This is a genomic window from Actinomycetospora soli (genome assembly GCF_021026295.1).
Lineage (GTDB): Bacteria > Actinomycetota > Actinomycetes > Mycobacteriales > Pseudonocardiaceae > Actinomycetospora > Actinomycetospora soli.
Genome location: NZ_JAJNDA010000001.1, coordinates 392,354 through 449,502, shown reverse-complemented (window position 1 = coordinate 449,502; position 57,149 = coordinate 392,354). Strand labels below are relative to the sequence as shown.

The 57,149-nt window shown below is 74.3% G+C and carries 54 protein-coding genes (1 of these 54 cut by a window edge); 27 read left to right on the top strand and 27 right to left on the bottom strand.

From position 1 onward, the window contains the following. Nucleotides 1–155: 155 nt before the first annotated feature. From LN037_RS02200 to LN037_RS02190, 3 genes are all read right to left on the bottom strand, one after another. Nucleotides 156–2,489, bottom strand: coding sequence for an ABC transporter ATP-binding protein (locus LN037_RS02200; RefSeq protein ID WP_230749379.1), 2,334 nt, complete (start codon nt 2,487–2,489; stop codon nt 156–158). A 104-nt stretch (nt 2,490–2,593) separates the two neighbouring features. Further along, on the bottom strand, nt 2,594–2,734 hold the full coding sequence (locus LN037_RS02195) for a hypothetical protein (RefSeq protein WP_230749377.1): 141 nt from the start codon (nt 2,732–2,734) through the stop codon (nt 2,594–2,596). 204 nt (nt 2,735–2,938) lie between these two features. Then, on the bottom strand, nt 2,939–4,150 hold the full coding sequence (locus LN037_RS02190; RefSeq protein WP_230749375.1) for an MFS transporter: 1,212 nt from the start codon (nt 4,148–4,150) through the stop codon (nt 2,939–2,941). A gap of 70 nt (nt 4,151–4,220) precedes the next feature. Here LN037_RS02190 and LN037_RS02185 point away from each other — a divergent pair, with 70 nt between their 5' ends. Continuing rightward, nucleotides 4,221–4,811, top strand: a complete 591-nt coding sequence (locus LN037_RS02185; protein WP_230749374.1) for a TetR-like C-terminal domain-containing protein — start codon at nt 4,221–4,223, stop codon at nt 4,809–4,811. On the opposite strand, the gene LN037_RS02180 is transcribed toward LN037_RS02185, so the two are convergent. The 3 genes from LN037_RS02180 to LN037_RS02170 all read right to left on the bottom strand — a co-directional run bounded on the left by LN037_RS02180 (nt 4,793) and on the right by LN037_RS02170 (nt 7,327). Beyond that, nucleotides 4,793–5,962: an alkane 1-monooxygenase gene (locus LN037_RS02180; protein ID WP_230749372.1), complete on the bottom strand. Its 1,170-nt coding sequence runs from the start codon at nt 5,960–5,962 to the stop codon at nt 4,793–4,795. The two genes, LN037_RS02185 and LN037_RS02180, sit on opposite strands and share 19 nt — an antisense overlap. A 428-nt stretch (nt 5,963–6,390) precedes the next feature. Further along, complete coding sequence (locus tag LN037_RS02175; RefSeq protein WP_230749369.1) at nt 6,391–6,708, bottom strand: NIPSNAP family protein; 318 nt, start codon at nt 6,706–6,708, stop codon at nt 6,391–6,393. Between the two features lie 28 nt (nt 6,709–6,736). Continuing rightward, entirely contained in the window at nt 6,737–7,327 is a 591-nt protein-coding gene (locus tag LN037_RS02170) for a TetR/AcrR family transcriptional regulator (RefSeq protein ID WP_230749367.1), read from the bottom strand. Nucleotides 7,328–8,189: 862 nt separating this feature from the next. Here LN037_RS02170 and LN037_RS02165 point away from each other — a divergent pair. The 4 genes from LN037_RS02165 (at nt 8,190) to LN037_RS02150 (ending at nt 10,628) form a co-directional block, all read left to right on the top strand. After that, nucleotides 8,190–8,597, top strand: coding sequence for a hypothetical protein (locus tag LN037_RS02165; RefSeq protein WP_230749366.1), 408 nt, complete (start codon nt 8,190–8,192; stop codon nt 8,595–8,597). A gap of 220 nt (nt 8,598–8,817) precedes the next feature. Continuing rightward, nucleotides 8,818–9,372 carry a mycothiol transferase gene (locus LN037_RS02160; RefSeq protein ID WP_230749364.1) on the top strand — a complete coding sequence of 185 codons (555 nt, stop codon included), beginning with the start codon at nt 8,818–8,820 and terminating at the stop codon, nt 9,370–9,372. After that, nucleotides 9,369–10,259, top strand: coding sequence for an aldo/keto reductase (locus LN037_RS02155; RefSeq protein ID WP_230749362.1), 891 nt, complete (start codon nt 9,369–9,371; stop codon nt 10,257–10,259). Before LN037_RS02160 ends, LN037_RS02155 begins: the two co-directional genes overlap by 4 nt. Nucleotides 10,260–10,295: 36 nt before the next feature. Next, the gene (locus LN037_RS02150) at nt 10,296–10,628 is read left to right on the top strand and encodes a hypothetical protein (RefSeq protein WP_230749360.1); all 333 of its coding nucleotides are present in this window, start codon (nt 10,296–10,298) and stop codon (nt 10,626–10,628) included. Here LN037_RS02150 and LN037_RS02145 read toward each other — a convergent pair. From LN037_RS02145 to LN037_RS02135, 3 genes are read right to left on the bottom strand one after another with little or no spacing between them, the layout of a single operon-like run. Next, on the bottom strand, nt 10,597–11,829 hold the full coding sequence (locus LN037_RS02145; protein ID WP_230749358.1) for a cytochrome P450: 1,233 nt from the start codon (nt 11,827–11,829) through the stop codon (nt 10,597–10,599). The two genes, LN037_RS02150 and LN037_RS02145, sit on opposite strands and share 32 nt — an antisense overlap. Further along, nucleotides 11,829–12,404 (bottom strand): TetR/AcrR family transcriptional regulator, encoded by a 576-nt coding sequence (locus LN037_RS02140; RefSeq protein ID WP_230749355.1) that lies wholly within the window; start codon nt 12,402–12,404, stop codon nt 11,829–11,831. The genes LN037_RS02145 and LN037_RS02140 overlap by 1 nt, the downstream gene beginning before the upstream one ends. After that, on the bottom strand, nt 12,401–14,125 hold the full coding sequence (locus tag LN037_RS02135) for a GMC family oxidoreductase N-terminal domain-containing protein (protein WP_230749353.1): 1,725 nt from the start codon (nt 14,123–14,125) through the stop codon (nt 12,401–12,403). Before LN037_RS02135 ends, LN037_RS02140 begins: the two co-directional genes overlap by 4 nt. A 104-nt stretch (nt 14,126–14,229) precedes the next feature. On the opposite strand from LN037_RS02135, the gene LN037_RS02130 reads away from it, so the two are divergent. Next, nucleotides 14,230–14,649, top strand: a complete 420-nt coding sequence (locus LN037_RS02130; protein ID WP_230749351.1) for a helix-turn-helix domain-containing protein — start codon at nt 14,230–14,232, stop codon at nt 14,647–14,649. A 184-nt stretch (nt 14,650–14,833) separates the two neighbouring features. On the opposite strand, the gene LN037_RS02125 is transcribed toward LN037_RS02130, so the two are convergent. The 3 genes from LN037_RS02125 to LN037_RS02115 form a co-directional block, all read right to left on the bottom strand. After that, the gene (locus LN037_RS02125) at nt 14,834–15,421 is read right to left on the bottom strand and encodes a ClpP family protease (RefSeq protein WP_230749349.1); all 588 of its coding nucleotides are present in this window, start codon (nt 15,419–15,421) and stop codon (nt 14,834–14,836) included. Beyond that, nucleotides 15,418–16,023: a ClpP family protease gene (locus LN037_RS02120; RefSeq protein WP_230749348.1), complete on the bottom strand. Its 606-nt coding sequence runs from the start codon at nt 16,021–16,023 to the stop codon at nt 15,418–15,420. Before LN037_RS02120 ends, LN037_RS02125 begins: the two co-directional genes overlap by 4 nt. Before the next feature lie 180 nt (nt 16,024–16,203). After that, nucleotides 16,204–16,761, bottom strand: a complete 558-nt coding sequence (locus LN037_RS02115) for a hypothetical protein (RefSeq protein WP_230749346.1) — start codon at nt 16,759–16,761, stop codon at nt 16,204–16,206. Nucleotides 16,762–16,823: 62 nt separating this feature from the next. Here LN037_RS02115 and LN037_RS02110 point away from each other — a divergent pair, with 62 nt between their 5' ends. Next, nucleotides 16,824–17,249 (top strand): MOSC domain-containing protein, encoded by a 426-nt coding sequence (locus LN037_RS02110; RefSeq protein WP_230749344.1) that lies wholly within the window; start codon nt 16,824–16,826, stop codon nt 17,247–17,249. Here LN037_RS02110 and LN037_RS02105 read toward each other — a convergent pair. Together LN037_RS02105 and LN037_RS02100 are read right to left on the bottom strand one after the other, a co-directional pair. Continuing rightward, entirely contained in the window at nt 17,243–17,707 is a 465-nt protein-coding gene (locus LN037_RS02105) for a DinB family protein (RefSeq protein ID WP_230749342.1), read from the bottom strand. The two genes, LN037_RS02110 and LN037_RS02105, sit on opposite strands and share 7 nt — an antisense overlap. Before the next feature lie 58 nt (nt 17,708–17,765). Further along, nucleotides 17,766–18,146, bottom strand: coding sequence for a DUF6069 family protein (locus LN037_RS02100; RefSeq protein ID WP_230749340.1), 381 nt, complete (start codon nt 18,144–18,146; stop codon nt 17,766–17,768). Nucleotides 18,147–18,216: 70 nt separating this feature from the next. Between LN037_RS02100 and LN037_RS02095 the strand changes: the two genes are divergently transcribed. Continuing rightward, entirely contained in the window at nt 18,217–18,693 is a 477-nt protein-coding gene (locus LN037_RS02095) for a MarR family winged helix-turn-helix transcriptional regulator (RefSeq protein WP_230749338.1), read from the top strand. Here LN037_RS02095 and LN037_RS02090 read toward each other — a convergent pair whose 3' ends face one another. After that, on the bottom strand, nt 18,694–19,533 hold the full coding sequence (locus tag LN037_RS02090) for an alpha/beta hydrolase (RefSeq protein ID WP_230749336.1): 840 nt from the start codon (nt 19,531–19,533) through the stop codon (nt 18,694–18,696). Between the two features lie 326 nt (nt 19,534–19,859). Here LN037_RS02090 and LN037_RS02085 point away from each other — a divergent pair, with 326 nt between their 5' ends. The 5 genes from LN037_RS02085 to metX all read left to right on the top strand — a co-directional run bounded on the left by LN037_RS02085 (nt 19,860) and on the right by metX (nt 25,433). Further along, the gene (locus LN037_RS02085; RefSeq protein WP_230749335.1) at nt 19,860–21,077 is read left to right on the top strand and encodes a PP2C family protein-serine/threonine phosphatase; all 1,218 of its coding nucleotides are present in this window, start codon (nt 19,860–19,862) and stop codon (nt 21,075–21,077) included. Beyond that, a complete protein-coding gene (locus LN037_RS02080; protein ID WP_230749333.1) occupies nt 21,074–22,282 on the top strand; it encodes a sensor histidine kinase in 1,209 nt (402 codons plus the stop codon). The genes LN037_RS02085 and LN037_RS02080 overlap by 4 nt, the downstream gene beginning before the upstream one ends. Continuing rightward, nucleotides 22,266–22,703: a response regulator gene (locus LN037_RS02075; protein ID WP_230749331.1), complete on the top strand. Its 438-nt coding sequence runs from the start codon at nt 22,266–22,268 to the stop codon at nt 22,701–22,703. Before LN037_RS02080 ends, LN037_RS02075 begins: the two co-directional genes overlap by 17 nt. Nucleotides 22,704–22,884: 181 nt before the next feature. Continuing rightward, on the top strand, nt 22,885–24,204 hold the full coding sequence (locus tag LN037_RS02070) for a bifunctional o-acetylhomoserine/o-acetylserine sulfhydrylase (RefSeq protein WP_230749329.1): 1,320 nt from the start codon (nt 22,885–22,887) through the stop codon (nt 24,202–24,204). A 98-nt stretch (nt 24,205–24,302) separates the two neighbouring features. After that, on the top strand, nt 24,303–25,433 hold the full coding sequence (gene metX, locus LN037_RS02065) for a homoserine O-acetyltransferase MetX (protein ID WP_230749326.1): 1,131 nt from the start codon (nt 24,303–24,305) through the stop codon (nt 25,431–25,433). On the opposite strand, the gene LN037_RS02060 is transcribed toward metX, so the two are convergent. Further along, nucleotides 25,384–25,806, bottom strand: a complete 423-nt coding sequence (locus tag LN037_RS02060) for an ArsR/SmtB family transcription factor (RefSeq protein WP_308286089.1) — start codon at nt 25,804–25,806, stop codon at nt 25,384–25,386. The genes metX and LN037_RS02060 overlap by 50 nt on opposite strands. A 126-nt stretch (nt 25,807–25,932) precedes the next feature. Between LN037_RS02060 and LN037_RS02055 the strand changes: the two genes are divergently transcribed. From LN037_RS02055 to LN037_RS02010, 10 genes are all read left to right on the top strand, one after another. After that, entirely contained in the window at nt 25,933–26,676 is a 744-nt protein-coding gene (locus LN037_RS02055; protein WP_230749324.1) for an esterase/lipase family protein, read from the top strand. Between the two features lie 20 nt (nt 26,677–26,696). Further along, nucleotides 26,697–27,593 (top strand): oxidoreductase, encoded by an 897-nt coding sequence (locus tag LN037_RS02050; protein WP_230749322.1) that lies wholly within the window; start codon nt 26,697–26,699, stop codon nt 27,591–27,593. Nucleotides 27,594–27,671: 78 nt separating this feature from the next. Then, nucleotides 27,672–28,505 carry a PaaI family thioesterase gene (locus LN037_RS33295; protein ID WP_230749319.1) on the top strand — a complete coding sequence of 278 codons (834 nt, stop codon included), beginning with the start codon at nt 27,672–27,674 and terminating at the stop codon, nt 28,503–28,505. Nucleotides 28,506–28,697: 192 nt separating this feature from the next. Next, nucleotides 28,698–29,888 (top strand): LLM class flavin-dependent oxidoreductase, encoded by a 1,191-nt coding sequence (locus LN037_RS02040; RefSeq protein WP_230749316.1) that lies wholly within the window; start codon nt 28,698–28,700, stop codon nt 29,886–29,888. A 137-nt stretch (nt 29,889–30,025) separates the two neighbouring features. Continuing rightward, nucleotides 30,026–31,309 (top strand): precorrin-6y C5,15-methyltransferase (decarboxylating) subunit CbiE, encoded by a 1,284-nt coding sequence (gene cbiE / locus LN037_RS02035; RefSeq protein ID WP_230749314.1) that lies wholly within the window; start codon nt 30,026–30,028, stop codon nt 31,307–31,309. Beyond that, nucleotides 31,306–32,049, top strand: a complete 744-nt coding sequence (cobM, locus tag LN037_RS02030) for a precorrin-4 C(11)-methyltransferase (RefSeq protein WP_230749312.1) — start codon at nt 31,306–31,308, stop codon at nt 32,047–32,049. Before cbiE ends, cobM begins: the two co-directional genes overlap by 4 nt. Continuing rightward, the gene (locus LN037_RS02025) at nt 32,046–32,813 is read left to right on the top strand and encodes a cobalt-precorrin-6A reductase (RefSeq protein ID WP_230749310.1); all 768 of its coding nucleotides are present in this window, start codon (nt 32,046–32,048) and stop codon (nt 32,811–32,813) included. Before cobM ends, LN037_RS02025 begins: the two co-directional genes overlap by 4 nt. A gap of 61 nt (nt 32,814–32,874) precedes the next feature. Then, nucleotides 32,875–34,266 carry an MFS transporter gene (locus tag LN037_RS02020; protein ID WP_372460345.1) on the top strand — a complete coding sequence of 464 codons (1,392 nt, stop codon included), beginning with the start codon at nt 32,875–32,877 and terminating at the stop codon, nt 34,264–34,266. A 35-nt stretch (nt 34,267–34,301) separates the two neighbouring features. Beyond that, nucleotides 34,302–36,149 carry a helix-turn-helix domain-containing protein gene (locus LN037_RS02015; RefSeq protein WP_230749309.1) on the top strand — a complete coding sequence of 616 codons (1,848 nt, stop codon included), beginning with the start codon at nt 34,302–34,304 and terminating at the stop codon, nt 36,147–36,149. A 117-nt stretch (nt 36,150–36,266) separates the two neighbouring features. Further along, a complete protein-coding gene (locus LN037_RS02010) occupies nt 36,267–37,361 on the top strand; it encodes an LLM class flavin-dependent oxidoreductase (protein WP_230749306.1) in 1,095 nt (364 codons plus the stop codon). A 77-nt stretch (nt 37,362–37,438) separates the two neighbouring features. On the opposite strand, the gene LN037_RS02005 is transcribed toward LN037_RS02010, so the two are convergent. Beyond that, the gene (locus LN037_RS02005) at nt 37,439–38,644 is read right to left on the bottom strand and encodes an MFS transporter (protein WP_230749304.1); all 1,206 of its coding nucleotides are present in this window, start codon (nt 38,642–38,644) and stop codon (nt 37,439–37,441) included. A gap of 5 nt (nt 38,645–38,649) precedes the next feature. Next, nucleotides 38,650–39,282: a hypothetical protein gene (locus tag LN037_RS02000; protein WP_230749302.1), complete on the bottom strand. Its 633-nt coding sequence runs from the start codon at nt 39,280–39,282 to the stop codon at nt 38,650–38,652. 103 nt (nt 39,283–39,385) lie between these two features. Between LN037_RS02000 and LN037_RS01995 the strand changes: the two genes are divergently transcribed. Beyond that, complete coding sequence (locus LN037_RS01995) at nt 39,386–41,290, top strand: S9 family peptidase (protein ID WP_230749300.1); 1,905 nt, start codon at nt 39,386–39,388, stop codon at nt 41,288–41,290. Here LN037_RS01995 and LN037_RS01990 read toward each other — a convergent pair. From LN037_RS01990 to LN037_RS01965, 6 genes are all read right to left on the bottom strand, one after another. Continuing rightward, nucleotides 41,229–42,008 (bottom strand): MerR family transcriptional regulator, encoded by a 780-nt coding sequence (locus tag LN037_RS01990; RefSeq protein WP_230749298.1) that lies wholly within the window; start codon nt 42,006–42,008, stop codon nt 41,229–41,231. The two genes, LN037_RS01995 and LN037_RS01990, sit on opposite strands and share 62 nt — an antisense overlap. Beyond that, a complete protein-coding gene (locus LN037_RS01985; RefSeq protein WP_230749296.1) occupies nt 42,005–42,670 on the bottom strand; it encodes a DUF3159 domain-containing protein in 666 nt (221 codons plus the stop codon). The genes LN037_RS01990 and LN037_RS01985 overlap by 4 nt, the downstream gene beginning before the upstream one ends. Before the next feature lie 139 nt (nt 42,671–42,809). Beyond that, nucleotides 42,810–45,944 carry an acetyl-CoA carboxylase family protein gene (locus LN037_RS01980; RefSeq protein ID WP_230749294.1) on the bottom strand — a complete coding sequence of 1,045 codons (3,135 nt, stop codon included), beginning with the start codon at nt 45,942–45,944 and terminating at the stop codon, nt 42,810–42,812. 54 nt (nt 45,945–45,998) lie between these two features. Beyond that, complete coding sequence (locus tag LN037_RS01975) at nt 45,999–47,531, bottom strand: precorrin-2 C(20)-methyltransferase (RefSeq protein ID WP_230749292.1); 1,533 nt, start codon at nt 47,529–47,531, stop codon at nt 45,999–46,001. Further along, nucleotides 47,528–48,247 (bottom strand): precorrin-8X methylmutase, encoded by a 720-nt coding sequence (locus tag LN037_RS01970; protein WP_255692712.1) that lies wholly within the window; start codon nt 48,245–48,247, stop codon nt 47,528–47,530. The genes LN037_RS01975 and LN037_RS01970 overlap by 4 nt, the downstream gene beginning before the upstream one ends. After that, nucleotides 48,244–49,425, bottom strand: a complete 1,182-nt coding sequence (locus tag LN037_RS01965; protein ID WP_230749290.1) for a ferredoxin-like domain-containing protein — start codon at nt 49,423–49,425, stop codon at nt 48,244–48,246. Before LN037_RS01965 ends, LN037_RS01970 begins: the two co-directional genes overlap by 4 nt. Before the next feature lie 56 nt (nt 49,426–49,481). On the opposite strand from LN037_RS01965, the gene cobN reads away from it, so the two are divergent. After that, nucleotides 49,482–53,129, top strand: a complete 3,648-nt coding sequence (gene cobN / locus LN037_RS01960; protein ID WP_230749288.1) for a cobaltochelatase subunit CobN — start codon at nt 49,482–49,484, stop codon at nt 53,127–53,129. 42 nt (nt 53,130–53,171) lie between these two features. Here the strand turns inward: cobN and LN037_RS01955 are convergent, their stop codons facing one another. The 3 genes from LN037_RS01955 to LN037_RS01945 form a co-directional block, all read right to left on the bottom strand. Next, nucleotides 53,172–54,407, bottom strand: a complete 1,236-nt coding sequence (locus LN037_RS01955; RefSeq protein ID WP_230749286.1) for a right-handed parallel beta-helix repeat-containing protein — start codon at nt 54,405–54,407, stop codon at nt 53,172–53,174. Between the two features lie 117 nt (nt 54,408–54,524). Continuing rightward, nucleotides 54,525–55,334 carry an SAM-dependent methyltransferase gene (locus LN037_RS01950; protein ID WP_230749284.1) on the bottom strand — a complete coding sequence of 270 codons (810 nt, stop codon included), beginning with the start codon at nt 55,332–55,334 and terminating at the stop codon, nt 54,525–54,527. 97 nt (nt 55,335–55,431) lie between these two features. After that, nucleotides 55,432–55,929, bottom strand: a complete 498-nt coding sequence (locus LN037_RS01945) for a MerR family transcriptional regulator (RefSeq protein WP_230749283.1) — start codon at nt 55,927–55,929, stop codon at nt 55,432–55,434. A 100-nt stretch (nt 55,930–56,029) separates the two neighbouring features. Between LN037_RS01945 and LN037_RS33290 the strand changes: the two genes are divergently transcribed. After that, nucleotides 56,030–56,242 (top strand): DUF2795 domain-containing protein, encoded by a 213-nt coding sequence (locus tag LN037_RS33290; protein ID WP_230749281.1) that lies wholly within the window; start codon nt 56,030–56,032, stop codon nt 56,240–56,242. 151 nt (nt 56,243–56,393) lie between these two features. Continuing rightward, nucleotides 56,394–57,149, top strand: the 5' portion of a protein-coding gene (locus LN037_RS01935; RefSeq protein WP_230749279.1) for a L,D-transpeptidase. It continues 438 nt past the right edge of the window; only the first 756 of its 1,194 coding nucleotides appear in the window; its start codon is at nt 56,394–56,396; its stop codon lies off the right edge, out of view.

Sequence of the window (57,149 nt, the reverse complement as noted above, 5' to 3'; positions counted from 1 at the left end):
GGGCGTGTCGCCCCCTCGGCGCGACGTCCTGCGGTGCTCGTCCATGTGGGCCTCCCCGATGGCCTCGTCGACCGTGTCACGAGGGAAGGGACGCCCGAGACCGTCTCGTCACACGTCCGTGACCAGATCACTCGGACGGAGCAGCGATGGCCTGGTCAGCGTGGACGAGCGGTGTCCGCGTCCGGCTGCCGGTGGGCGGCGCGGCCGGCCGGGACGTCGCTGACGAGGTCGGCGACGGTGCGCCGCCGCGGCCCGGTGTCGTGCCGGGATGGTCCCGACGGCGGGTGCGGCCGGTTCGCCGGGGTCGGTCCCGACGCCGGGTCCCGCGGCCCGGGCACGAGCGTCCGGCGGGGGGCGGGCGTGGGGCGGGCGGTCGGCGACCGCACGGCGGCGGGCGCCGGGGCTTGGCGGGCGCCGCGGCCGGCGGGCGGAGCGGTCGCGGCCGGGGCGACGGTGCCGGGTTCCTTGTCACCGGGTGCACGCCGTGACGCACTGCCGGCACGGGAGTGCAGGGCCGTCGGCCGGGTGGTCGCGGCGGAGGCGGAGATCGCGGCGTCGGCGGCGGCGAGGGCGAGCAGGCGCAGCGGGTTGGTCGTGGCGTCGACGAACGCCGGCACGGGCTGCGGCCGACGGGGCGGCACCGGGCGGGCGGCCGGGACCGGGACCGGGACCGGCTCGGCGTCGGGACGGTCGCCCTGCTGCGCGGCCCACAGGTCGGCGTAGACCCCGGGGCGGGCGAGGAGCTCGGCGTGGCGGCCCTGCGCCACGACGCGGCCGGCGTCGAGGACGACGACGAGGTCGGCGTCGCGGGCGGGCGTGAGGTCGTGGCTGACGACGATCGTCGTCCGACCGCCGGAGAGCCGGCGCAGGGGGTCGAGCACGGCGCGGGCGGTGGGCGCGTCGAGACCGGTGGTCGGTTCGTCGAGGACCAGGACCGGGGAGGTGCGCAGCAGGGCCCGCGCGATCGCGAGCCGCTGACGTTGGCCGCCGGACAGGGTGGCGCCGTCCTCGCCGACGAGCGTGTCGAAGCCGTCCGGCAGGTCCCGGATGAACTCGAGCGCCCCGGCCTCGCGGGCGGCCGCCACGATCTCGGCGTCGTCCGCGTCCGGGCGGGCGTAGGCGATGTTCTCCCGGACGGTGAGGTCGAAGAGCATCGGCTTCTGCGGCAGCAGCGTGACCGCGGCGCGCACCGCGGCGATCGCGCGGTCCCGCACGTCCACGCCGTCGAGGGTGATCGCGCCGGACTGGACGTCGACGAAGCGCAGCAGCAGCCTCGTCAGCGTGGACTTCCCGGCCCCGCTCGGGCCGGTGACCAGCACGAACTGCCCCGGCTGCACGTCGAGCGACACCCCGTCGACGCCGGCGGACCCGGTGCCGGGGTAGACGTACCGGACGTCCCGCAGCTGCACCCGGCCGTGCGTGACGGGGGAGTCGTCGGCGTCCTCGGCGTCGACCACGTCGGGGTCGGCGCCGAGGATGTCGAGCAGCCGCTCGCAGGAGGCCGACGCGGAGGTCACGGTCAGGTGCAGCGAGCCCAGCTGCGAGAGCGGCGGGTAGAGGTAGCCGAGGTAGGCGGCGAAGCCGAACAGGCCGCCGACGGTCAGCTCGCCCGCCGCGATGAAGGCGGCGCCCGCGATCAGGACGGCGAGCAGCGCGCCGCTCTGGATGATGGTGGAGATCGGCGCGTAGATCATCTGCAGACGGCTCTCGCGGGCGCGGGCCCGCCACCACACCTCGCCGTGGTGGTCCAGCCGCGCGCTCTCGACCGCCTCGGTGCCGAGCGACTGCACCAGCGGGAGGTTCTGCAGGGACTGCTGGATGGACGTGCCGACCTCGCCGGCCGCGGCCCGCTCGGTGCGCGCGGCGGACCGCGTGAACCGCCCGGTGATCCGGCTGGTCAGCCACATCAGCGGCGCGAGGGCGACGACGATGACGGCGAGCTGCCACTGCACCAGGACCGCGGCCACGGCGTAGGCGATCGCGGTGCCGACCGCGATGATCGTCGTGACGATGCCGGAGGAGGCGAGGGCCTCGACCCCGTCGATGTCGGTGGAGAGCCGCGAGATCAGGTCCCCGGTCGCGTGCTGCGAGAAGAAGGACGGCCCGAGCCGCTGCAGGTGGGCGAAGACCTGGTGGCGCAGCCGGAAGACGAAGCGTTCCGCGGCGCCGACCATCAGCCAACCGCCGATCACCGAGAGCAGGCCGCCCACGGCCGTGAGGACCATCCACTCCACGGCGGAGGGCCACACCGCCGACATCGACCGGGCCACGGTGGCGCCGTCGACGATGCGGGCGAACATCGTGACCACGTAGGTGTCGCAGGCCGTCGACGCGGCCATGAACGCGAAGGCGAGGACCAGCTCCGGGCGGTCGCCGCGCGTGTAGGTCCAGAACCGGCGGACGATCGCGCGGAGGGTGAGGGCGGGCGCGCCGGCGGCCGCCTCGGCGGTGCCGTCCTGCTGGTCCCCCGACGTCGAGTGCGCGCCCACCGTCTCCCTCGTCCGTGCTCGGAAACGGCCGGTGACCCGTGACGGGTCACCGGCCGCGGTGTCCGGCGCCCGACCCGGTCAGGGCCGCGGCGCCGTGGACGACGTCAGTCGTCGCAGCAGTGCTTCGGCTTGCACTCGCGCTTCGGCTCACAGTGCTGCGGCTTGCACTCGTGGCAGCCGCACCCACGGTGGTGGTGGTGGCGGTGCTTCGGGGGAGCGCAGCCGTCCAGCAGGAAGAAGCCCATGATCGATCCTCTCGGGGGAAGGAACCATCGCCTCGCCGGTCGGTGAGGCCCGGTCACGATCGGATCACGACCTGTGAACGAGCTGTGCGTGAGCTGTCCCCCGATCGTGTGATGCGCACATGTCTGTGAATGCATCAATCATTCGGTCAAGGAACCGGCCCCGGAACCACAGAGCCGTCAAGGGCGGACCTTCTCAGAATCTACTCAGGCTGCGGTTGTCAAGGCGGGACGACGACGGCGGGCGTGCACCAGGTTGATCACCGTCGCGGTCGCTCCGAGCGCCACGACGACGCCGCCGTAGACCTCCGCGGCGGTCGCGAGTCCGACCATTCCGCTGCCGATCCCCGCGAGGACGGCGGGCACGGAGAAGGCCGTGTAGGAGATGACGTAGAAGGTCGCGAACAGTTCGCCGCGCTCGTCCGGGGCCGCGATCTCGGCGAACACCCCGAAGCAGGCCAGTGCGGCGGCGCCGAACCCGACCCCCGCGAGCACGGTGCCGAGTCCGGCCACGGGCACGGACACCAGCGCGACGCCGAGCAGCGTGACGGCGGTCCCGGCCGCGAGGAGCCCGGCGGCCGGGGCGACCAGGGAGCGGACGGGGCGCCCCCGCAGCAGGTAGGAGGCCACGGCGCCGGTGCCGCAGAGCAGGGTGACGACCAGCCCGCCGACGAGCCGCGACTGCACCCCGAGCAGCGTCGACGCGATCGACGGCCCGAGCGAGAGGTAGAGCCCGCCGAGGGCCCAGCTCGTGATCAGGACCGGCGTCAGTGCCAGGACCTCACCGCGGAGCCGCGGCGCCACGCCCACCCGGGGCACCAGGGACGCCCACCCCCCGGCGCGCCGCGTGGAGGTCTCGGGGAGGACGGCCACCACGACGGCGGAGAGCGCGAGCAGGACGAGCAGGACGACCCAGACGAGCCGGGTCGGGGCAGGGGCGAGCTGGACGAGAGCGCCGGCGCCGACCGCCCCGGCGGCGAGCCCGGCGAGCGTGCCGACGCCGGTGACCATCCCGGCGCGGTGCGGGGCCTCGCGCGGGGCGAGATCGACCATGGTGGCACCGAGGGTCGTGATCGCGGCCCCGGTCGCGATGCCCTGCAGCAGGCGCGCGACGAGCAGTGCCGGGACCCCGCCCGCCGTCAGGAAGACGACGAAGGAGACGGCCTCGAGGGCGATCGCCCCGGCGAGGACCGGGCGGCGTCCGACGTGGTCGGAGAGCGCGCCCACGACGAGGAGCGCACCCAGGAGGCCGAGGACGTAGACCGCGAAGACGACGGTCAGCGTCGCGGCCGAGAACCCGAAGAGCTGCTGGTAGACGGGGTACAACGGGCTCGGCACGCTGGAGGCGGCCGGGAACAGCACGACGATCCCGCCGACGGCCGCGAACAGCCGCGCGCGGGTCCGGTCCTCGCTACGCACAGATCGCTGCGTTTGCACGAGGGCGACGCTAGCACGAGTTCAGCAAAGATCGCTGCGTTAGTATCGGGGCATGAGCGAGGCGAGTGGGTCGCGGCCGGGTGGTCGGTCCGCGCGGGTGCGGGCGTCGGTGCACCGGGCGGTCGAGGACCTCGTGGCCGAGGGCGTGCGGACCGAGGACCTGACGATCCCGGTGATCGCGGCGCGCGCCGGGGTGCACGCGACGACGGTCTACCGGCGCTGGGGGTCGGTGGCGGAGCTGATCGCCTCGGTGGCGGAGCACCGGTTCACCGGGGACGTGGTCGTGCCCGACACGGGCGGTCTCGGCGCGGACCTCGAGCGCTGGGCCACCGACGTCGCGCGCGACCTCGCCGACCCGGACACCATCGCCCTCATGCGCGCCTCGATCGGCGCCGGGGAGACCGCGTCGTGCGCCTGCACCGCCGACCGCCGCACCCAGATCGCGGCGATCCTCGAGCGGGAGACCGCCCGCGGGGGAGCGGTGCCCGAGCTCGACGCGGTGGTCGACGGGCTCCTCGCGCCGATCTACTACACCGCGCTGTTCGAGCCGGCGGGCCGGGACGACGACGGGCCCGCACCCGGCAGCCGGGTACGGGCCCTCGTCGGGAAGCTCCTGGGCAAGGATCAGGCGCTGAGGCCGTAGCGGGCGCGCTTGCGGGGCAGCACGTTCGCGAGTTCGAGGTCGCCGTCGTAGTGCGCCTTCACCTTCGGGTCCATGATCGCGCGCCAGAGCGGCGGGATCACGGCGACGACGATCATCGTCCCGTAGCCGCTGGGCAGCTGCGGCGACTCCTCGAAGTGGCGCAGCGTCTGGTAGCGGCGGATCGGGTTCGCGTGGTGGTCGGAATGGCGCTGCAGCTGGTAGAGCAGCAGGTTCGACACCGTGTGGTCGGCATTCCAGGAATGGCGCGGGTCGACCCGCTCGTACCGGCCGTCGTCACGTCGCTGCCGCTTGAGGCCGTAGTGCTCCAGGTAGTTCACGACCTCGAGCAGGCTGAATCCGACGAACGCCTGCAGCAGCAGCCACGGCAGGACGGTCGGGCCGAACACGGCGACGAGCGCGCCGAACAGGACGATCGTCATCGCCCACGCGATCAGGATGTCGTTGCGCCAGGTCCAGTGGCTCTTGTCGTGCCGCGCGAAACGCTTCTTCTCCAGGTGCCACGAACTCGTCAGGGAGCCCCAGACGCTGCGCGGCAGGAAGCTCAGCCAGAAGTTCTCCCCGAGACGCGAGCTCGCCGGGTCCTCGGGGGTCGCGACCCGCACGTGGTGGCCGCGGTTGTGCTCCACGTAGAAGTGGCCGTAGGCCGAGGTGGCCAGCGCGATCTTCGAGAGCCAGCGCTCGTTCTCCTCGCGCTTGTGCCCGAGCTCGTGCGCGGTGTTGATGGCGATTCCCGAGACGATGCCCATCGTCAGGGCGAGCCCCAGGTCGCTGTACCAGGGCAGGTCCTGCGTGGCCCACACCCAGCAGGTGAAGACGAGGCTGACGTACTGCACCGGCAGGAACAGGTAGGTGATCCACCGGTAGTACCGGTCCGCCTCCAGGCGGGCCCGCTCGGACTCGGGCGGGTTGTCGTCCGTCTTGCCGATCAGCAGGTCCAGCGCCGGCAGCACCACGAACAGGATGATCGGGCCGATCCACCAGAACAGGCTCAGGCCCGTCGCGTGGACGAGGCCGTAGCCGGCGATCGGCAGGGCGGGCATCACGGTGCCCAGCGGCCACAGGTAGCGGCGCTTGTCGCGCCACGGTTCCTGGTCGTTCAGCTCGGGCTCTCGTGCCTGCTCGATGGTCATCGTCGGTCTCCTCACGCTCCCCGTACACCGGTAACTGTGACAGCGTGTCGCGCTTGAAACAAGACCGAGTTTTTGTCTCAGTTCGGGTGCGGCTCTCCGGGTGACAGGAAAGCGTCGTTGCTGTCACTGGGCGCCAGGAACGCCACATCGTCGATCTCTTCCCGACGCCGGGTCGGTGCGGATCGGGATCGTGCGTCCGGTCGGGGCGTCCGGTGTGGGCCCTGTCGTGGTGTGCCACCCCTGCGGCCTGGCCTCGTCGTGGTGCTTCCCCGCGACAAGGTTCGGGGGCGGCTGCGGCTCGCCGCGACAGGGCGTGCGCGGCAGATCGGGGACGACCCGCCGTCGGGAAGGCGCCGGTGATCACGTCGGCGGGACGCAGGTGGCTGATGTCGATCTTCAAGACAGCCACCACCGTCCCCTCGACGTGATCATGGGCCGTGCGGTGGGAGCAGCGGGCGCATGAAGGTGCGCTCGTGGCGCAGCACGCAGCCCGACTCGTCGCGGATGCGGTCGGCCGCGAGGAACTCGGGGTCCTCGCCGAACCGCCGGCGGTAGATCTCGTACTCGGCGAGGCCCGGGAAGCTGAACAGGGCCAGCGCCTCGTCGCTCGCGCCCTCGCCGGGCAGGTAGTAGCCGTGGTGGGTGCCGCCGTGGCGGTCGACGAGCTCCATCCAGGCGTTCGCGAACCGTTCGAAGGCGTCGATCTTCGTCGGGTCGATCGTGTAGCGGACGACGCAGGTGATCACGCGCGGCGGAGTACCCGGGTCGACGGGGTCACGAGAGGCAGAGCAGGCAGCTCGCGATCCGGGCGAGGCGGTCGGAGGCCTCCGCGTGGCCGAGTCCGGGGGAGACGAGGTGGCTGATGGTGAGGCGGACGATCGCGTCGACGGCGTCGTCGACGACCCGCCCGTCCACCTCCGGCAGGCGCCGCCGGACCCACTCGCCGACGAGGCCGGAGCCGCCGGCGATGATCGCGTCGCCGCGGGTCGTCAGGAAGGGCAGCAGTCCGGTGTCGCCGCTGCGGCTGCCGGTGAGGATGGCGCGCAGCAGCGGGTTGTCCGCGGCCTCGTCGAGGGTGAACCGGACCGACGCGCGGACCCCGTCCGGGACGTCCGCGCTGTTCTCGAGGACCGAGCCGATCCCGCTGAAGAAGCGCTCGGCCTCGCGCGCCACCAGGGCCTCGCCGACGCCGTCCTTCGTGCCGAACTCCCGGTAGAGGGTGGGTCGGGACACCCCCGAGGCGGTCGCGACCTCCCCGATGCGCACGCGGTCCCACCCGTGCTCGACGGCCAGCGTGGCCGCGGTGTCGAGCACGCGCTCGCGCACCTGGCGCCGGAACTCGACGCGGAGAGATTCGCCGGTCATGCGTCGAGTCTCACTCATTGCGACCGATCGCGACTCCGGAGGACACAGATAGCGGCCGGACGGGTGTCGACACTCCGCCCGTTACCGCATCGTGATCCGACTAGTTTGATCAGGCATACGGCCTGACCTGCGCGTCTGGGCGGAGCAAGCACAGGGGGTGAGTACTAGGCCAACTCAGTGAAGCGATCACGCTCGGCCAAGCGGGTGTAACGCGGTCGTGTGGCTACCGATGAGTCGGCCAGATTCGGCGCAGGACCGGTCGTCGGGGCCAACGACTGAGGAGGTCGCAAGGATGCGTGCACGTCCCGGGCGGTTACTGCCGAGTGTGATCGTCGGCGGACTACTGATCTCCGGACTGGCCCTGGGGGCCGGCACTGCGAGCGCGGCGACGTGCAAGTCCGCCGCAGGTGAGGACGTCCCGAACCTCGGAGTGACGATCAAGGCGGGCGCGAATGGCGCGTGCGAGCTGACGGCTCTCGGGGCTCAGACCTACGGCACGCTCGACGCGGCCGTCACCGCACTTCTCAACGGGGCGGAGGACAAGGCCGCAGACCCCGAGCCCACGAACACCGGTGCCGGAGGTGACAGCGGTACGACGCCACCCGGGTCCACGGGCGATGCCGCCCCGGGCAACGGCGATGGCTCGACTAGCCCGGGCACAGGACTGGGCGCCGGTACCGACACCCCAACCGGGTCCGGCGCGGGTACAAACACAGGCGCCACGAACGGCACCGGCGCGCAGGGCTCGCAGTCGGGAAGCCAGCCACAGGTCAATGGGTCGGACCTGCCGCCACCCGGGCCTGCGCTCCCCGCGGCGCTCGCCGCCGCCGGGCCCGTCGGGGCGTTGCCCGCGTTGCCCCCGATGCCCGGGATCGCGCCGGCGGGTCTCGCGTCGAGCTTGTTCAGCGCGAACACCTACGACCCGGGCCTGCTCATGGGCTCCCCGCTGGGCAACGCCGCGTCGGCGCTGTTCAACCCGCAGGCCGACTCGGCGGTCACGACCGTGAGCCAGGCACAGGCCCTCGCCGGTACCGGGAGCGGCGGCTACGGCACGCCCGCGACCATCGGCGTGATCATCCTGGCCTGCCTGATCGGCTTCGCCGTGCGGCACCGCGTGATCAGCCGCATGAAGGCCCGCGAGCTCCCGGTCGCGGAGTACCGGCCGCGCCACGCGGCGCCGGAAGCCGAGTCGCCCACCGAGCTGGTGGGCGCCTCGGCCACCCCGCCGGCGGACGAGGCGAGGACGCTCGTGGTGCTGACCCGGCGATGAGTACCTGTGAGCACCTTCCGTCGCGACAGCGACGGAATGTGCTCACAGGGCGAAGCCACAGCCCGGTCGGTCCGCGCCGACCGACCGGGCTCCGACGGCCGGCCTGCCCCCGGCCACCGAGGGTCCGGCGGTGCACCTCCCCTGGGCGCCGCCGGGCTCTCGGCCCCGGGTCGACCTACGTCGCCGACCCCGGGTCCCGCGGCCGCTAGCCTCGGCGGCCGTGAACGACACGCCCTGGGAGCCGCCCCTCGCCGGCACCGAGGCCGAGCACCTCGTCGGCGCGCTCGAGCGGCTGCGCGCGACGTTCCGGTGGAAGGCCGAGGGGCTCGACGAGGACGGCCTGGCCGCCACGATCGGCGTCTCCGCCCTCACCCTCGGCGGGCTCCTGAAGCACCTGGCGTGGGTCGAGGCGCTCACCTTCCACGCCAAGCTGCACGGCGAGCCGCTCGGCGACGAGTGGGACGACGCCCCCTGGGACGACGACCCCGACTGGGAGTTCACGTCCGCCGCCGCCGACGACCCGGCCACCCTCTACGCCCGGTACGACCGCGCGGTCGCCTGGTCCCGCGCCGCCCTCGACGAAGCACTCGCCGACGGGGGCCTCGACCGCACCGTCCACCTCGCCGGTCCCGACGGCGCGGAGGTCAGCCTCCGGCGGATCGTCTGCGACCTGATCGAGGAGTACGGCCGGCACACCGGCCACGCCGACCTGATCCGCGAGTACGTCGACGGCCGGACGGGCGAGGACCCGCCGGCGGGTTGGAGTCCGACATGAGCAGGCTCGTCCTCGGCTGCATGCGCATCGAGGGTCTCGACGACGGGTCGATCCGGTCCCTCGTCGACACCGCCCTCGACGTCGGCATCACCACCTTCGACCACGCCGACATCTACGGCTCCACCCGCCACGCCTGCGAGCGCCGCTTCGGCGAGGCGGCGGGCCTCACGGGCGCGCGCCGCGAGAAGGCGGTCGTCCAGACGAAGGTCGGCATCCGCGAGGGCTACTACGACTTCTCCCGCGAGCACGTCCGCCGCTCGGTCGACGAGTCCCTCGAGGCGCTGCGCGTCGACCACGTCGACGTGCTGCTGCTGCACCGGCCCGACGCGCTGGCCGATCCCGACGACGTCGCGGAGACCCTCGACGGGCTGGTCGCCGCCGGGAAGGTCCGGGCGATCGGGGTCTCCAACCACACGGCGGGCCAGATCGCGCTGCTCGAGCGCGCCCTCCCGCACCCGATCGTCGCCAACCAGATGCAGCTCGGCCTCGGCCACGCGCCGATGATCGCCGCCGGGCTGGCGGCCAACGTGGCAGGCCTCGACCAGTCGGTCGACCGCGACGGCGGGGTCCTCGACGCCTGCCGGCTGAGGGACATCACCGTGCAGGCGTGGTCTCCCTTCGCCGACGCGAGCGGACGCATCGTCCTCGGCGACCGGGAGCACCACGCCGACCTCAACGACGCGCTCGACGAGATCGCGGCCGCGCACGGCGTCACGCCGACCGCCGTCGCCACCGCCTGGATCACCACGCACCCGGCGGGGATGCAGGTGGTGGTCGGCTCCACGCGGCCCGAGCGCATCCGGGAAGCGGCGCCCGGCGCGGACCTTCGGTTGACCCGCCCGGAGTGGTACCGCCTCGTCGCCGCCGCCGGGTACGCCATCCCCTGACGTAACGTGTTAGGCCGAACGGGCGATGCACCCGCCATGAACTCCGTCGCGGGCTGGGTGCTGCTCGGCCTCGGGCTGCTCGTGATCCCCCTGGTCTGCGCCGTGCTCACCCACCGCCTGCTCCGCAGCCCGGTGTGGGCGTGGCAGGCGGTCCTCGCACGCACGCTGTCCGGCGTGCCCGCGTTCCTCGGGATCGGCGCCGTGACCACCATCGTCCTGTCCTACGCGACCGGCCTCCCCGAGGACGTGGGCGCGGTCGCGGCCGTGGTCACCGGCGTGCTCGTCGCGGGCAGCGTCTGCTTCACCGCCCGCGGTCTGCGCGTGGACCCGCGCGAGGTCAGCCGGCCAGACGCACCGGCAGGTGCTTGATCCCGTTCACGAAGATCGACTGCAGTCGGTCCGGCTCGCCCACGACCTCGAGGTCGCCCATCTCGGTCAGCAGCCGACGGAACATCACGCCCGCCTCGCGCCGCGCGAGGTGCGCGCCGAGACAGAAGTGCGGGCCGTGGGCGCCGAAGCCCTGGTGCGGGTTGGGGGAGCGGCGCAGGTCGAGCCGGTCGGGGTCGGTGAACACGGACTCGTCCCGGTTCGCCGACCCGTAGAGCAGCAGCAGCTTCTCGCCGGCCTGCACGGGCACGTCGCCGACCGTGGTGTCCTCGACGACCGTGCGCCGCATCCAGTTGATCGGTGACGCCCAGCGCACCACCTCGTCGACGGCGGTCGGCAGCTCCGGTTCGGCCGCCCACACCGCGCGCGCCGCGGGGTCGAGGTGCATGCCCCACACGCCGTGGGTGACCGCGTTGCGGGTGGTCTCGTTGCCGGCGACGCAGAGCAGGATGAAGAACGAGGCGATCTCCTGGTGCGACAGCCGCTCGCCGTCGACCTCGCCGTGGACCAGTGCCGACAGCACGTCGTCGCGCGGGTCGTCCTCGACCGACGCGGCGAGCTCGGTCATCAGCCCGGACAGGCCCGCACCCGCCGTCAGGTAGTCCTGGAGCGGGTTCTCGGAGGTGACGTACTCCGGGTCGTCGCCGGCGAGGATCATGTTCGACCAGGTGAAGACGTCCTCGCGACGCGACTCCGGGATGCCCATCATGTCGCAGATCAGCAGCAGCGGGAGCGGCGCCGAGATCTCGCTGACCAGGTCGAACTCACCACCGTTCGCCGCCGCCTTCGCCTGGGCCCGCGCGAGGACCTCGTCGGCGATCCGCTCGACGTCGTCGATCAGGCCGGACACCCGCTTCGGGGTGAACGCCGCCGCCGCGATCCGCCGGATCTTCGTGTGGCGCGGCGCGTCCATGCTGATGAGCGACCCGAAGAACTCGTGCGCCTCGGCGGGCAGGTCGAGGATCGACACCGCGCCGCGCCCGGAGCAGAATCGCTGCGGGTTGCGGCTGACCTCGTCGACGTCGGCGTGGCGCGCGACCACCCGGAACCCGTCGCCCTTCGGGAACCCGGGGAACTCCGGCTCCTCGAACCACGGCAGGCCCTCCGTCGCGCGCAGCTCGGCGAACGTGGCGTAGCGGTCCTTCCAGGGCAGCGCCCAGAACTCGCGATTGCCGAGATCCATCAGTCCTCCAAGATCGTCACGAGCGCGGTGGTCAGGAGCTTCCGGACGGCGGGTCGGTCCAGCGAGCCCCGCACGAGCCACTCGCGCGAGGCCGCCCGCACCATGCCGAAGAAGGCGCGCACCCGGGCGCGCAGGGGCTCGTCGCAGGGGTCGCGGTCGAGGGCGGTGAGCACGCGGTCCACCGCCGTCTCGTCGGAGTCCTCCACGACGGCGTCCACCTCGGCGTCCCCGGAGAGCCCCATCCCGACCGACAGCCACAGCGTCCGCCGGTCCTCCACGGTGTCGAGGAACCAGTCGACCGCCGCCGCGGCCCGCTGTTCGCGGCGGTGCCCGGCCAGGTCGGCCGCGGCCTGCTCGGGGATCGTCAGCAGTTCGCGCAGCGCCTCGAGGTACAGGGCGCGCTTCGTGCCGAAGTAGTGGTTGAGCAGGGCGCGCGCCACCCCGGCCTCCCGCGCCAGGTCCGTCGTCGAGACCTCGGCGTACGGGCGCTCGGCGTACAGGCGCAGCGCCGCGTCGAGGATCTCGGAACGGCGGGCGTCGGGGTCGAGCCGGCGCCGCGCGGCGAGCTCGGTCACCGCAGCACCGTGAGCGGCAGCCGCAGCGCGCCGGGCGCCTCGGCCGGGACGACCGGTCGATCCGGGGCGACCGGCTCCACCCGGCGGTACGCCTCGCCCGGTGCCGGCCGCGGGTCGGACTCGCCCGCGTTCGGCCACAGCGACAGCGCCCGTTCGGCCAGCGCGGTGATCGTCAGCGACGGGTTCACGCCGAGGTTCGAGGGGATGGTCGAGCCGTCGATGACGTGCACGCCGGGGTGGCCGTGCAGCCGGTGGTAGGCGTCGACGACGCCGTCGTCGGGGGTGGACCCGAGCAGCGCCCCGCCGAGGAAGTGCCCCGTGACCGGGATGTTCGCGAGGCTCGACGCCGCACCGACCGGCACGCCGCGGATGCGTCGCGCGACCCGTCGCGCCACCTCGTGCCCCGCGGGGATCCACGGCGGGTTCGCCTCGCCGTCGGCCGCGGCGCTGGTGAGCCCCGGCAGGAACCGCCGCCGGCGCAGCGTCAGCGAGTTGTTCAGCGTCTGCATCACCAGCAGGACGATCGACTCCTCCGACCAGCGCTTCGGCCGGTGGATGAGCGGGAGTTCCCGACGACGGGTCAGGAACTCCCGGGCGACCCGGCGCCAGCCCGGGCCCTGCCGCCCGATGGTCGGGTCGTCGGGGTCGGCCGTGCCGTCGATCAGCATCGCCGACATCAGCGCGAGCAGGTTCGACCCGTGCCCGTAGCGCACCGGCTCGACGTGGGTGTTCTCGTCGACGTGCAGGGACGACGTGATGGCGACGCCGTCGGTGAAGTCCGCGCCGGGGTCGGGCGTGCGGGCGGCGAGGATCGCCTCGGAGTTGGTGCGCACGCCCTGGCCGAGCCGGCGCGAGACGCGGGGGAGGAAGCCCTTGTCGCGCTGCCGGTGCAGCAGGCGCTGCGTGCCCAGCGCGGAGGCGGACACGACCACCTGACCGGCCGTCAGCACCCGTCGTCGGGAACGGTGGCCGGGACGCGGGGTCTCACGGACCTCGACCTCGTAGCCGGAGGCGCCCGAGAGGTCGCCGTGGCGGGGGCGGATCAGGGTCGCGGTGGTCATCGGGTGGACGACCGCGCCCGCGCCCTCGGCGAGGTGCAGGTAGTTCTTCGCGACCGTGTTCTTCGCGTTGTGGCGGCAGCCGGTCATGCACTCGCCGCAGTCGATGCAGGTGCGGCGGGCCGGGCCGGCCCCGCCGAAGTACGGGTCCGGCACCTCGACGCCCGGCTCGTCGCCGAAGAGCACCCCGACGTCGGCGTTGCGGTAGGTGTGCCCGACGCCGAGCTCCTCGGCGACGTCGCGCATCACGGCGTCGGCGGCGGAGGTGCGCGGGTAGGTCTGCACGCCGAGCATGCGCGAGGCCTGGTCGTAGTGGCGGTCGAGCTCGTCGTCCCAGTCGACGCCCGCGGGCCAGGTGCCGTCGGCGAACACGCGGGCCGGCGGCCGGTAGAGGGTGTTCGCGTAGACCAGCGACCCGCCGCCGACGCCCGCCCCGGAGAGCACGAGCACGTGGCGCAGCGGGTCGATCCGGAAGATCCCGTGGAAGCCCAGGCGCGGGGCCCAGAGGAAGTCGCGCAGGTGCCACGAGGTGCGCGCGAACTCGTGGTCGGCGAAGCGGCGACCCGCCTCGAGCACCCCGACCCGGTAGCCCTTCTCGGTGGCCCGCAGCGCCGCGACGCCGCCGCCGAACCCCGACCCGATCACGAGGACGTCGTAGTCCATGGCGGGCACTCTGCGCTCTTGTTGGCAGGCTGTCAACAATGCTCGCGTTCTGCTCACGGCAGAAGCGTGGGACGGGTGCCGGTCGGGTCTGCGACCGTGCTCACATGGGTGAGCTGATTCGGCTGGACGCGCACCGCCGGGGTCGCGCGGCGAGGCCTGCCGCGGTCGGGACGAACGACTCGTCCGTGCACGTCGAGGCCACGAACGATGCGTTCGTCCCGTCTGGCAGGGGCCCGCAGCGCGCCGCACGTGGCCCCGAGCCCCTGTGGCGCGAGGTGGTCGGCCGGCGGGTGCGCGCGGTGCGCCGGGAACGGGGTGAGCGCCTCGCCGACGTCGCCGAGCGCGCCGGGATCTCGCCGCAGTACCTGTCCGAGATCGAGCGCGGCGTGAAGGATCCGTCCAGCGAGATCCTCGCCGCGGTGGCCGGGGCGCTCGACCTCCCGCTGCGCGACCTCGTCGGGCTCGCCCACACCGATCTCGCCCGCGGGGCCGGGTCGCGGGGGCCGGTGCTGCTCGCCGCGTGAGCGCTCGGTGCTCCGGGCGATCGGCCGACCCGCGCGTCGCGCACACACTTCGCGGACCGGACGACCCGAGGGCGGCGGGACGCCGACCCGGGGCCACCGGGATGTGTGCGCGACGCGCAGGGATCACGCGGGTCGATCGCCGGGTCGGTCGGTGTGTGTGCGCGACGCACAGGGATCACCGACCTCAGTGCCGCTCGATCACCTGGTCGACGATCCCGTAGTCGCGGGCCGCGGTGGCGGTGAGAACCAGGTCGCGGTCGGTGTCGCGCCGCAGCGTCGCCTCGTCCCGTCCCGTGTGCCTCGCGAGGATCGCCTCCATCTCCGCGCGGACCCGGACCACCTCGTCGGCGGCGAGGATGAGGTCGGGGATCGCGCCGCGGCCCTGGGCGGCGGGCTGGTGGAGCACGATGCGAGCGTGCGGGAGGGCCGAGCGACGGCCCGGCGCCCCGGCCGCGAGCAGCACCGCACCCGCCGCGACGGCCTGGCCGACGCAGGTCGTGGCGATCGGCGCGCGCACGTACTGCAGGGTGTCGTACACCGCCAGCATCGCCGCGGTGTCGCCGCCCTCGCAGTTGACGTACAGCCCGATCTCCTGGTCCGGGGCGTCGGACTCCAGGTGCAGCAGCTGGGCGATCAGGGCGTTCGCGACCCCGGCGTCGATCGCCGTACCGAGGTACACGATGCGCTGGCTCAGCAGGTGCGAGTAGACGTCGGTGATGCGCTCGCCGCGCGAGTCGCGGGTGAGGACGTTGGGGATCGTGTAGCTGCTCATGCCGCCACCCCCATGCCGACCCGCAGCCGCCGCACCGGCATGACCTGGTCGAAGCTCGACACGATCCCGTCGACGAAGCCGTAGTCCCGCGCCTCGTCGGCCGTGAACCACCGGTCGTGCAGCGAGTCCTCGAACACCCGCTCCGGCGGCTGTCCGGTGTCGTCGGCGATGAGGCCGAGCACGGTGTCGCGGGTGTGCCGGAGGTCGTTCGCCTGCACCTCGACCTCCACGGCCGATCCTCCGATCCCGGACGACCCCTGGTGCATCAGGATCTTCGCGTGCGGCAGGGCGAACCGCTTGCCGGGTGTCCCGGCCGAGAGCAGGAACTGCCCGGCGCTGCACGCGAGGCCCAACGCGAGGGTCGAGACGTCGACCGGGACGAGGCGCATCACGTCGCGGATCGCGAGCATCGCCGGCACCGAGCCGCCGGGGGAGTGGATCCACAGCGCGATGTCGGCGGAGTCGTTCTCCGCGGCGAGGGTGAGCAGGTGGGTGGCGAGGGCGGTGCCGTTGTCGTCGTCGAGCGGGCCGTCGAGCACGAGCACCCGGTGGCGCAGCAGCTGCGCCCGCAGGTCGGGGGAGAAGGACGTCGGGTCGGTCATGGCCCCGACCCTGGCTTCCCGACGCCGGGTCCTGCCGCGCCTTCCGCCGGCGGCAGCGCCGTGCTGCTCAGAGCAGCGTCTCGGGCCCGACGCGGGGGGACGAGATCCTGTCGTGCCGTGCGCAGTGGTCGCTCAGCGAGCACGTCGCGCGGCGGAACAGGATCGTGCGGTGGAGCCGGCCTACCGGAACAGCTCGACGCGCAGCCGGCCGTCCGCGTCGAACAGCTCGCGGCACCCGTCGACGAACTCCGCCCGGGTGCGCGCGGCCAGCTCCGGCCACCGCTCGCGCGGCACGCACAACGGGCCGTCCGACCCGAGGAACGCGTTCATCCCGTGCAGCGCGATCCAGCGCGGGTCGTACGTGCTCGCGGTCGCCGCGTCCCACACCCCGACCCGCTCGACCAGCCCCGGCAGCAGACCCGGCTCGGCGAACGCCCAGCGGTTGATCGGCGGGCCGTGCGCCTCGGTGAGCGCGCCGCAGGCGGCCGACGCGGAGGGGTCGGTGCACCGGTGCGCGTCGAACCGGGCGCGGAGCTGGCCGGCGTAGAACCAGAACGCCCCGGTCTCGCGGTGACCGTCGGCGAACACCACCGACGCCATCGCCATGAGCACCGCCGGGCACCAGCGCTCCGGGGTGGCGAGGACGCGCGCCACCGCCTCGCCCCGGGTGGCGGGCCCCCCGAGCGCGGCCAGGACCGCGAGCTGCTCGGACAGGTCGACCTCGTCGTACTCGCTCATGGCGTCGACCCTGGTCACGGCGTCGCCGTCGGACCTCCGTACGACTACCTACCCTGGAGCCCGTGATCGTCGCCGCCCTCCACGTCGCCCCCGAGCGGAAGGCGCCGACACAGGCCGTGGAGCGCATCGTCTGCGAGGCCGGGCGGGGCGTCGTCGGGGACCGCTACTTCGGCACCCGCCACCGCCACGTCTCCGTGCAGTCGCTCGAGGAGCTCGCCGAGGCGGCGGCGGACCGCGGCGCGCCGGTGCCCGCCGGGGACACCCGCCGCACGGTCACCGTGGACGCGGGACGGGTCCCGACGACGCCCGGCGCGCGCCTCCGGCTCGGGGACGTCGAGCTGGAGGTGGTCCGCAGGGCCGCCCCGTGCCGCGTCCTGGAGACGTCGGTGGGACCCGGCGCCGCCCGGGCGATGCACGACCGGGGCGGCGCGATCTGCCGGGTCCTGACGTCGGGCGTGGTCGAGGTGGGCAGCCCCGTCACCTACTGATCGCGGGCGGCGAGGAGCTGCTCGCGCAGGATGTCCGCGTGCCCCTGGTGCTGGGCGAGCTCGCGCAGGACCTGCAGGTGCACGCCACGGACGGTCCGGCCGCGGTCGAGCCCGTCGTCGGGGGAGAGCCCGACGACGTTGCGGCGCGAGCCCTCGACGATCTCGCGGTAGCGCGCGACCACGCTCGCGACGGTGTCGGTCGCGGCCAGGCCGAACGAGGCGTGCGGGGTGGTGCCGAGGCCGTACCCGGCGCGCGGGGTGCCGGTGATGCCCTCGTGGAAGTACACGACCTCGACGAAGGCGAGGTGCCGGACCAGGCCGAGCAGGGTCGTCCGCGACGGCACGAGCCGTCGCCGGACCTCCTCCTCGGTCAGTCCGTCCAGCGAGGCGACGAGGCGCTGCCGGTGGTCGTCGATCAGCGCGGTGACGGCGTCCAGTTCGCCGGTCGTCGTGGGCATGGACCCGAGCCTGCCGACCCGCCGTCGGGAACGGCAAACGTCCTTGCCGATCCGGCAATCACCGCACCGTCGGGCGAAGTGCGACGACGACCGCCGTCGCCACCACCGCGTGCATCACCATGAGGCCGACGACGTTGGCGACGGTCGCGCCCTGACCGAAGAGCAGCAGGTCGGGGATCCAGGTGAGCGCCAGGACCGCCGGGACGACGACGGGCAGCGCGCGGGGTGCGAGGCGGCGGATGCCGAACCATCCCGCCGTGCCGAGGCCGACGCCCACGACGGTGGCCGGGAGGAACGCGGCGGGCTGCAGGCCCACGCCGATCCCGCCCGCGTCGAGGGTGCTCGCCACGAGCGCGACGACCAGGTTGACCAGGGCGGCCGCGACGAGGGCGACGCCGAGCCGGGCGGGGATCGGGGTGGTGCGGACGGCGGTCGTCATGGCGGGCGCTCCCTCGGGTTGCGTGTGCAACTCGGAGTCTGTGCGAGGTTGCGTGTTAAAGTCAACGCTCGTGGAGGACGAACCGCGCTGGCTCACCGACGAGGAGCGCCCGGCCTGGATCGCGCTGTGCAAGACGCTGATGACGCTGCCGGGCGCGCTGGAGAGCCAGCTGCTGCGCGACGCGGACCTCACGCTGTTCGGCTACATGATCCTGGCGCGGCTCTCGCTGTCCGAGGGCGGCACGAAGCAGATGAGCGACATCGCCGAGATGGCGAACGGCTCGCTCCCACGCACCTCGCACGCCGTCGCCCGGCTCGAGGCCCGGGGGTGGGTGACGCGCACGGTCTGCACCGGGCAGGGCCGGCGGTTCACGGTCGCGACCCTCACCGACGCGGGTCGCGCCCACCTGGAGGCCGCCGCGCCCGCCCACGTGGCGGAGGTGCGGCGCCTCGTCGTCGACCCGCTCGGGGAGGACTTCCTGCGGGTCGGCGGGGCGATCGAGCGGGTCGTGGAGGCGCTCGGTCTCCCTACCGGCTCCCTGCGCTGATCAGCCGCGGACCAGCATCGGTACCGCCAGGTCGCGCAGCGGGCCCGGGAGCGCGAGCCGCTCGCAGGCGTCGAAGTGGTTGCCGCCGTCCTGGGCCAGCACGTCGGTGGGGACGCCCGGCCACGCGTCGACGAGCAGCCGCTGCTGGCGGTCGAACTCCCCGGGCTCGTCCCCGCCGCAGGTCAGGAGCAGGGGTCCGGGGCCGGTCGGGGCCATGTGGACCGGGCCCGCGGCGTGGGCGTCCTGCTCGCTCATCGCCAGCACGTCGTTGAGGTAGGACCGCCGGATCGGCTCGAGGTCGTACAGCCCGCTGATCCCGACGACGGGTCCGACGGTGTCGGCGGGCAGGTCGTGCTCCGCCCAGTCGGTGGCCATCGCCGCGGCGACCAGGTGGCCGCCGGCGGAGTGCCCGACGAGCCCGATGTCGGTGGCCTGCGCGCCCAGATCGGGGGCCCGCCGCGCCAGCTCCGCGATCCCGGCCCGGACGTCCGCGATCACTTCGGCGATCGCCACGTCGGGCACCAGCCGGTAGTCGAGCGACGCGAAGACCGCACCCGCCGTCAGGAAGGGTTCGGCGAGGAAGCCGAAGGTCTCCTTGTCCAGCGCCTGCCAGTAGCCGCCGTGGACGAACACCACCAACGGCGAGGTCCCGCCGCCCGGGGCGGGGGAGTAGACGTCCGCGGCCTGCCGGGGATCGTCGCCGTAGCGGATCGTCAGGGCCGGGTGCTCGCGGCGCAGGGCGTCGCTGCGGGCGAGCCAGTCGGCGATGATCGCGTCCGCGTCGTCCACCTGCGCCCGCGCGTCGTACTGCGCGTCGAGCCATTCCTTCGTCGCCGTCACGTGGTCGGTGTACCCACCCGCGGGGCCGGCCCTGCGGGTCGGTCACGACGCGTGGCGCGCCCGCGGTGGACACGCCCGGCCGCCGACGGCGCCGGAACCGACGCCCTCGGACGCGGACCTGACGGCCGCGAGCGCCACGGCGTGGTCCGCGGGGCACGTCGACCGCGGGTCCTGCCGCGGCCGTGCAGCGACGACGTGGGGTGGCCGGCGCCCGGCCACCTCCCACCCGGGAGGGGCGTCGGAACCCGCGAGCGTCGTTCTCTAGGCTGCCCGGTGACAGGCGCTCGACCCCGTGGCGCGTCGATGCGCAGCGGGAGGTGGGCGGAGTGTCGGGTTCGCTCGACGGTGCGTCGGCTCCCCTGGCGATCCTCCTGGTGGAGGACGACGACGCGGACGCCCTGCTGGTCGCCGAGCACCTCGCCGACGCCGAGATCGCGGGCGGGTTCCGGGCGACGCTGCACCGGGCCCGCACCCTCGCCGAGGCCGACCGGATGCTCGACGGCGTCGAGTGCGTCCTGCTCGACCTCGCCCTGCCCGACGGCGAGGGGCTCGACGCGCTGGCGCACGTGCTGCGGGCGCACGGCGGGCCGGCCGTCGTCGTCCTGACCGGTCGGCACGACCACGAGCTCGGCACCCGCGCCGTCGCCGCGGGCGCGCAGGACTACCTGCTCAAGCACCACGTCGACGGTGCGTCGCTCTCGCGGGCCCTGCGCTACGCGGTCGAGCGGGTGCGGGGTGAGCGGGTCCGCCAGCAGCTCTGGGACGCCCACACCCGCGCCGAGGAGAACGTCCGCCTCGAGCGCGGGCTGCTCCCCACCCCGCTCGTGACCGACCCCGACGTCGCGATCGCCGTGCGCTACGAGCCCGGAGGTGGGCGGCGGCTGCTCGGCGGCGACTTCTACGACGCGGTCGAGGCCTCCGACGGCACCCTGCACGTGGTGATCGGTGACGTCTGCGGCCACGGGCCCGACGAGGCGGCGCTCGGGGTGAACCTGCGGATCGCGTGGCGGACCGTGGTGCTCGCGGAGACCGCCGACACGCAGATGCTGCCCGTCCTCGGGCGCCTGCTCGTCCACGAGCGGGCCCGCACCGGCATCTTCGCCACCCTCGCCGTGCTCACCGTCGACCCCGACCGACGGCGGGCCCGGCTGCGCCTCGCCGGTCACCCGCCGCCCGTCCTGATGGACCTGGGCGGCGAGGTGCAGCCCCTGCCGGTCACCCGGCTCGGGCGCCCGATCGGGATCGTGTCCGACGACCGCTGGGAGGAACTCGAGGTGGCGCTGCCCCCGGGCTGGGCGATGCTGCTCTACACCGACGGGCTCGTGGAGGGCCGGCCGGTCGCCTCCGCGCTGCCCGACGACGACGTGCTCGGCACCGACGGCCTGCTCGCCGTCCTCGAACGCTGCCTGCGCGACGAGCCCGCCGGCGGCCTGGACGCCGCCGGGGCGGAGCGGTTGCTGGACCGGGTCCTGGAGCAGGTCCGCACGCTCACCGTCGAGCGGGCCGACGACGTCGCGGCCGTGCTGGTGGTGTCGGGCCGGTGAGCGCGCGGACCGCCCCCGAGCGCGACCCACTGGCCCGCCGGTCGCTGCACCGCCTGCTCGTCACGGCGGGTGCCGTCGGCGCGCTGCTGCTCGTCGTCGTCGGCGTCGTCACCGGCCTGGCGCTCACCGCCCTCGCCCGCGAGCGGGCGGCCCTGCTGGACCGTGTCGGTCCCGGCGGGCTGGAGCGGGCGAACGCCGCGGCCCGGATGGTGGACGTGGTCGGGCTCGTCGCGCTGCTGGTGCTCGCCGCCGGGCTCGTCGGGCTGCTGCTGTGGCTGCGGCGCGCCGTCGTCCGCCCCACCGAGCAGCTCGCCGCCGCCGTCCGCGACGTGGCCTCCGGGGACCTCGAGCGGCCCATCGGCGTCCGCGGGCCGAAGGAGATCACCTCGCTGAGCCGCGACGTCGACGCGATGCGGCGGTCGCTGCTCGGCGAGATGGCGGCGATCGAGCGGGCGCGCGGCGAGCTCGACGCGCGCGGCCGGGAGCTGGAGCGCTCGAACTCCGACCTCGAGCAGTTCGCGTACGTCGCCTCGCACGACCTGCAGGAGCCGCTGCGCAAGGTCACGAGCTTCTGCCAGCTGCTGCAGCGTCGCTACGGCGGGCAGCTCGACGAGCGGGCCGACCAGTACATCGAGTTCGCCGTCGACGGCGCCAAGCGGATGCAGGTGCTGATCAACGACCTGCTCGCGTTCTCCCGGGTCGGGCGGGCGGACGGCCCGGTCGAGGAGCTCGACTGCGGGGACCTGCTCGACCGGGCGGTGCGCAACCTCGCCGGCTCGCTCGAGGAGACCGGGGGCGAGATCACCCGCGACGAGCTGCCGCGAATCCACGCCGAACCGGCCCTGCTCACCACCGTCTTCCAGAACCTGCTCGGCAACGCGCTCAAGTTCCACGGCGACGACGCCCCGCGGGTCCACGTGGGCGCGCAGCGCGACGGGGACCGCTGGCTGCTGCGGTTCACCGACAACGGGATCGGGATCGACGCGGAGTACGCCGAGCAGATCTTCACGATCTTCCAGCGCCTGCACGGCAAGTCGACCTACCCGGGCACCGGCATCGGCCTCGCCATGTGCCGCAAGATCGTCGAGCACCACGACGGGACGATCTGGCTCGAGGACACCCCCGGGCCCGGGAGCACCTTCGTCGTGGCCCTGCCCGCCCTGGACCACCCCACCGAGGAGAACCACCGTGACGACGCCGCCTGACGAGATCGACGTGCTGCTGGTCGAGGACGACGAGGGCGACGTCCTCATGACCCGCGAGGCGTTCGAGCACCACAAGCTGCGCAACACCCTGCACGTGGTCTCCGACGGCGTGGAGGCGCTGGAGTTCCTGCGCCGCGAGGGCGCGCACGCCGACGCCCCCCGGCCGGGCCTGATCCTGCTCGACCTCAACCTGCCGCGGAAGGACGGCCGGCAGGTGCTGGAGGAGATCAAGTCCGACGAGACGCTGCGGGCGATCCCGGTGGTCGTGCTCACCACCTCGCAGGCCGAGGAGGACATCCTGCGCAGCTACGACCTGCACGCCAACGCCTACGTCGCCAAGCCCGTCGACTTCGAGCGCTTCATCGACATCATCCGGCAGATCGACGACTTCTTCGTGACGGTGGTGAAGCTCCCGCGCTGAGGAGCACCCGTGACCTCTAAGGTGTCGGACGTGCTCCACACCGCCGTGCTCGAGCCCGTGCGTGACGAGTTCTGGCCCAGTCGCCGGATCGACGCGTTCGACGAGTTCTGTCGTCGCTGAGACGCTGTCCGACCCGTCGTCCGTCACCCGTCAGAACCCACGTACCCAGGAGTCACCCAGCATGACCACCCCCGAGGACCTCGCCGCCAACTGGTCGTTCGAGACCAAGCAGATCCACTCCGGCGCGCAGCCCGACCCGGCCACCAACGCCCGGGCGACGCCGATCTACCAGACGACGTCCTACGTCTTCCGCGACACCCAGCACGGCGCCGACCTGTTCTCGCTGGCCGAGCCGGGCAACATCTACACGCGGATCATGAACCCGACGCAGGACGTCTTCGAGCAGCGCCTCGCCGCGCTCGAGGGCGGCGTCGCCGCGCTCGCGTTCGCCTCCGGTTCGGCCGCCACCACCGCGGCGATCCTCAACATCGCGAACTCCGGCGACCACTTCGTGTCCAGCCCGAGCCTCTACGGCGGCACGTACAACCTGTTCCACTACACGCTGCCCAAGCTGGGCGTCGAGGTCACGTTCGTCGAGGACCAGGACGACCTCGAGCAGTGGCGCAACGCCGTGCGGCCGAACACCAAGCTGTTCTTCGCCGAGACGATCGCCAACCCGGGCTCGAACGTCCTCGACATCTCCGGGGTCGCCGGTGTCGCGCACGAGATCGGCGTGCCGCTGCTCGTCGACAACACCGTGCCGACGCCCTACCTGCTGCGCCCGATCGAGCACGGCGCCGACATCGTCATCCACTCGGCCACCAAGTACCTCGGCGGCCACGGCACCACCGTCGCGGGCATCGTCGTCGACGGCGGCACGTTCGACTTCGGCGCCCACGGCGACCGCTTCCCCGGCTTCACGGAGCCCGACCCGAGCTACCACGGCCTGAAGTTCTGGGAGGCCCTCGGCCCGGGCGCCTACGCCGCGAAGCTGCGCGTGCAGCTGCTGCGCGACACCGGCGCGGCGATCGCCCCGTTCAACTCCTTCCTGATCATCCAGGGCATCGAGACGCTCTCGCTGCGCATGGAGCGCCACGTCGAGAACGCCCAGGCCCTGGCCGAGTGGCTCGAGGCGCGCGACGAGGTCGAGAAGGTCTACTACGCGGGCCTGCCCTCGAGCCCCTGGTACGAGGCCGGCCGGAAGTACCTGCCCCAGGGTGTCGGCGCGATCGTGTCGTTCGAGCTGCGGGGCGGGGTCGAGGCGGGCCGCGCGTTCGTCGACGGCACGAGCCTGCACTCGCAGCTGGTCAACATCGGTGACGTGCGCTCGCTGATCGCCCACCCGGCGTCGACCACGCACAGCCAGCTCTCGGAGAACGAGCAGGAGTCCAGCGGCGTGACCCCCGGCCTGGTGCGCCTCGCCGTCGGGATCGAGAACGTCGAGGACCTCAAGGCCGACCTCGAGGCAGGGTTCACCGCGGCGAAGTCGAAGACTGCGTGACGGACTCCTCGGTCGAGCTCCGCTCCGCTGCGTCTCCGGTGCTCCTCCCCGGCGGTGTGCCGGCCGGATCGCCGGGACCTCGTCCCGACGACGGATCGGTGCCGGTCCTCCCTCCCGCCACCGGTGCGTGGCGGGAGGGTGACCCGGTCGGCGGCCGCCGCTTCGTGACGCTGCCCGACCCGCTCCCGCTCGAGAGCGGTGCGGCGCTGCCCGACGTCACGGTGGCCTACGAGTCCTGGGGCACCTACGACGGCTCCAACGCGATCCTCGTCCTGCACGCCCTCACGGGGGACTCGCACGTCGTGGGGACGACGGGGCTCGGGCACCCGACGCCCGGCTGGTGGGCGGGGATCATCGGGCCGGGCCTGACGATCGACACCGACCGCTGGTACGTCGTCGCCCCCAACGTCCTCGGCGGGTGCCAGGGGACCACCGGGCCGGCGTCGACGGCGCCGGACGGCCGGGCGTGGGGCTCCCGCTTCCCGCGCACGAGCGTGCGGGACCAGGTCGCCCTCGAGGTCCGGCTCGCCGACCAGCTCGGCATCGGCTCGTGGGCGGCCGTGCTCGGCGGGTCGATGGGCGGCATGCGGGCGGTCGAGTGGGCCGTGACCCACCCCGAGCGCGTGGAGCGGCTGCTGCTGCTCGCGTGCTGCGCGGCGGCGTCGGCGGACCAGATCGCCTGGGCGTCACCGCAGCTCGCCGCGATCCGCGAGGACCCGAACTGGTGCGGCGGCGACTACCACGACCGCGGGCGCGGGCAGGGGCCGCACGTCGGCCTCGGGGTGGCGCGGCGCATCGCCCACGCCACCTACCGCACCGCCGAGGAGCTGGACACCCGCTTCGGGCGCCGGCCGCAGCCGGGCGAGGACCCCTACGACGCGACCGCCCCCGGACGGTTCGCCGTCGAGTCCTACCTCGACCACCACGCCGAGAAGCTGGTCCACCGGTTCGACGCCGGGTCCTACGTGGCGCTGACGGCCGCGATGAACGGCCACGACGTCTCCCGGGGCCGCGGCACGATGGCCGAGGCCCTCGGGCGGGTCACCGCGCGCACCGTCGTCGCGGGGTCGACGACCGACCGGCTCTACCCGCTGGCGCAGCAGGAGGAGCTGGCCGAGCTCATCCCGGGCGCCGGCCCGGTGGAACGCATCGAGTCGCCCTACGGGCACGACGCCTTCCTCATCGAGACGCGGCGCCTCGCGGAGATCCTGTCGACCCTGTTGGGGTGAGGGGCGCGAACGGCTCGACCGACCCGGCGTCGTGGATGCGGTCCAGCAGATCCTTCACGACCGCGTCGGCGAGCCGGTAGCGCACGACCCGCCCGTCGCGGTGGGCGCTGACCAGGTTCTGCGCGCGCAGCAGCCGCAGGGCCTGGCTCGTCGTGGAGTCCTTGAGGCCGGCCGCCAGCGCGAGGTCGGACACGCAGATCTCGCCGACCTCGTGGATGCAGAGCAGCAGCGTCAGCCGCGTGGGGTCGGCCAGCAGCGCGAAGCGCGACACCCACCCGTGCATCGTCGCCGCGTCCGGCAGCGCCTCGACCGCCGCGCAGACGCGGTGGTCGCCGTCGACGCCGACGGCGTCCGGATCCCCGGTGAGGTGCACGGGCGGGAGTATCCCACGGGGCCCGGGTCGCGGCGCCGGACGTCAGCGGTGGCACACGGCGGACGTCGAGCGTCAGCGGCGGCACACGGTCGTCGGATCGAGGTGGCCCCGGTAGCGTGCCGGGACGTGACGGCGGAACCGGCGACGCCCGCGCTCACCCCGGTCGTGCCGCCGTTCCGCGGGAACCTGCTCGGCGAGGCCCGGTTCCAGGTCGAGTTCCTCGGGCTGCTCGCGTCCGGGGTGTACCGGGGCCAGGGCGTCCGGCCCGGGGCCGACGACCCGGTGCTGACGGTGCCCGGCTTCCTCGCGGGCGACGCCTCGCTCGCGGTGCTGCGGACCTGGCTGCGCCGGTGCGGGTACCGCGCCTACCGGTCGGGGATCGCCTGGAACGTCGACTGCTCCGAGGCCGCGGTGCGGCGCCTGGACCGTCGGCTCGCGGACGTCGCCGAGCGCTCGGGGCGGCCCGTGACGGTGATCGGACACAGCCGGGGCGGTCTCCTGGCGCACGCGGTGGCCGCCCGACGGCCGAGCCGGGTCCGGCGCGTGATCACCCTCGGCAGCCCGCTGTCGTCCCCGTTCGACGCCTCCGTGCTCACCCTCGCGGCGGTCGGCGGCGCCCGGCTCGGCCAGAACCTGCTGCGCCCCGCCCGGCCGCAGTGCCTCACCGTGGACTGCCCGTGCGCCTTCGGCCGGGACCTGCGCGAGCCGCCGCCCGTGCCGCTCACCAGCATCCGGACGGTGGAGGACGGCATCGTGCGCCCGGAGTCGTGCCTGGTCGACGGGGCGGAGAACGTCGCGGTGCGGGGGAGTCACATCGGGCTCTGCGTGAACGCGGACGTGTACTCCCACATCGCGCGTCTGCTCGCCTGATGCGGGGTACCTACGCATCCATGGCCCCCTGGACCTCCGCCGACATCCCCGACCAGACCGGCCGCACGTTCGTCGTGACCGGGGCGAACTCCGGGCTCGGACTCGTCGCCGCCGCCGAACTCGTGGCCCACGGCGCGCACGTGGTGCTGGCCTGCCGCAACACCGACAAGGGCGAGCAGGCCGCGGCGCGGATCGCGCAGAGCGGCGGCCCGGGCACCACCGCCGTCGAGGAGCTCGACCTCGCCGACCTCGCCTCCGTGCACAAGTTCGCCGCGCGGCTCGACGGGCCGGTCGACGTGCTGATCAACAACGCCGGGCTCATGGCGATCCCGTTCCAGCGCACCGTCGACGGCTTCGAGATGCAGTTCGGCACCAACGTCCTCGGCCACGTCGCGCTGACCGGCCTGCTGCTCGACCGGCTCACCGACCGCGTGGTGACGCTGTCCAGCCAGGCGCACCGGCTCGGGTCGATCCGGCTCGACGACCTGAACTGGGAGCGCCGCCGCTACCAGCGCTGGCTCGCCTACGGCCAGTCCAAGCTCGCGGACCTGATGTTCGCCTACGAGCTCGAGCGCCGCTTCGTCGCGGCCGGCTCGTCGCTGCGCTCCATGGCCGCGCACCCGGGCTACAGCGCGACCAACCTCCAGTCGCGCACCGAGTCGTTCCAGGACGCCGTGATGGGCGTGCTCAACCGGATCGTCGCGCAGGGCCCGGAGATGGGCGCGCTGCCCGAGCTGTACGCCGCGACGGTGCCGGACCTGCCCGGCGGCGTCTACATCGGCCCGGACGGCCCGGCGGAGTCGTGGGGCCACCCCATCCCGGTCGGCTCGACGGCCGCCTCGCACGACCGCGAGGTCCAGAAGGCCCTCGTCCGGGCGTGCGAGGAGCTGACCGGCGTCACCGTCTCCGTGGGGTGATGCGGCCGTTCGAGGGATGAAGCGCCCAGAACGCCGCCCGAGCGTCGCACCGTCAGCTCGATTGGGCATGATCGGCGCGTGAGCGATCGAGCGGAGCACGGCGGTGAGACGGCGGACGACCCGACCCCGCTGGCCACCCTGCGCCGGCTCGTCGACGAGAAGGCCCCGCTCGCCCCGGTCCACGCCGCGACGCACGCGCGGCTGACGCGGATCGAGCGGGGCTGCGCCGAGGCGCGGATGCCCACGACGATCGGTGACGGGCTGCTCGAGTCGCTGCTCATCCTCGCCGACTTCGTGCTCGGGGTGTCCTACTCGAGCAGCCTGCGCGCGGGCGACCGCATCGTGACGGTGCGGCTCGCGGTCCAGCTGCTCGGCCGCCCGCTGCCGGGGGAGGAGCTCGGGGCCACGGGCACCCTCGACGACGCGAGCAACGGCGTCGGCCTGAGCTCGGCGACGATCACCGACCGGGACGGGAACACCGTCGCCCGCTGCGTCGGGCGGAACGCCGTGCTCACCGACGGGCTGGCCGAGCAGTACGGGCGGACCGCACCGCACTGGTCGAACCGGCCCTCGGGCTGGCGGCTGCTCATGCCGCACCGCGGGGAGGACCCGACCCGCGACGGCACGACGATGATCGCCCACCCCGACCCCGCGACCCGGAACTCCGCGGGCGTGGTGCAGGGCGGCGCGCTCGCGGGCCTGGCCGCCCGGGGCCTCGCGCACGCGCTCGACGTCATCCCGGACGACTTCGCGATCAGCTTCGTGCGCTCGGTGCGCCCGGGGGACCACCCGGTGATGTGCCGGGTCGTCGTGGAGCACCGCGGCCGGCGCATGCGGGTCGGGCGGGCCGAGCTGGTCGACGACCGAGGGCGGCTGCTCGCCACCGCCCAGGGGACGTCCTTCCGGCACTGACCGCGGCGTCGCCCGGCGACGATGGCGCGCTGCACGCACCGGGTGGGAGCAGCGGGACATCGTCGACGGCGGGGTCGACGGAGGCGCCGTGGCCCGACCCGCGCCGTCCCGTCGTCGGGAATCCCCCCATGGACAGTCGACAGTTGCTCGACCTAGCGTGACGTGGCTGACACTCATCGTGGAGGAGAGCTCGTGAGCAGGCTGCGTTTCGGCACGTTCCTCGCCCCGTTCCACCGCGCCGGGGAGAACCCGACGCTCGCGCTGCAGCGCGACCTGGAACTGATCGAACACCTGGACGCCCTCGGTGTCGACGAGGCCTGGATCGGCGAACACCACTCCGCCGGCAGCGAGATCATCGCCTCGCCCGAGATCTTCATCGCGGCCGCGGCGGAGCGCACGAAGCGCATCAGGCTCGGCACGGGCGTGACGTCGGCGGCGTACCACAACCCGCTGTGGGTGGCCGACCGCATGGTGCTGCTCGACCACCTCACCCGCGGCCGGACGATGCTCGGCGTCGGGCCGGGCTCGCTGCCCAGCGACTCGTCGATGATCGGGCTGAACCCGACCGACACGCGCGAGCTGCTCGACGTCAACCTCGACATCATCATGCGGCTGCTGGCCGGCGAGACGGTCACCGCACAGACGAAGACCCACAACCTCGTGGAGGCCCGCCTCCAGCTGCGGCCCTTCACCGAGCCGTGCTTCGACATCGTCGTCGCCGCGGTCGCCTCGCCGACCGGGCCGCGCATGGCCGGTCGCCACGGCGTGGGCCTGCTCAACATCGGCGCGACGATGACACAGGACGGCTTCGACGCCCTGGCCCACCACTGGAACGTCGTCAAGGAGCGCGCCGAGCACTACGGCCAGCCCGAGCCCGACCGGGACAAGTGGCGCCTCGTCGGTCTCATGCACATCGCGGAGACCAAGGAGCAGGCCTACCGCGACGTGGAGTACGGCATCGAGTCGTGGTTCCGGTACTTCCAGAAGACGGCGGCGTTCCCGCAGATGGCGGTCGAGGGCGGCGACGTCAAGGAGATGATCGACTTCATCAACGAGGCCGGCATCGGCGCCATCGGCACCCCGGAGGACGCCCGCGCCCAGGTGCAGCGGCTCGCCGACCAGTCCGGCGGGTTCGGCGCGATGCTGCTGCTCGGGCACGAGTGGGCCAACCCGGAGGCGACGAAGCGGTCCTGGGAGCTGCTCGCCCAGTACGTCATGCCGCACTTCCAGGGCCGGACCTGGGGCGGGGTGTCGCACGCCGAGTCCACCCAGCAGGCCAAGGAGCGCGCGGGCCTCAAGCGCGACGAGTACGCGGCCACGCAGCTCTCCGCCGTCGAGCACATGACGCAGAAGTACGCCGACGAGGTGGCGTCGAAGGGCTGAGCACGCCGGGCGCGGGCGCCGGGAGAACCGGCACCGTCGAGCCGGGACACCCGCGGTGATCGTCACGCCCGCCGCGGGTGGCCCGGCCGTTAGGGTGGCACCGTGCCTCGCCCGACCGGACCGGCTGCCCGCGCCTCGTGACCGTCACCGTCGTCGGCATCGGCGCCGACGGGTGGCCCGGACTCGCCCCGCCCGCGCGCACGGCCTGTGAGAAGGCGTCCGTCGTGCTCGGGGCGCCGCGCCAGCTCGACCTGCTGCCCGCCACGCTCGGCGCCCGCCGCGAGGAGTGGCCGGCGCCGATGATGCCGTCGCTGCCGAGCCTGCTCGACCGGCTCGGCGGCGAGGAGCTCGTCGTCCTGGCCAGCGGCGACCCGATGTTCTTCGGCATCGGGACCAGCATCCTGCGGCTGCGGCCCGACGCGACCGTGGTGCCGCACCCGTCGTCGGTCGCGCTCGCCTGCGCCCGTCTGGGCTGGGCCGAGCAGGACACGGTCGTCGTGTCGGCGGTCGGGCGCCCGCTCGAGGCCGTCCGCGCGGCGCTCGCGCCCCGCCGCCGGCTGCTGGTGCTCGCCGACTCCGGCACCCTGCCCGGCCGCCTCGCCGCGCTGCTCGTCGGCGCCGGCTACGGCGAGGCCCGGCTCAGCGTGCTGGGCTCGCTCGGCGCCGAGCACGAGTCGCGCGTCGACGGCGTCGCCGCGAGCTGGAACGCCCCGGACACCGACCCGCTCGCCGTCGTCGCCGTCGACTGCCCCGCCCTTCCCGACGACGGGTGGCTCGGCCGGGCCCCCGGCCTCCCCGACGACGCGTACACCCACGACGGCCAGCTGACGAAGGCCGAGATGCGCGCGCTGTCGGTGGCGGCGCTGCGACCGCTGCCCGGGCAGCTGCTGTGGGACGTCGGCGGGGGAGCGGGCTCGATCGGCATCGAGTGGTGCCGGGCCGAGCCGACGGCGCGCGCGATCGCCGTCGAGTCCCGCGAGGACCGGGCCGCGCGGATCGGCGAGAACGCGGCGGCGCTCGGGGTGCCCGGGGTGCGGGTCGTCCCGGGCCGGGCGCCCGAGGTGCTCGCCGGGCTCGACGCCCCCGACGCCGTCTTCGTCGGCGGCGGTGTGTCCGCGCCCGGCATGCTCGAGGCCTGCCGGCGGGCGCTGCGCCCGGGCGGGCGGCTCGTGGCGAACGCGGTGACCCTCGAGGGCGAGGCGGCCCTCGCGGCGGCGCGCGCCGAGTACGGCGGCGAGGTCCGGCGGATCGCCGTGTCCCGGGGGCGTCCGGTCGGGCGCTACCTGGGCTGGAAGGCCCTCGCGCCCGTCACCCAGTGGGTGCTGCACGTGGGCGCGCGCAGCGTCAGCGGTGGCACACGGCCGACACCCGACGTCAGTGGTGTGCCACCGCTGACCCCGCCCCCCTGGAGGCAGCAGTGACCGTCCGCTTCGTCGGCGCGGGCCCCGGCGCGGCCGACCTCATCACCGTCCGCGGGCTCCGGGCCATCGCGACGAGCCCGGTGTGCCTCTACGCCGGGTCCCTCGTCCCCGAGGACCTGCTCGCGCAGTGTCCGCCGCACGCCCACAAGGTCGACACCGCGCGCCTGACCCTCGACGAGATCGTCGCCGAACTGGTCGCCGCGGACGCCGCCGGGCACGACGTCGCCCGCCTGTGCTCCGGCGACCCGGCCGTGTTCTCCGCGGTCGCCGAGCAGACCCGCCGGCTCGACGAGGCCGGGATCGCCTGGGAGATCGTGCCCGGCGTCCCCGCGTTCTCCGCCGCCGCGGCGGCACTGCGCACCGAGCTGACCGTGCCCGGCGTCGGGCAGTCCGTGGTGCTCACCCGCGACGCGGCGAACGCGACGCCGATGCCCGCGGGCGAGTCCCTCGACGTCTGGGCCGCCACCGGCGGGACGCTCGTGCTGCACCTGGCCGTGCAGCGGTGCGCGGAGGTCGTCGCGACCCTGCTCGAGCACCGCCCGCCGCACGAGCCGGTCGCCGTGGTCGCCCGGGCGTCTCGGGCCGACGAGCTCGTGCTGCGCGGCACCCTCGCCGACATCGCCGGGCAGGTCGAGGCCGCGGGGGTGCGCCGGACCGCGGTGATCGTGGTCGGACCCGTCGTCGGGCAGGACGCCGGGTGCGAATCGCACCTCTACTCGGCGCAGCGCGTTCGTCCGTGAGCGAGCAGGCCGGCGGGGTCGAACGACCCTTTCGTCCCGGATCGCGGCGCGTGCTCGTCCTCGGCGGCACCGCCGAGGCGCGCGAACTCGCCGACACCCTGACCACCCGCGGCCACCACGTCACCACCTCGCTCGCCGGGCGCACCCGGGACCCGCGGCTGCCCGCCGGCGAGGTCCGCAGCGGCGGGTTCGGCGGCGCCGAGGGGCTCGCCGCCGCCCTGCGCCACATCGACCTGCTCGTCGACGCCACCCACCCCTTCGCCGCGCGCATGACCGACCACGCCGCCCGGGCCGCCGCCGCCACCGGCGTCCCCTGGGTGGTGCTCCGGCGGCCCGGCTGGAGCGCGCAGCCGGGCGACCGCTGGGCCCGCGTCCCGACGACGGGTGCGGCGGCCGGGGCGCTCGGCGACGCCGGGAGCGTGTTCCTCGCGATCGGGCGCCAGGGCGTGCACCACTTCGCGGCGCTCGAGCAGGTCCGGCTCGTGCGCGCCATCGAGCCGCCCGACGTGCTCCCGCCGCACGCCCACCTGGTCCTGGCGCGCGGCCCGTTCGCCCTCGACGACGAACGGGCCCTGCTCGCGGAGCACCGCATCGACACGATCGTCGCCAAGGACTCGGGTGGGGCGACGGAGGCGAAGCTGGTCGCGGCCCGGGAGGCGGGCGTCGTCGTCGTGCTGGTGGATCGCCCTGCGCCGCCCGGGGGAGCGGAGATCGTCAGCAGCGCGGACGCCGCCGCAGGCTGGGTGGAGAGCACACCGAACTGACGGGTCGGTGTGTCCGGCGCCCACGGTGCTCGGCCTCACGACCGCCCTAGTGTCGCCGGTCATGTCCTCCGTGTCCGAATCCGGCACCCCCGGTCCACCCGGTCCCGCTCCCACCGAACGCCGCTCCGTCGTGCGCATCGTCGCCGCGAGCATGCTCGGCACCACCGTCGAGTGGTACGACTTCTTCCTCTACGGCGTCGCCGCCGCGGTCGTCTTCCCGGCCGTGTTCTTCCCGGCCGCCGACCCGGTCGCGGGCACCCTGCTCTCGTTCGGCACGTTCGCCATCGGGTTCATCGCCCGGCCGCTCGGCGGCCTCGTCTTCGGTCACTACGGCGACAAGATCGGCCGCAAGAAGCTGCTCGTGCTGAGCCTGCTGATGATGGGGATCTCGACGTTCCTCATCGGCGTGCTCCCGAGCTACGCCACGGCCGGCGTGCTCGCGCCGACGCTGCTCATCCTGCTGCGCCTGATCCAGGGCTTCGCGCTCGGCGGCGAGTGGGGCGGTGCGGTGCTGATCGTGTCCGAGCACGGCGACGCGAGGCACCGCGGCTTCTGGGCCAGCTGGCCGCAGGCCGGAGCGCCCGCCGGACAGCTGCTCGCGAACGGCCTGCTGGCCGCCCTCGCCGTCTTCCAGTCCGAGGAGGCGTTCCTCGCGTGGGGCTGGCGCATCCCGTTCCTGCTCTCCGCCGTCCTCGTGCTGATCGGGCTCTACGTCCGGCTCTCGGTCGAGGAGTCGCCGATCTTCCAGGCCGCGCGCGCGAAGGCCGAGGCGGCCGCGCAGGACGCCCCGGCCGCGCCGCCCATCCTCGAGGTGTTCAAGCGGTACCCGCGCGAGGTGTTCGTCGCGATGGGGGCGCGGTTCGCCGAGAACGTCTCGTACTACCTGTTCACGATCGTCATCTCGACGTACATGAAGCAGCAGTACGACCTGCCGTCGTCGTTCGTGCTCAACGCCGTGCTGATCGGTGCGGCTGTGCACGTGGTGACGATCCCGCTGTGGGGCGCGGTGTCCGACCGCATCGGGCGCCGCCCGACCTACGTGATCGGCGCCGTCGGGGTCGGCCTGTGGGGCTTCGCCTTCTTCGGCCTGCTCGACACGCAGAGCTTCGCGCTGACCGCGGTCGCCGTCGTGATCGGGCTCGTGTTCCACGGCGCGATGTACGGGCCGCAGGCGGCGTTCCTCTCCGAGCTGTTCGGCACGCGGGTGCGCTACTCCGGGGTGTCGATCGGCTACCAGCTCGCCTCGGTCGCGGCCGGCGGGCTCGCCCCGATCATCGCCGTCGCCCTGCTCGGGGCCACCGGGTCGGGCCAGTCGATCGCGGCCTACCTCGCGGTGTGCTCGGTGATCACGCTCGTCGCCGTGTTCTCCTACTCCGAGACGCGGGACCGCGACCTCGGGGCGGACGACGGGGTGGTCGAGGCGGAGCCGACCCGACCTGCCGTCGGGAAGTAGCAGCCGGGGCGAGCGGAGCGACGGGGAGAGGGCTGGTGCGCGGGGCGTCCGGGGTGCTCCCATGCACCGTGCTCGTGGACGCCCTGCGGCTGCTCGCCGACGACGGTCCGGCCGCCGACCTGGAACGGGCGGCGGCCGCGCTCGCCGGCTCCGACCCGGAGACGGCGGCGCTGGTGCTGCGGGTGCGCTCGACGATCGAGGCGGGCCGGCGGCGGGAGGCCGAGCTCGCGGCGCTGGTCGACACCGCCCGCGACCTCGCCGCGGAGTCCGACCCGGGCCTGGTGCTCGACGCCATCGTGCGCCGGGCCCGCGCGCTGCTCGGCACGGACGTCGCCTACCTGACGCTCTACGACCCAGAGCGCGGCGACACGTTCATGCGGGCGACGGCGGGCTCGGTGTCGGCCGCGTTCCAGGCGCTGCGGCTGCCGGTGGGCGCGGGCCTCGGCGGGCTCGTGGCCCAGTCCCGGCACGCCCACTGGACCACCCGCTACCCCGCGGACGCCCGCTACCGCCACACCGACGAGATCGACGCGGCGGTGGGGGAGGAGGGCATCGTCGCGATCTGCGGGACCCCGCTGCTCGTGGGCGACGAGTTCGTCGGCGTGCTGTTCGCGGCCAACCGCTCCGCGCGCCCCTTCACCCCCGACGACGTGGCCCTGCTCGGCTCGCTCGCGGCGCTCGCCGCCGTCTCGCTCACCCAGACCCGGGCGGCCGCGGAGACGGCGGCCGCGCTCGCCGGACTGCGCGCCGCGCACGCCGACCTCGCCCGCGCCGCCGACGCGCACGACCGCTTCGCCGCCCTCGTCCTCGGCGGCGGCGACGTCACCGACCTCGCGGCCGCCCTCGCCGACCTGCTCGACGGGTGGGTGCGGGTGGTCGACGACGCCGGGGTGCCGATCGCGTCGGCCGGTCCGGTCCCGGACGGTCTCGACGTCCCGGCCTGCGTGCGTGCCGCGGCCGCCGACCCGGGACGTCTCGTCGCGGTGGAGGGCGCCGAGGCGGTGTCGGTCGTCGCGGCCCACCAGCAGCTCGCGACGATCGTGGTCCCGCCGCCCGCGCCCGGCGCCGCCTCGCAGGGACCGCGGTCGCGGATCGTCGAGCGCGCGGCCACCGTCAGCGCGCTGGTGCTGCTGTTCCGCGCCCAGGCCTCGGAGTCCGAGCAGCGCCACCGGGGCGAGGCCCTGCTCGAGCTGCTCGGCGGGGAGACCCCGACCGCCGCGCTGCGCGACCGCATCCGGACCCTCGGCGTCGAGATCCGCCGCCCGCACCGGGTGCTCGTCGCCCGCTGTGCCGAACACCAGCGCGCGCGGCTCGCGGTCGACGCCGCGCACGCGGTCGGCCGCGTCGGCCTCGTCGCGGAACGCCCGGACGCCGTCGTCGTGCTCGTTCCCGACGACGGGTCGGGGCGGCTGGCCGAGGACCTCGCCCGTCCGGCGTCGGACGAGTCGGCGGCGGTGACGGTCGGGGTGTCGGAGGCGGTGCTGCCCGCCGACGGCCTGGTGGGGGCCGCGGCGGACGCCCGGCGGGCCGCCGAGGCGCTCGTCGCGCTGGGCCGGGAGGGCCGGTCGGGGTCGGTCGCCGAGCTGGGGTTCGCGGCGCTGCTGCTGTCGCGGGCCCCCGACGTCGGCGGGTACGTCGAGAGCGTGCTCGGCCCGCTGCTCGAGCACGACCGGCGCCGCGGCACGGACCTCGTCGGCACCCTCGCGGCCTGGTTCGCGGCGGGCCGGTCGCCGACGCGGGCCGCGAGCGCCCTGCACGTGCACGTCAACACGGTGACCCAGCGCCTGGACCGGGTCCGCGCCGTGCTGGGCCCGGACTGGCAGGAGCCCGAACGGACCCTGGAGCTGCACCTGGCGCTGCGCCTGCGGGGACTGCGCATGTGAGCACGTCCCGTGGCCGGGGCCACGGACAGCGCTCACGGGCCGGTGGGGAATGCGGATGGACCGCGCGGAGTTGCGGCGGCTACAGTAGTTGACACTTCAACTTCGCAGGAGGTCGCCATGCAGTTCGGGGTCTTCACCGTCGGCGACGTGACGCCCGACCCGACCACGGGCCGCGAGCCGACCGAGGCCGAGCGCATCCGCGCGATGGTGACGATCGCGCGGAAGGCCGAGGAGATCGGGCTCGACGTCTTCGCCACCGGCGAGCACCACAACCCGCCGTTCGTCCCCTCGTCGCCGACCACGCTGCTCGGCCACGTCGCCGCCCTCACCGAGCGGCTGGTGCTCTCGACGTCCACGACGCTGATCACGACCAACGACCCGGTCAAGATCGCCGAGGACTACGCGATGCTGCAGCACCTCGCCGAGGGCCGCGTCGACCTCATGATGGGCCGCGGCAACACCGGCCCGGTCTACCCGTGGTTCGGCCAGGACATCCGCCAGGGCATCCCGCTCGCGCTCGAGAACTACGCCCTGCTGCGCCGGCTGTGGACCGAGGACGTCGTGGACTGGGAGGGCCGCTTCCGCACGCCGCTGCACGGCTTCACCTCCACGCCGCGCCCGCTCGACGGCGTCGCCCCGTTCGTCTGGCACGGCTCGATCCGCTCGCCCGAGATCGCCGAGCAGGCCGCCTTCTACGGCGACGGCTTCTTCCACAACCACATCTTCTGGCCCGCGTCGCACACGCAGCAGATGGTCGAGTTCTACCGGCGCCGCTTCGAGCACTACGGCCACGGCTCGGCCGACCAGGCGATCGTCGGGCTCGGCGGCCAGGTGTTCATGCGGAAGAACTCGCAGGACGCCGTCCGCGAGTTCCGGCCCTACTTCGACCACGCGCCGGTCTACGGCGGCGGGCCGTCGCTGGAGGACTTCTCCTCGCAGACGCCGCTGACCGTCGGCTCCCCGCAGGAGGTCATCGACCGCACCCTCGGGTTCCGCGACTACGTCGGTGACTACCAGCGCCAGCTGTTCCTCATCGACCACGCCGGCCTGCCGCTGAAGACCGTGCTCGAGCAGATGGACCTGCTCGGCGAGGAGGTCGTGCCCGTCCTGCGCCGCGAGTTCGCCGCCCTCAAGCCGGCCCACGTGCCGGACGCGCCGACCCACGCCTCCCTGCTCGCCGCCCGCGACGCGCAGGAGCCTGCCCTGGTCTGATCCGTCCCGACGACGGGTGCCGGGCGTCGTGCACGCGCCCGGCACCGTCGGGGCACGACCCGCCGTCGGGACGGGCCTCACGGCACGGCGGCCGGCTCCAGGTCGCGCAGCGCGCCCGAGGCCGCGACCGCCAGGACGACGGCCACCCACACGGCCACCACCGACAGCCCGGCCGCGACCGGGGTGGCCACCTCCGCGACCACGCCCGCCAGCCCGATCCCCGCTGGTGCCGCGACCTGCAGCAACGCGTTCTGCAGGCCCAGCACCCGGCCGTGCGTGGCGTCGGGGATCCGCTCGGCCTGCAGCACCCCCAGGATCGCACCGAGCGTGGCGTTCGACAGCCCGAGCAGCGCGGCCCCGGCGAGGACCACGACCGGCGAGGCGAGCGAGGCGATCGTCAGGAAGCCGGCCGTGGTCCCGGCGAGGGCGCCCACCGTCCACCACCCCCGCGAGCCGCGCACACCCGCCGTCGCGAAGGCCGCGGTCCCGACGAGCATGCCGAGGGCGAGGGCCGTCAGGACGAGCCCGAGCAGGTCGGCCCGGCCGAGGGCGCTGAACCACACGGGCAGGACCAGCCCCTGCAGCCCGCCGAGGACGACGGCGAGGCCGAGGGTGAGCCCGACCGTGCCGGAGAGGAACCGGCTGCGGCGCAGGACCCGCGCGCCCGCCGCGAGCTCGGCGAGCACCGAGCCGCGCGCCGCGACCTCGCCGACGCGTCCGAGGCGGTGGGGCAGCACGAGCGTCAGCAGCGCGGCGGCGCCGGAGGTGGCGGCGGTGACGAGGAGGACCGTGCTCCCGTCCACCAGGGTCAGCAGCGTCCCGGCGGCGGCCGGCCCGACGACCAGGGCGATCGAGGTCATGGCCTGGCGCAGCCCGACGAGCCGTTCGAGTGACACCCCGGTGTGCCGGGCGACGGCGGGCACCAGCACCTGGCGGGCGGTGAGTCCCGGGACGTCGCCGAACGCCCCGACGATCGCCAGCGCGACCAGCCAGCCCAGCGTGAGCCCGGTGAGCAGGTCGACGACGGGGATCGCGGCGACCGCCAGGGCCGAGACCACGTCGCTCACGATCGAGCTCGTCCTGCGGTTGACCCGGTCGATCACCAGGCCCGCACCCAACCCGATGACGAGCGCGGGTCCCGCCGTCGCGACCGAGACCGCGCCGACGCTCGCGGGGCTCCCCGTGGCCTGCAGGACGATGAGCGGCAGGGCGACCGCGGCGAGCCCGTTGCCGAGCAGGCTGAGCAGGTGCGCGCCGAGGTAGGCGAGGGCGACGACGGGCACGGCCGTCACCCCCTGCGGCCGACGAGCCGGCCCCGCAGGGTGAGGGCGCGCTCCGTGGCGGTGAGCGCCCCCACGATGCCGATGGCCGTCAACCACCCCGCGGACAGGGTGTGGGGCAGCGTGATCGTGCCGATCCGCGCGGCGATCTCGGGGTTGCGGGTCACCGACTGCGCGGCGTGCGCCAGCTCGATCGCACCGCACACGACGACGAGGAGGACCGCGAGCACGCCGAGTCCGCGGCTCGCGACCGGGAAGCGCCGGCCGAAGCGCGCTCGTCTGCCCTCGAGGGTGGACGGGTGCGGATCCAGCGTGCGCTCCGTGCCGTCGTGCGCCACGTGCGCCACCCGCTTCAGGCCGTGCTCGTCCTCCGCGAGCTCGACCACCCCACCGGGCACCACGAAGGTGGCGGGCAGGCGGGAGCGGGCGACCTGGACGCGGTCGCGGTACAGCCGGGCGACGCCGTGCCCGGTGTTCGGGTCGGCCCCGTACCGGACGTCGACGTCGAACCGGTGGCCCTCGAGGTCCAGCCCGAAGCGGGTCCGGGTGAACAGGTGCCAGACGCGGAGCTCGGGGAGGGCGCTCCCGTCGCCGGGCTCCACGCGGGCGAGCTGTCGCCGGCGGCGGTAGGTCGTGAGCATGCCGACGACGCTCGCCCGTGCCGCTGCGGCATCCTCCAGCAGGAGTGGTCCATGCCACAGCGGGGCTTGAGGGTGCCGCGACGGCATCGTTTCTCCTGCGGGCATGACCCGTTCCCCCGTCGAGTCCCAGCCCGTGTCCGTCGAGGACCTGTTCGCCCCGCCCGAGCGCGGCCGCCCGTCGATCTCGCCCGACGGGCGGTGGCTCGCCTTCCTCGCCCCGTGGCGCACGCGCCTGAACGTGTGGGTGGTCGAGCTCGACGACGACGGCGGGGTCGACCTCGACCGCGCCCGCCGCGTCACCGCCGACGACCACCGCCCCGTGATCGACCACCGGTGGACCGACGACCCGCGCTACCTGCTCTACCTGCAGGACGACGACGGCGACGAGAACCACCACGTGTTCCGCGTCGACCTCGACGACCCGGACGCCGACGCCGTCGACCTGACGCCCTTCCCGGGCGCGCGTGTCTGGGAGATGGTCGAGGTGCCCGGGCTGCCCGGCTCCGTCGTCGTGAGCCTCAACCACGTCGACCCCGCCCGCATCGACCTGTGCGAGCTCGACGTCGGGACCGGCGAGCTCACCGTCCTCGCCGAGGGCGGCGACGGGGCCTCCTGGTTCGTGACGAGCCGGCGCGAGCTCTACGAGGTCACCGTCACCGAGGCCGGGTGGGAGCTGCGGCAGGGCCTTCCCGGCGGGGAGCGCCGCGTGGTCACGACCTTCGCCGGGGACGACTTCCCGTACGGCCCGATGACGCGGCCCGCCCCCGACGGCGCGGGCCTGTGGTTCGGCACCTACGGCGACCACGACCAGCTCGCACCCGCGCGCCTCGACCTCGCGACGGGGGAGGTGACCGAGCTCGACCGGCACCCGACCCACGACCTCGACACGATCTCGGTGGTCGCCCCGCTCCTGCCGTCCCCGTGGATCACCGACCGCCGCACCGGCGAGCTGATCGGGGTGCGCTACTCCCGCGAGCGGCAGGTGATCCACCCGCTCACCCCCGGGTTCGCCGAGGTCCTCGCGGCGCTGGAGGGGCTCGCCGACGGTGACCTCGGCGCGGTCTCCTCGGACGGCTCCGGACGGTTCTGGCTGGCGACGTTCGCCGACGACCGCGACCCGTCGTCGTGGCTGTACGACCACGCGACCGGACGGGCACGGCTGCTGTTCCGTCCGCTCGGGCGGATCGACCCCGAGGCGCTGCCCCCGACGCGGGCGGTGTCGGTCATCGCCCGCGACGGCCTGGAGCTCCCGACCTACCTCACCCCACCCGTCGGGTTCGACCCCGACGAGCACACCCCGCCGCCCCTGGTCCTCATGCCGCACGGCGGACCGTGGTTCCGCGACCTGTGGAGCCTCGACCTGCAGACCCAGTACTTCGCCACCCGCGGCTACACGGTGCTGCGGCCCCAGTTCCGGGGCTCGACGGGCTTCGGCCGGCGCCACATGCAGGCCGCGATCGGGGAGTTCGCCGGCGCGATGCACGACGACCTGGTCGACGCGGTGGAGTGGGCCGTGACCGCGGGGTACGCCGATCCGGCCCGCGTCGCGATCTTCGGCGGCTCCTACGGCGGCTACGCGACGCTGGTCGGGGTGACGGTCACGCCCCACCTGTTCGCGGCGGCCGTCGACTACGTCGGGGTGTCCGACCTCGCGGCGACCATGCGCAGCTTCCCCGAGGCGGTGCGGCCCGGCCTGCGGCACAACTTCCACCGCTACGTCGGCGACCCCGACGTGCCCGAGCAGGAGGCCGACATGCTCGCGCGCTCGCCGATCACGCACCTGGACCGCGTCGAGACACCGCTCATGATCTTCCAGGGGGCGAACGACGTCCGGGTCCGGCAGTCGGAGTCGGACAACGTCGTCGAGCGGCTCCGCGCCCGCGGCGTCGAGGTCGCCTACCGCGTCTTCGCCGACGAGGGCCACGCCTTCGTCAACCCGGAGAACCTCATGACGATGTTCCGGGAGGCGGGGGAGTTCCTCGCGCGGCATCTGGGCGGGCGGCCCTAGTTCGCTCGCGCCGGCCGAGCGCCTGCAGCCGCCGGAGGACGTCGAGCTGGGCGGGGTTGAACACCTCCGCCGACACCTGCTCCACGGTACGCCGGTAGCGCTGCGGGTTCCCCGAGCCCAGCGCGTCGATCCCGGGGAAGCGTTCCCGGAGGACGTGGAGGTCCGCCAGCATCCGGTGGGCGAGGCCGTCGCGGGCGGCCTCGTCCGCGTCGGCCGGCAGGGCGTCGAACTCGTCGTCGCTCGCGGAGCGCGCGTCGTCGGTCAGCAGCTCCGCGTAGACGCTGCGTTCCTCCGGCGCCAGGAGCCGGCCCATCACGGTCGCGAACCGGCGGTCCGGCTCCGAGAGCGCCGCGGCCTTCCCGACGACCGCGAACTCGGCCGGGAGGTCGGTCGGCAGGCGTTGCTCGAGCATCGCGGCGACCTCCGCCCGGACCTGCTGCAGCCGCTCGATCTGCGCGACGAGGTCGGCGTCGAGCGCGCGCAGCGCCTCCTCGGGGTGCTCGTCGCGGTCGCCGAGCTCCGCGATCCGGCCCAGCCCGAACCCGAGGTCGACGAGCCGCTTGATCCGCAGCAACCGGATCAGGTGCGTCACGCCGTACTGCTTGTAGCCGTTCGACCGTCGTTCCGGCTCCGGGAGGAGCCCGACGTCGTGGTAGTGCCGCACGCTGCGCAGGCTCGTCCCGGCGAGGTCGGCGATCTCCCGGGTGCTCCAGGTCATCGGCTGCTCCCGGTGCTGCGGGCGGCCACCCGCGCCGGGGTGACGAGACGGTGGGTGGTCCGGCGGAACGCCCAGAAGACCACGAGGGCGACCAGCGCCGTCAAGGGGACACCGAGGACGATCCGGGCCAGCGCGAGCCCCGCGACCGACTCCGTCCACCACAGCAGACCGCTGATGAGCGCCCGGGCGCCGAACATCGACGCGGCGGCGGCCGTCGCGAGGTCGTGCGCGCGGCGCGACGGCCGGTCCTCCCGCCACGGGTGCCCGCCCCCGTGCAGCGCGTTCCAGAGCACGCCGGTGACGGGGCGGCCGAGGACGAAGGAACCCGCCGTCGGGACGAAGAACGCGGCGGACGTGACGACGCCGACCAGGAAGAAGTCGCTCGCCGACCCGGTCCACAGCGCGATCCCGGCGGCGATCCCGACGCCGAGGACCCCGCCGAGCGCGGCCGCGGTCTCCTCGCCGCGGAGCTTCCGGATCACCCCGAAGACCACCGCGACCGCGAGCGCGACGCCGGCCGTGACCGGCAGGGACGTGACGTTCGTGAGCATGGCGAACACGACCTGCGGCCCGCCGGTGCCGACGATGCCCCACCAGCCGCCGAGGCGGTCGAGCACGGTCAGCGGGCGGACCTCGGGGAGCGGTTGCGTCTCGGGTGACATGGGCGTGAGGAGACGCCATGACGTGGCGGCACACTCAAGCCTCACGTGGTCCGGCACCGGGTGCGGCGTCCACGGCCGCGGCGCACGAGCACGCCCTCCGCACCCGCGAGGATCGCCTCGCGGGTGCCCGCGGGCCGACTCACCGGGTGTCGACGACCGGGCGTCGCGGGGGCAGCGGTCCGTCGGCGGCGTCGAGGGCCGCGAGCACGACCGCCGCGGTGTCGGCCGGGTCGATCACGTCGTCGATCTCCACCACCTCGGCGGCCGAGAGCGCCTTGCCCTGCTCGTAGAGCGCCGCGACGAGCTCGTCGTACCGCGCCTGGCGCTCGTCCGGCCCGAGGGCCGCGAGCTCCTTGGCGTACCCGAGCCGCACCGCGCCCTCGAGCCCCATCCCGCCGAACTCCCCGCTCGGCCAGGCCACCGTGGCCACCGGCACCCGCATCGAGCCGCCCGCCATCGCCATCGCGCCGAGCCCGTAGGCCTTGCGCAGCACGACGCACACCACCGGCACCCGCAGGTTCGCGCCCGTGACGAACATCCGGGAGAAGCGGCGGACCGTCGCGGTGGCCTCGGCGTCGGGACCGACCATGAAGCCCGGGGTGTCGCACAGCGACACCACCGGCAGCCCGCGCGAGTCGCAGAGCTGCAGGAACCGGGCCGCCTTGTCGGCCGCCTCGGCGTCGACGGCGCCGCCGAGCCGGCGCGGGTCGTTGGCCATCACCCCGATCGGCCGGCCGCCCAGCCGTGCGAACGCCGTCACGATCCCGACCCCGTACCGCGGCCGCAGCTCCAGCAGCGACCCGACGTCGACCAGCCCGTCGACCGCCGCGCGCACGTCGTAGACCCGCAGCCGGTTCTCCGGCACCACGTGGCGCAGCACCCGCGGATCGGGCCGGGGGCCGGGGACGACCCGGTCCAGCGCGAGGTAGCGCCGCGCCACCGCGACCGCCTCGGCCTCGTCGCCGACCAGCACGTCGACGACTCCGTTCGGCACCTGTACCGACGTCGGCCCGACGTCGTGCGGGTCGACCTCCCCGAGGCCGCCGCCCGCGATCATCGCCGGGCCGCCCATGCCGAGGTTGGCGCCCTCGACGGCGACGACGAGGTCGGCGCAGCCGGCCAGCGCGGCGTTGCCGGCGAAGCAGTAGCCGGCGACCACGGCCACCGTCGGGACCCGCCCGCACAGCTGCGCGAACAGCGCGAACGTCGGCACGTCGAGCTGGGCGACCGCGATCGTGTCGGTCTCGCCCGGCCGTCCGCCGCCGCCCTCGGCGAACAGGACGACGGGCAGGTCGTGGTCGAGCGCGAGCTGCAGGGCCCGGTCGGTCTTCGCGTGCGAGAGGACGCCCTGGGTGCCGGCGAGCACGGTGTAGTCGTAGGCGAGGACCACGACGCGTCGCCCGTCGACCGCACCGATCCCCGTGACGATGCCGTCCGCCGGGGTGCGTTCGCGCAGGTCCTCCAGCGACCGGCGCTTCCGTTGGGCGGCCACGGCGAACGCGCCGTACTCGACGAAGCTGCCCTCGTCGCACAGGTCGGCCACGTTCTCCCGGGCCGTCCTCCGGCCTGCTTCCCGACGACGGGTCACGGCGGCCGGGCGGGCCTCGTCGCGCGTGAGGCGGCGCCGGTCGAGGACCTCGGCGAGGTCGGGGCGGACGTGGTCGGGGTCGACGGCCTCCGCCGTGCCGTCCCCGGCCGCCGCCCCGCCCGGCTCGAGCACGGCGAGCACGTCGCCCTCGGCCACGACGTCGCCGATCGCCACCGCGATCTCCACGACCGTGCCGCCCTCCGGCGCCGCGACCACGTGCTCCATCTTCATCGCCTCGAGCACGACGACGGCCGCGCCCGCGGCGACCGTGCTGCCGGGTGCGGCCTCGACGGCGACCACCGTGCCGGCGGTGACGGCTGTCAGTGGGTCGCCGTCTCCCGTCGGCAGGGGAACCCTCGTGCCGAAAGAGCGCTCGGATCCTCCCCTCACGATCTCGGGGAGCAGCCGCTCGACCAGCCCCGTGTCGGGCGCGAGCACCTCGGGCCGGGCGAGCAGGGCGCGGAGCACCGGGATCGTCGTCGGGACGCCGTCGAGGTCGAAGCCCGCCAGCGCCCGGTCGAGGTGGGCGAGGGCGCGGGGGAGATCGGCGTCGTGGACGACGACCTTGGCCAGCAGCGAGTCGTACCGCGGATCGACCGTGAGCCCGGCCCGTCCGTGGGTGTCCACCCGCACGCCCCGGCCCGACGGCGGGGTGAACCGGCTCAGCGTCCCCGCCGCGGCGCGGACCGAGGCGTCGGCGCCGAGCGTCTCGGCGTTCACGCGGGCCTGGACGGCGACCCCGCGCGGCTCGGTGGCGAGCGCGAGGTCCGCGAGCCGCGCGCCGGCGGCGACCCGGAGCCCGGCCGCGACCAGGTCGACGCCGAGGACCTCCTCGGTGACCGTGTGCTCGACCTGCAGCCGCGGGTTGACCTCCAGGAACGCGATCGCGGTGCCGGCGACGAGGAACTCGACGGTCGCGAGCCCGCGCAGGTCCGCGGAGGCGCCGAGGGCGTGGGCGTACGCGTGGAGCCGGGTACGGACCTCGTCGGGAAGGTCCGGCGCCGGAGCGATCTCGACCATCTTCTGGTGCCGCCGCTGCAGGCTGCAATCGCGGTCGGCGAGGACCGCGACGTCGTGGCCGTCGCCGAGCAGCTGCACCTCGACGTGCCGGGCGCCCTCCAGGTAGCGCTCGACGAAGACACGGTCGTCGCCGAACGCGGCCCGCGCCTCGGCCGCGGCGGCCCGGCGGGCCTCGTCGAGCTCCGTCCGGTCTCGGACGACCCGCATGCCCCGGCCCCCGCCGCCGGCCACGGCCTTCACGACGACGGGGGTGGTCCCGTCGTCGTCGAGGACCGGCACGCCGAGCTCCGCGGCACGCGACCGGGCGAGGGCCTTGTCGCCGAACAGCGCGAGGGCGTCGGGGGAGGGGCCGACGAAGACAATCCCCGCCTCCTCGCACGCCCGTGCGAGGGCCGGGTTCTCCGACAGGAACCCGTAGCCCGGGTGCACGGCGTCCGCGCCGGCCTCCGTCGCCGCGGCGACGACCGCCTCGACGTCGAGATAGGCGGCCGGTCCGGTGCCGGGGAGCACCTGCGGTGCCGGCAATGCGTCACTGCCGGCACTGGACGCCAGGAACGCCACATCGTCGGCGGCGTGGACCGGTACCGCCTCGAGCCCGAGCGCCGCGACGGCGTCGGCGATGCGGACGGCGATCTCGCCACGGTTGGCGATCAGGACACGGCGCACGGCTGGTGGCTCTGCCTCGTGAGTAGTTGTGGCGGTCATACCCGTCACAACTACTCACGGGGCCGAAGGCCACCTGCGGGGGCTGAACACCCGGTCGGCCACCCACCGGGTCTGCGACGAACCGACGATCAGCAGCGTCCGCATGTCGATCTCCGACGGCTCCAGGGCGCCGAGCTCGACGACGCGCACCGACTCCTCGGGCCCGTCGACGTCGCGCCCGATGATCACCGGGGTCGACTCGTCGCGGTACTTGAGCAGGATCTCCTTGGCCGCCTCGACCTGCCAGGTGCGGGACCGGGACGCCGGGTTGTACAGCGCGATCACCATGTCGGCGTCGGCCACCGCGGCGAGCCGGCGCTCGACGACCTCCCACGACTTCAGGCGGTCCGACAGCGAGATCGTCGCGTAGTCGTGGCCCAGCGGCGCCCCGATCCGGGCGGCCACGGCGTGGGCGGCGGTCACCCCGGGGAGCACCCGCACCTCGACGTCGGGGTAGTCCTCCGCCGCGACCTCCACGACCGCCGACGCCATCGCGAAGACCCCGGGGTCACCCGAGGAGACCACCGCGACCCGTCGTCCGGAACGCGCCAGATCCAGAGCGTAAGCGGCACGCTCGGACTCGACCTTGTTGTCCGAGGCGTGCACGCGCTGGCGCGGGTTGTGCGGCACGCGCGCGGTGTAGGTGGCGTAGCCGACGACGTCGTCCGCCCCGGCGAGGGCGCTGAACGCCTCGGGCGTGAGGCGGTCGCGGCTGCCGGGGCCGAGTCCGACGACGGTCACGAGGCCCGTCGACGGTGTGGCGTCCCTGTCACTGGGTGCAAGCAGTGACGCATTGCTGGCACCCCGTGCCCCGTCCGCCCGCGCCTGCTCCGTCGTCGCCACGTGCACGCGCGACGGCACGATCCCGACGCTGAAGTACGGCACCGACGCCGGGTCGACGTCCTCGAGCAGCCCCTGGCGCTCCTCGACCTGGCTGGCGCGCTCCACGTAGCGGGCCTCGTCGGCGCGGCCGGCGGTCCGCAGCGCCGTCCGGACCCCCGTGAACGTGCGGCCCAGCTTCATCACCGCGGCGGCGTCGGTGTCGGCCAGGCGCCGGGCCAGCTCGTCGGGCGGCAGCGTCCCGGGGAGCACGGTGAGCACCTCGTCGCGCTCCACCAGCGGCGTGCCCAACGTGGCGGCCGCGGCGGACACGCTGGTCACGCCCGGGACCACCTCCGCGGGATACCGGTGCGCGAGCCGCTTGTGCAGGTGCATGTAGGAGCCGTAGAAGAACGGGTCGCCCTCGGAGAGCACCACGACGTCGCGGCCGGCGTCGAGGTGCGCGGCCAGCCGGGCGGCCGCCTCGGTGTAGAAGGCGTCGATGCGGCCCTGGTAGTCGTCGGTGTCCTCGGTGGTGACCGGGTAGGTCAGCGCCTCCTCGATCTGCGCGCCGAGGTACTGCGCCGCGATCCGCCGCGCGTTCGACCGGCCGTGCCGCGCGCAGTGGTAGGCGACGACGTCGGCGGCGCGGATCAGGTCCACCGCCTTCACCGTCATCAGCCCGGGGTCGCCCGGACCGACGCCGACCCCGAACAGTCGGCCGGTCACGCCGTCGCCCCGAGCGCGAGCGCGTTCACGGCCCCGACCGTCATGGCCGACCCGCCGCGACGCCCGTGCACGACGACGTGCTCCAGCTCCGACGGGTGCGCGGCCAGGGCGGCCTTCGACTCCATCGCGCCGACGAAGCCCACGGGTAGCCCCAGCACGACGGCGGGTCGCGGCGCGCCCGCCTCGATCATCTCGAGCAGGCGGAAGAGCGCGGTCGGGGCGTTGCCGATCGCCACCACCGCGCCCTCGAGCAGCGGCAGCCACAGGTCGAGGGCGGCCGCGGAGCGCGTCGTGCCCAGCAGCGCGGCCTTGGCCGGGACGTCCGGGTCGTTGAGCGTGCAGACCACGTCGTTGCCGGCGGGCAGGAACCGCCGCGTGATCCCGGAGGCGACCATCATCGCGTCGCAGAGCACGGGGGCGCCGGCGCGCAGGGCGGCGTGCGCGGCCGCGACCGCCCCGGGGGTGACCGCGGTGTCCGCGCCCAGGTCGGTCATGCCGCAGGAGTGGATCATGCGCACGACGAGGTCGTGGGCGTCCGCCGGCAGGTGCCCGAGCTCGGCCTCGGACCGGATGATCGCGAACGAGCGGCGGTAGATCTCGTCGCCGTCGACCACGTGGGCCGGCACCGCCCGCGAGTCCGGCGTGTGGATCTCCCGTCGCTCCGCCTGCCCGGTCTGGATCACGCCCGTCGCCGGGGCCACGTCGCCCGAGATCATCCGTTCACCCTCCCCGAGCGCACGACCGTCCGGTACGTGCCGCTCGTCTCGTCCGTCTGCCCGACCGCTTCCACCACGGCGACCCTGCCACCCGGGGTCCCGCACGCCCGCCCGCAGCCCACCCAGTGCTGCCGGACCTGCCCGCCGACGTGCCCGGACGCGACGGCCGCGGCCAGGTCGCCCCGCACGTCGGTCAACGACTTCCGACACCGCGGCGCCCCGACGCACGCCGAGACCCCGCGCCACCGCGACGCCGGGTCGATCTCCACGAGCCCGTCGAGCCGGGCCTCCGCGTCCGCGGGCGCGTCGCGCAGCACGAGCGTGCGCCACGGGGTCGCGCGCAGCGTGGCGCCGCGGTCCAGCAGCTCGAGCAGCGCCGTCACCGTCGGCAGGTCGACCTCGCCGAGCCGGGGGAGGACCTCCAGCGCGGTCCCGTCCCGCCCCAGGCGCGTCGGGTCCGCCGGTCCCGGCCGCACGGTCCCGACGCCGGGTGCGGTGCGGTCCGCGAGCGCCTCCAGCATCGCGCCGCGGGCCGCGTCGTCGAGCTCGCGCACCCGCCAGGCCGAGCCGCGGTGCGTGGTGAACGCGTCGACGGCCGCCAGGGCGAGGGCCGCGGGGTCGTCGTGCCGGAGCCCGGTGTCGACCCCGTCGAGCAGCAGCGCCGCGGGCCCGTCGAGCACCACCGTGACGTCGGCGCCCTGGCCGCTGACGTCACCTCCGGTGACAGCAGTGCGTCGCTGCCGGCACTCGACGCCAGGAGAGCCACACCGTCGATCCTCGATCGCCACCAGCAGCCGCCCGGGCACGTCCACGCGCCCCCGGAGCCCGTCCGCGACCGCCCTCGCGACCGGGTCGACCGCCGCCGAGCGGGGGGAGGCGATGATGGAGCAGGGCACGTCGCGGCCGCGGGCGTCCACGAGGGCGTCGGGGCGGTCGTCGCGGAGCGCGTCGGCGAGGTCGTCGGCGGTGGTTCCGGCGAGCCCGCGCACCTGCCACGATCCTCGGGAGGTCAGTTCGATCGGCGACCCGCCGGACGCGGCCGCGCCCGCCAGCAGGCGGAGCTCGGTGGCGGTGGTGGCCCCGCCGACCGGTCGGAACCGGGCCAGCGCGCCGTCGGCGGCGTCGTGCCGGCGCCAGGCGCCGGGGCAGGCGTCGGGCCGTGATCGGGTGCGGGGCATCGGCCACACAGTACGGCCGATGACACACGGTGTGCGCAGATGATGAGATGTTGCGCGTGCTGCTCCTTCTCTCGACCTCCGACACCGACCTCCGTTCGGCCCGGGCCGGCAGCGAGGGGGCGGCCGACGGGGCCCTGGCCTGGCGCTGGGCGAACCCGTCGCGGATCGACCCGGACGCCGACCTGCCCGGCCTGCTCGAGGGCGTCGACCTCGTCGTCGTGCGCCTGCTCGGGTCGCGCCAGTCCTGGGAGACCGGGCTCGACCTACTGGCCGCGGGGCCACGACCCGTCGTCGTGCTGGGCGGGGAGCAGACGCCCGACGCGCAGCTGATGGAGTCCTCCACCGTGCCGATCGGGGTCGCGACCCAGGCGCACCTCTACCTCGCCCAGGGCGGCCCGGACAACCTGCGCGAGCTCGCCGCGTTCCTCTCCGACACCGTGCTGCTCACCGGGCACGGCTTCGCGCCGCCCGCCGAGCTGCCGACGTGGGGCCGCCTGCCGGGCTGGACCGCCGACGATGTGGCGAAACTGCCACTGGACGCCAGCAACGACGCTTTCCTGTCACAGGGCGAGAAGCCCCGCATCGCCGTCGTCTACTACCGCGCCCACCACATGGCCGGGAACACCGCGTTCGTCGACGCCCTCTGCCACGCCGTGGTCGAGGCGGGCGGCCTCCCGGAGCCCGTGTTCTGCTCCAGCCTGCGCAGCCCGGACGCGGAGCTGCTCGACGTCCTGAAGACCGCCGACGTGCTGGTCACGACGGTGCTCGCCGCGGGCGGGTCCAAGCCCGCCGCCGCGTCCGCCGGGGAGGACGACGAGTCGTGGGACACCGGCGCGCTCGCCGCGCTCGACGTCCCGATCCTGCAGGCGCTCTGCCTCACCCGCTCCCGCGACGAGTGGCTCTCCGACGACGACGGCGTCAGCCCGCTCGACGCCGCCAACCAGGTCGCGGTCCCGGAGTTCGACGGCCGGATCATCACCGTGCCGTTCTCGTTCAAGGAGACCGACGCCGACGGTCTGCCCGTCTACGTGGCCGACCCCGAGCGCGCCGCCCGGGTGGCGGGCCTCGCGGTGAGCCACGGCCGGTTGCGGCACCTCACCAACGCCGACAAGAAGGTCGCGCTGGTGCTGTCGGCCTACCCGACGAAGCACGCCCGCATCGGCAACGCGGTCGGGCTCGACACCCCCGCGTCGGTGGTCGCCCTGCTGCATGCCATGCGCGACGCGGGCTATTGGATCGGCGACGTCCCGGGCCTCGAGGAGCGCGACGGCGACCTGCTCATCCGCGCCCTCATCGACGCCGGCGGCTACGACCAGGACTGGCTCACCGAGGAGCAGATGGCGGCCAACCCGGTCCGCATCGACGCCGCGGAGTACACGGCGTGGTTCGAGACGCTGCCGGAGGACTTCCGCGCCGGCGTGACCGAGCACTGGGGCGAGGCACCGGGCTCGATGTTCCTCGACCAGGGCGCGATCGTGCTCGCCGCCCTCGAGCGGGACCACGTCGTCGTCATGATGCAGCCGCCGCGCGGGTTCGGGGAGAACCCGATCGCGATCTACCACGACCCCGACCTGCCGCCCTCGCACCACTACCTCGCCGCCTACCGCTGGCTGCAGTCCGGCTTCGGGGCGCACGCGGTGGTGCACGTCGGCAAGCACGGCAACCTGGAGTGGCTGCCCGGCAAGACGGTCGCGAGCAGTGCGAGCTGCGCCCCCGACCCGATCCTCGGCGACCTCCCGCTGGTCTACCCGTTCCTCGTCAACGACCCGGGCGAGGGCACGCAGGCCAAGCGCCGGGCCCACGCCACCCTGGTCGACCACCTCGTGCCGCCGATGGCGCGGGCCGAGTCCTACGGCGACCTCGCGCGCCTCGAGCAGCTGCTCGACGAGTACGCGTCGATCCAGGCGATGGACCCGGGCAAGATCGAGGCGATCCGCGGGCAGATCTGGCAGCTCATCCAGGCCGCCAAGCTCGACTCCGACCTCGGGGTGAACGACCAGCCCGACGACGAGCGCTTCGACGACTTCATCATGCATCTCGACGGCTGGCTCTGTGAGATCAAGGACGCGCAGATCCGCGACGGCCTGCACGTCCTGGGCCGGGCGCCGGCCGGCCAGGAGCGGGTCGACATGGTGCTCGCGGTGCTCCGGGCCCGGCAGATGTGGTCGGGCACGCAGGCGCTGCCCGGGCTGCGCGAGGCGCTCGGGCTCGACGAGTCCGCGGGCGCGGCCAGCCGGATCGACGTCGACCGCGCCGAGGAACTGGCGCACTCGCTCGTCGTCGGGATGGAGAAGCGCAGGTGGCTTCCCGACGAGGCCGCGGACGTGACCCTGGAGGTCCTGTCCCGCCAGGACGAGACGGTCGAGCGCATCCTGCGCTTCGCGGCCACCGAGGTGGTCCCGCGGCTGGACCGGACCACCGAGGAGATCGACGGCGTCCTGCACGCCCTCGCGGGCGGGCACGTCAAGGCGGGGCCGTCCGGGTCGCCGCTGCGCGGGCTGGTCAACGTGCTCCCGACCGGCCGGAACTTCTACTCGATCGACCCGCGCGCGGTCCCGTCGCGCCTGGCCTGGGAGACCGGCCAGATGCTGGCCGACTCCCTGCTCGAGCGGTACCGCGACGACCACGACGGCGAGTGGCCCACGAGCGTGGGCCTGTCGCTGTGGGGGACGGCGGCCATGCGCACCAGTGGTGACGACGTCGCCGAGGCGCTCGCGCTCATGGGCGTGCGGCCGGTGTGGGACGAGGCGTCCCGTCGCGTGACGGGGCTCGAGGTGGTCGACGCCGCCGAGCTCGGCCGGCCCCGCGTCGACGTCGTGCTCCGCATCTCCGGGTTCTTCCGCGACGCGTTCCCGCACGTCGTGGCGACGATGGACGACGCGGTGCAGCTCGTCGCCGGGCTCGACGAGCCCGACGAGGACAACTTCGTGGCCGCCCACGCCCGCGCGGACGCCGCGACCGGCTCGAGCTGGCAGCAGGCGACGACCCGCATCTTCGGCTCGCCGCCCGGGGCCTACGGCGCCGGCCTGCTGCAGGCGATGGACTCCCGCGACTGGCGCGGCGACGCCGACCTCGCGGCGATCTACACGACGTGGGGCGGGCACGCCTACGGTCGGGACCGGCACGGCGAGTCGGCGGTCGAGGAGATGAACGCGGCCTACCGGCGGATCGCGGTGGCGGCGAAGAACATCGACACCCGCGAGCACGACATCGCCGACTCCGACGACTACTACCAGTACCACGGCGGCATGATCGCCACGGTCCGCGCGCTGACCGGGGCGGCACCCGCGGCCTACGTCGGCGACTCGACCCGCCCCGAGTCGGTGCGCACCCGCTCGCTGATCGAGGAGACCGCGCGGGTGTTCCGCTCCCGCGTGGTCAACCCGCGCTGGATGGCCGCGATGCGCCGGCACGGCTACAAGGGTGCCTTCGAGATGGCCGCGACCGTGGACTACCTGTTCGGCTGGGACGCGACCGCGGGCACCGTCAGCGACTGGATGTACGGCTCGCTGACCGAGAACTACGTGCTCGACCCGGAGAACCGGGAGTTCCTGCGCGAGGCCAACCCGTGGGCGCTCCACGGGATGGCCGAGCGGCTCCTCGAGGCCGTGGACCGGGGACTCTGGGAGAACCCGGACCCGGCGATGGTGGAGTCGCTGCGCGAGGCGTTCCTCGAGGCGGAGGGCGACGCCGAAGGTGCCTGACGGCAGGTGAGCAGAAAAGGTCGCTATAGCCACCTTTTCTGCTCACCTGCCTGGAAGGCACAGCCCGGTCGGCGTGGCGGTCCGCCCGACGTTGCGCACCCAGGTGTTCGCGGTGCCCAGCGTTCCGGCGCCCGTCGAGGCGTCGGCGCAGTCCTTCCCGACGCTGCCCGTGGCCACGTTGCGCTCGAACCGGACCCCCGTGGCGGTCGCGGCCGCGGCGACACCGTTCGCGCCGGATGCGGCGACGACGTTCCCGACGACGGTGCCCGCACCCTCGTTGATCAGGATGCCGGTGCCCGTGCGGCCGCTGATCGTGTTCGTGTCGACCACGAGGTTCGTGCTCGGCGCCGCCCCGAACGGCACGGCGCCGTTGGCCGAGAGCCCGTTGCCCTTCCCGCCGGTCAGGACGTTGCGGCTGACCGTCAGCCGGTCGGTGTTGCCGACGACGAAGATGCCGGTCCCCGCGACGGCGGTCGGGGACTTGGTCGCGATGTTTCGCGTGACGAGCGCACCGTCGGCGTTGTTGATCACGACCAGGGTGGCGTCGTCGACGCTGCGGTTGTCGCGGACGACGAGCCCCCTCGAGCGGTTGCCCGGATCGCCGATCGAGTTCACGGCTGCACTGGTGTGCCCGCCGAACAGGTTGTCGGAGATCGTCAGCGCGTTGGCCGCACCCGAGGTGATGAGCACGCCGGTGCCGCCCTGCGGGTCGGGCACGGCGTTGTTCGCGACGATCCGGTTCCGCGCGATCGTCGAGGGCGCCGGACCGGTGGCGTTCACGTTCATGCCGTTGGCGTTGCCCGTGATCACGTTGTTGACGATCGTGAAGCCGTTGCCCTTCGAGAAGGCATCGATGCCGTTCGCGCCGCTCCCGGAGATCGTGAAGCCGTCGATGACGACGCCGGAGACGGTGCCGACGGCGAAGCCCCCGGTCGCCCCGGTGACCACCGACTCGTCGGCCGCGTTCGTCCGCCCGCCCCGCGCGTCCCGGCCGTACTGGGCCCCGAGCAGCCGCACCGGCTTGGTGATCGACACCCGCTCCGGGTACGTCCCCGCGCACACGAAGATCGTCGAGCCGGGCGTCGCGGCGGTCACGGCCGCCTGGATCGTCGCGACCGTCGCCGGGCAGCGGGCGGTCTTCGTCCCCACCACCGTCGCGCCCGCCGGCGCGGGGGCAGGCGCAGCGGCCGCCGCCACACCCGTCGTCGTGACGGCGCAGGCGATCCCCATCGCCCCCGCCAGGACCGCCCTCCGGAACCGTCCAGCCCGCATCGCCATCGCCCCCTGCATCCCCGCGCGGCCCGGTCGGGTCGCGGCGCGAAGTCTGCTCGTGACGACACGGTCGTCGCGCCTACACGATGGGGTGACCCGGGACCCGTCCGTGGGTCCGGCCGATCACCGCGTGGCGTACACCGCGTAGAAGCCGGCGGGGTCGGTGCCCGAGACGACGGGCCAGTCCACGACGTCGACGATGCCCGGGGGCCGGACCTCCCAGCGCCCGAGGATGCGGGTCAGCTCGGTCCGGCTCCGCAGGCGGAGCGGGGCGACGACCGCCTCGATCGTCGGCGGCCGCTCCACCAGCTCGGCGCCCTCGAGCAGGTCCGGGTGTGCCACGGCCAGCACGAGCCGGCTCCCCGGCGCCAGCGCCGCGCGGTAGCGCTCGAGGACGTCCGCGAGCTCCGTGTCGTCACTGTCGGCGAGCCACTGCAGCACGGCGTTGCAGACGAGGGTGACGGGGCGGTCGGGGTCGATCAGGTCCGTGCCGCGGGCCGCGGCGAGCACGTGGTCCGGTTCCCGGAGATCCGCGCGGACGGCCGCCGTGCGGTCGGCCTCCTTCTGGTCGACGAGGAGCTCGCACGTGTGCGCGATCGCGACGGGGTCGACGTCGACGTACACCACCCGGGCGCCCGCGGGCCCGACGAGCGTGTGCAGGCCGCCGGGGGAGGGGATGCCGGACCCGAGGTCGAGGAACTGGTCGCAGCCCCCGTCGAGCGCCGTCCGCACGGCCCGGGCGACGAAGGCCCGGGAGGCGAGGAAGCGCAGCCCGACGTCCGGGTCCATCGCGAGGAGGGCGTTCACCGCGGCGCGGTCGGCGGCGAAGTTGGCGCCGCCGCCGACGAGGTAGTTCGTGGCCCGGGCGAGGTTCGGGGCCTCCATGGCGGCGAGGTCGTCGGTCGACGCCAGGTCCGCCTCGATCCGCTCCATGTCCACCCCCGGGTCGCACCACTCTTCAGCCCATCGTTCTAGGCCATCAGGGTGTATCACGACACCCTGTCGAGCGAGCTTTACCCTCTGTGGCGGGTCAGCTCCCGCACGACCCCCCGTAGGTGGTGATCTTGTAGTCGACGACGGCGAGGGCGGTCTGCAGGTCCCGCAGGTGCGAGACCACGGAGGCGCGGTGCTCGAGGAGCAGGTCGAGGCGTGCGTCGGAGGTGTGCGGGCCCTCCTGCGCCAGCTCGACGTAGCGCGTCACCGTCGCGATCGGCATCCCCGAGAGGCGCAGCCAGGTCACGAACATGACGCGGCCGAGGGCGGCCCGGTCGTAGGTCCGGCGGCCCGCCGCGTCCCGGGCGACGGTCACGAGCCCGATGCGCTCGTAGTAACGCAGCGTGTGGGCGGTGATGCCGGTCAGCTCGGCGACCTCGGCGATGCCGAGCGTCTCGGGCAGGTCCTCGGGCAGGGCCATCGCGCGGACCAGGGCCTGGTCCAGCGGCGGCAGCGTGCCGTCCTCGGCCGCGGCCGACTCGAGGACGCTCCGCAGGCGGGTGGCCGGGTGGGGGTGCTCCAGCGTGCTCGTCACGGTCGTCGACGCTACGACTTCGAGTGCACTCGAAGCCAGCCCGGAGCGGGGCGGTACTCACGTTGACGAGTACCTGTTACCGCCGGTACCACTGGAGGACGTGAGAGCTTCCGCGTTCGCCGCCGTCCTGGGCGACGTGGCGTTCCCGCTCCGGCGCGAGGAGATCGCGGCGGCGGCCGCCGACCACGGGGTCGACACCCTCATGCAGCGCAAGATCGAGCAGTTGCCCGACCGTGCGTACACCGACGTCTTCGACATCGTGGTCGCCCTCTCGTCCACCCCGGCCCACTTCCGTGGGCGTCGACCCCTGTAGACGTACCGCGCGAACCGCACGCCCGAGGCCGATCCGGGGACGAATCAGGCGTTGGACCTGCGAAAACAGCACGGGGCGAGCACCCGTGCCCCCGGGACGGTGTGCCACTGTGGACCCCGGCGTACCTCGCGCCGGGAAATGAGGGACGGACGTGCAGGGGACCGATCCGAGGGGTGTCCGGGCGCGCGGCGTCCTGCTGACCACGTTCCTCGTCCTCGTCGCCGCGCTCACGGCCTGCTCGTCGACCGGCGCGCCGGGAGCGGGCGGGGCGTCGCCCGCGGCGTCCGCCGCGCCGGCGCTGCCACCCGGCCCGCGGGTCACCGTCGACCCGGCGGTCGCCGTCAACCCGGCCACCCCGATCCGCGTGCACGCCGACGGCGGGCGGCTCACCGCGGTGCGGATGACCAACCCGGCGGGCGACCGGGTCGCCGGGACCACGGCCGCCGACGGCACCACGTGGACCACCACCGAGCCGCTCGCGTACGGACGGACCTACACCGTCGTCACCGACGCCGTCTCGCCCCAGGGCGCGCCGACGCACCTGCAGTCCACCGTCACCACCCTCGACCCGAAGCAGACCGACACCGCCGCGGTCGACCCGGGTACGACGGACGTCGGGGTCGGCCAGCCGATCGCGGTGACGTTCAGTCACGCCGTGACCGACAGGAACAACGCTGTCGCCGCGCTCCGCATCACCTCCACGCCACCCCAGACCGGCGCCTGGCACTGGATCTCGGCCACCCAGGTGGACTACCGCCCGGCGGAGTACTGGAAGCCCGGCAGCACCGTCCGGCTCGACGGGAAGCTCTACGGCACCGACCTCGGCGGCGGTGCGTTCGGCGCCCGGGACGTCCACGAGACCTTCCACGTCCACGACGCCTGGATCGCGAAGGCCGACGGCGCGAGC

Bases quoted from the DNA above. Each gene is read 5' to 3' on its own strand.
- LN037_RS02195 (WP_230749377.1), bottom strand. From the start codon at position 2,734: ATGGGCTTCTTCCTGCTGGACGGCTGCGCTCCCCCGAAGCACCGCCAC.
- LN037_RS02185 (WP_230749374.1), top strand. From the start codon at position 4,221: ATGAGCGAGGCGAGTGGGTCGCGGCCGGGTGGTCGGTCCGCGCGGGTG.
- LN037_RS02180 (WP_230749372.1), bottom strand. From the start codon at position 5,962: ATGACCATCGAGCAGGCACGAGAGCCCGAGCTGAACGACCAGGAACCG.
- LN037_RS02170 (WP_230749367.1), bottom strand. From the start codon at position 7,327: ATGACCGGCGAATCTCTCCGCGTCGAGTTCCGGCGCCAGGTGCGCGAG.
- LN037_RS02165 (WP_230749366.1), top strand. From the start codon at position 8,190: ATGCCCGGGATCGCGCCGGCGGGTCTCGCGTCGAGCTTGTTCAGCGCG.
- LN037_RS02155 (WP_230749362.1), top strand. From the start codon at position 9,369: ATGAGCAGGCTCGTCCTCGGCTGCATGCGCATCGAGGGTCTCGACGAC.
- LN037_RS02150 (WP_230749360.1), top strand. From the start codon at position 10,296: ATGAACTCCGTCGCGGGCTGGGTGCTGCTCGGCCTCGGGCTGCTCGTG.
- LN037_RS02145 (WP_230749358.1), bottom strand. From the start codon at position 11,829: ATGGATCTCGGCAATCGCGAGTTCTGGGCGCTGCCCTGGAAGGACCGC.
- LN037_RS02135 (WP_230749353.1), bottom strand. From the start codon at position 14,125: ATGGACTACGACGTCCTCGTGATCGGGTCGGGGTTCGGCGGCGGCGTC.
- LN037_RS02130 (WP_230749351.1), top strand. From the start codon at position 14,230: ATGGGTGAGCTGATTCGGCTGGACGCGCACCGCCGGGGTCGCGCGGCG.
- LN037_RS02125 (WP_230749349.1), bottom strand. From the start codon at position 15,421: ATGAGCAGCTACACGATCCCCAACGTCCTCACCCGCGACTCGCGCGGC.
- LN037_RS02120 (WP_230749348.1), bottom strand. From the start codon at position 16,023: ATGACCGACCCGACGTCCTTCTCCCCCGACCTGCGGGCGCAGCTGCTG.
- LN037_RS02115 (WP_230749346.1), bottom strand. From the start codon at position 16,761: ATGAGCGAGTACGACGAGGTCGACCTGTCCGAGCAGCTCGCGGTCCTG.
- LN037_RS02105 (WP_230749342.1), bottom strand. From the start codon at position 17,707: ATGCCCACGACGACCGGCGAACTGGACGCCGTCACCGCGCTGATCGAC.
- LN037_RS02100 (WP_230749340.1), bottom strand. From the start codon at position 18,146: ATGACGACCGCCGTCCGCACCACCCCGATCCCCGCCCGGCTCGGCGTC.
- LN037_RS02070 (WP_230749329.1), top strand. From the start codon at position 22,885: ATGACCACCCCCGAGGACCTCGCCGCCAACTGGTCGTTCGAGACCAAG.
- LN037_RS02050 (WP_230749322.1), top strand. From the start codon at position 26,697: ATGGCCCCCTGGACCTCCGCCGACATCCCCGACCAGACCGGCCGCACG.
- LN037_RS02020 (WP_372460345.1), top strand. From the start codon at position 32,875: ATGTCCTCCGTGTCCGAATCCGGCACCCCCGGTCCACCCGGTCCCGCT.
- LN037_RS02010 (WP_230749306.1), top strand. From the start codon at position 36,267: ATGCAGTTCGGGGTCTTCACCGTCGGCGACGTGACGCCCGACCCGACC.
- LN037_RS02000 (WP_230749302.1), bottom strand. From the start codon at position 39,282: ATGCTCACGACCTACCGCCGCCGGCGACAGCTCGCCCGCGTGGAGCCC.
- LN037_RS01995 (WP_230749300.1), top strand. From the start codon at position 39,386: ATGACCCGTTCCCCCGTCGAGTCCCAGCCCGTGTCCGTCGAGGACCTG.
- LN037_RS01990 (WP_230749298.1), bottom strand. From the start codon at position 42,008: ATGACCTGGAGCACCCGGGAGATCGCCGACCTCGCCGGGACGAGCCTG.
- LN037_RS01985 (WP_230749296.1), bottom strand. From the start codon at position 42,670: ATGTCACCCGAGACGCAACCGCTCCCCGAGGTCCGCCCGCTGACCGTG.
- LN037_RS01970 (WP_255692712.1), bottom strand. From the start codon at position 48,247: ATGATCTCGGGCGACGTGGCCCCGGCGACGGGCGTGATCCAGACCGGG.
- LN037_RS01965 (WP_230749290.1), bottom strand. From the start codon at position 49,425: ATGCCCCGCACCCGATCACGGCCCGACGCCTGCCCCGGCGCCTGGCGC.
- LN037_RS01955 (WP_230749286.1), bottom strand. From the start codon at position 54,407: ATGGCGATGCGGGCTGGACGGTTCCGGAGGGCGGTCCTGGCGGGGGCG.
- LN037_RS01950 (WP_230749284.1), bottom strand. From the start codon at position 55,334: ATGGAGCGGATCGAGGCGGACCTGGCGTCGACCGACGACCTCGCCGCC.